General features: G+C 42.1%; 53 protein-coding genes, 1 tRNA gene, 1 pseudogene and 1 riboswitch (2 of these 56 cut by a window edge). Of the genes and pseudogenes, 32 read left to right on the top strand and 23 right to left on the bottom strand.

The features are described from left to right. From DUK53_RS11630 to DUK53_RS11585, 10 genes and pseudogenes are all read left to right on the top strand, one after another. Window positions 1-497: the 3' portion of a nucleotide sugar dehydrogenase gene (locus DUK53_RS11630; protein WP_036133054.1), read on the top strand. Its footprint begins 838 nt before the window's first position; the window shows 497 of its 1,335 coding nt (coding positions 839-1,335); the start codon falls outside the window, past its left edge; it ends in the stop codon at window positions 495-497. After that, complete coding sequence (locus tag DUK53_RS11625; protein ID WP_036133052.1) at window positions 498-1,619, top strand: DegT/DnrJ/EryC1/StrS family aminotransferase; 1,122 nt, start codon at window positions 498-500, stop codon at window positions 1,617-1,619. It begins immediately after the preceding gene. Between the two features lies 1 nt (window position 1,620). Continuing rightward, the gene (locus DUK53_RS11620) at window positions 1,621-2,838 is read left to right on the top strand and encodes a glycosyltransferase family 4 protein (RefSeq protein WP_052165036.1); all 1,218 of its coding nucleotides are present in this window, start codon (window positions 1,621-1,623) and stop codon (window positions 2,836-2,838) included. Window positions 2,839-2,847: 9 nt separating this feature from the next. Continuing rightward, window positions 2,848-4,056, top strand: coding sequence for a glycosyltransferase (locus DUK53_RS11615; RefSeq protein ID WP_036133051.1), 1,209 nt, complete (start codon window positions 2,848-2,850; stop codon window positions 4,054-4,056). Further along, complete coding sequence (locus DUK53_RS11610) at window positions 4,049-5,443, top strand: lipopolysaccharide biosynthesis protein (RefSeq protein WP_036133048.1); 1,395 nt, start codon at window positions 4,049-4,051, stop codon at window positions 5,441-5,443. The genes DUK53_RS11615 and DUK53_RS11610 overlap by 8 nt, the downstream gene beginning before the upstream one ends. Window positions 5,444-5,446: 3 nt before the next feature. After that, window positions 5,447-6,052 carry a sugar transferase gene (locus tag DUK53_RS11605; protein ID WP_036133046.1) on the top strand — a complete coding sequence of 202 codons (606 nt, stop codon included), beginning with the start codon at window positions 5,447-5,449 and terminating at the stop codon, window positions 6,050-6,052. Window positions 6,053-6,070: 18 nt separating this feature from the next. Further along, entirely contained in the window at window positions 6,071-6,685 is a 615-nt protein-coding gene (locus tag DUK53_RS11600) for a hypothetical protein (protein WP_036133044.1), read from the top strand. Then, complete coding sequence (locus DUK53_RS11595) at window positions 6,682-8,130, top strand: AcpB/EbpR/MafR family transcriptional regulator (protein WP_036133042.1); 1,449 nt, start codon at window positions 6,682-6,684, stop codon at window positions 8,128-8,130. The genes DUK53_RS11600 and DUK53_RS11595 overlap by 4 nt, the downstream gene beginning before the upstream one ends. Before the next feature lie 281 nt (window positions 8,131-8,411). Beyond that, window positions 8,412-13,811: an immunoglobulin-like domain-containing protein gene (locus DUK53_RS11590; RefSeq protein WP_036133040.1), complete on the top strand. Its 5,400-nt coding sequence runs from the start codon at window positions 8,412-8,414 to the stop codon at window positions 13,809-13,811. 172 nt (window positions 13,812-13,983) lie between these two features. Further along, window positions 13,984-15,218, top strand: a pseudogene (locus tag DUK53_RS11585) (IS256 family transposase). Between the two features lie 73 nt (window positions 15,219-15,291). Here the strand turns inward: DUK53_RS11585 and DUK53_RS11580 are convergent. Further along, window positions 15,292-16,671: a sugar porter family MFS transporter gene (locus DUK53_RS11580; protein ID WP_124892741.1), complete on the bottom strand. Its 1,380-nt coding sequence runs from the start codon at window positions 16,669-16,671 to the stop codon at window positions 15,292-15,294. Window positions 16,672-16,799: 128 nt separating this feature from the next. Here DUK53_RS11580 and DUK53_RS11575 point away from each other — a divergent pair, with 128 nt between their 5' ends. Continuing rightward, entirely contained in the window at window positions 16,800-17,744 is a 945-nt protein-coding gene (locus DUK53_RS11575; protein WP_036090915.1) for an AraC family transcriptional regulator, read from the top strand. A gap of 617 nt (window positions 17,745-18,361) precedes the next feature. On the opposite strand, the gene DUK53_RS11570 is transcribed toward DUK53_RS11575, so the two are convergent. Further along, window positions 18,362-19,135 carry a polysaccharide deacetylase family protein gene (locus DUK53_RS11570; protein WP_052165035.1) on the bottom strand — a complete coding sequence of 258 codons (774 nt, stop codon included), beginning with the start codon at window positions 19,133-19,135 and terminating at the stop codon, window positions 18,362-18,364. Window positions 19,136-19,441: 306 nt separating this feature from the next. Between DUK53_RS11570 and DUK53_RS11565 the strand changes: the two genes are divergently transcribed. Then, a complete protein-coding gene (locus DUK53_RS11565) occupies window positions 19,442-20,242 on the top strand; it encodes a formate/nitrite transporter family protein (RefSeq protein WP_036090918.1) in 801 nt (266 codons plus the stop codon). Between the two features lie 43 nt (window positions 20,243-20,285). Here DUK53_RS11565 and DUK53_RS11560 read toward each other — a convergent pair whose 3' ends face one another. Next, window positions 20,286-21,872, bottom strand: coding sequence for a leucine-rich repeat protein (locus DUK53_RS11560; protein WP_036133037.1), 1,587 nt, complete (start codon window positions 21,870-21,872; stop codon window positions 20,286-20,288). A gap of 187 nt (window positions 21,873-22,059) precedes the next feature. Here DUK53_RS11560 and DUK53_RS11555 point away from each other — a divergent pair, with 187 nt between their 5' ends. Further along, window positions 22,060-22,572 (top strand): GyrI-like domain-containing protein, encoded by a 513-nt coding sequence (locus DUK53_RS11555; protein ID WP_036090922.1) that lies wholly within the window; start codon window positions 22,060-22,062, stop codon window positions 22,570-22,572. A 125-nt stretch (window positions 22,573-22,697) separates the two neighbouring features. Here the strand turns inward: DUK53_RS11555 and metX are convergent, their stop codons facing one another. Continuing rightward, the gene (metX, locus tag DUK53_RS11550) at window positions 22,698-23,807 is read right to left on the bottom strand and encodes a homoserine O-acetyltransferase MetX (RefSeq protein WP_036090925.1); all 1,110 of its coding nucleotides are present in this window, start codon (window positions 23,805-23,807) and stop codon (window positions 22,698-22,700) included. Between the two features lie 111 nt (window positions 23,808-23,918). Then, window positions 23,919-24,019: riboswitch (SAM riboswitch) on the bottom strand. Between the two features lie 311 nt (window positions 24,020-24,330). On the opposite strand from metX, the gene DUK53_RS11545 reads away from it, so the two are divergent. Continuing rightward, window positions 24,331-24,858 carry an HdeD family acid-resistance protein gene (locus DUK53_RS11545; RefSeq protein ID WP_036090928.1) on the top strand — a complete coding sequence of 176 codons (528 nt, stop codon included), beginning with the start codon at window positions 24,331-24,333 and terminating at the stop codon, window positions 24,856-24,858. Window positions 24,859-24,922: 64 nt separating this feature from the next. Here DUK53_RS11545 and DUK53_RS11540 read toward each other — a convergent pair whose 3' ends face one another. From DUK53_RS11540 to DUK53_RS11530, 3 genes are all read right to left on the bottom strand, one after another. Next, window positions 24,923-26,293, bottom strand: a complete 1,371-nt coding sequence (locus DUK53_RS11540; RefSeq protein WP_052165034.1) for an LPXTG cell wall anchor domain-containing protein — start codon at window positions 26,291-26,293, stop codon at window positions 24,923-24,925. Between the two features lie 162 nt (window positions 26,294-26,455). Further along, window positions 26,456-27,181, bottom strand: coding sequence for a Crp/Fnr family transcriptional regulator (locus DUK53_RS11535; RefSeq protein ID WP_052165033.1), 726 nt, complete (start codon window positions 27,179-27,181; stop codon window positions 26,456-26,458). 88 nt (window positions 27,182-27,269) lie between these two features. Further along, entirely contained in the window at window positions 27,270-27,809 is a 540-nt protein-coding gene (locus tag DUK53_RS11530; RefSeq protein ID WP_036090930.1) for a biotin transporter BioY, read from the bottom strand. Between the two features lie 180 nt (window positions 27,810-27,989). Between DUK53_RS11530 and DUK53_RS11525 the strand changes: the two genes are divergently transcribed. From DUK53_RS11525 to DUK53_RS11505, 5 genes are all read left to right on the top strand, one after another. Beyond that, window positions 27,990-28,322, top strand: a complete 333-nt coding sequence (locus DUK53_RS11525) for a PadR family transcriptional regulator (RefSeq protein ID WP_036059127.1) — start codon at window positions 27,990-27,992, stop codon at window positions 28,320-28,322. After that, window positions 28,315-28,893, top strand: a complete 579-nt coding sequence (locus DUK53_RS11520; protein WP_052165032.1) for a DUF1700 domain-containing protein — start codon at window positions 28,315-28,317, stop codon at window positions 28,891-28,893. Before DUK53_RS11525 ends, DUK53_RS11520 begins: the two co-directional genes overlap by 8 nt. Then, window positions 28,886-29,914 (top strand): DUF4097 family beta strand repeat-containing protein, encoded by a 1,029-nt coding sequence (locus DUK53_RS11515; protein WP_036090933.1) that lies wholly within the window; start codon window positions 28,886-28,888, stop codon window positions 29,912-29,914. The genes DUK53_RS11520 and DUK53_RS11515 overlap by 8 nt, the downstream gene beginning before the upstream one ends. Before the next feature lie 52 nt (window positions 29,915-29,966). Further along, window positions 29,967-30,530, top strand: a complete 564-nt coding sequence (locus DUK53_RS11510; RefSeq protein WP_052165031.1) for a hypothetical protein — start codon at window positions 29,967-29,969, stop codon at window positions 30,528-30,530. Between the two features lie 70 nt (window positions 30,531-30,600). Further along, window positions 30,601-31,101, top strand: coding sequence for a GNAT family N-acetyltransferase (locus DUK53_RS11505; protein WP_036090936.1), 501 nt, complete (start codon window positions 30,601-30,603; stop codon window positions 31,099-31,101). A 53-nt stretch (window positions 31,102-31,154) separates the two neighbouring features. Here the strand turns inward: DUK53_RS11505 and DUK53_RS11500 are convergent, their stop codons facing one another. From DUK53_RS11500 to DUK53_RS11480, 5 genes are all read right to left on the bottom strand, one after another. Beyond that, on the bottom strand, window positions 31,155-31,835 hold the full coding sequence (locus DUK53_RS11500) for a cyclic nucleotide-binding domain-containing protein (RefSeq protein WP_036090939.1): 681 nt from the start codon (window positions 31,833-31,835) through the stop codon (window positions 31,155-31,157). Window positions 31,836-31,972: 137 nt separating this feature from the next. Then, window positions 31,973-32,374, bottom strand: a complete 402-nt coding sequence (locus DUK53_RS11495; RefSeq protein ID WP_036090942.1) for a hypothetical protein — start codon at window positions 32,372-32,374, stop codon at window positions 31,973-31,975. Between the two features lie 78 nt (window positions 32,375-32,452). Further along, window positions 32,453-32,803 carry a magnetosome magnetite crystal formation protein family gene (locus DUK53_RS11490; RefSeq protein WP_036090945.1) on the bottom strand — a complete coding sequence of 117 codons (351 nt, stop codon included), beginning with the start codon at window positions 32,801-32,803 and terminating at the stop codon, window positions 32,453-32,455. A gap of 172 nt (window positions 32,804-32,975) precedes the next feature. After that, a complete protein-coding gene (locus DUK53_RS11485; protein WP_036090948.1) occupies window positions 32,976-34,316 on the bottom strand; it encodes an MATE family efflux transporter in 1,341 nt (446 codons plus the stop codon). Window positions 34,317-34,449: 133 nt separating this feature from the next. After that, on the bottom strand, window positions 34,450-35,028 hold the full coding sequence (locus DUK53_RS11480; protein WP_036091647.1) for a TetR/AcrR family transcriptional regulator: 579 nt from the start codon (window positions 35,026-35,028) through the stop codon (window positions 34,450-34,452). A gap of 169 nt (window positions 35,029-35,197) precedes the next feature. On the opposite strand from DUK53_RS11480, the gene DUK53_RS11475 reads away from it, so the two are divergent. From DUK53_RS11475 to DUK53_RS11455, 5 genes are all read left to right on the top strand, one after another. Further along, window positions 35,198-35,959, top strand: coding sequence for an SDR family oxidoreductase (locus tag DUK53_RS11475; RefSeq protein ID WP_036090949.1), 762 nt, complete (start codon window positions 35,198-35,200; stop codon window positions 35,957-35,959). Between the two features lie 127 nt (window positions 35,960-36,086). Then, window positions 36,087-36,554, top strand: a complete 468-nt coding sequence (locus tag DUK53_RS11470) for a MarR family winged helix-turn-helix transcriptional regulator (protein ID WP_036090952.1) — start codon at window positions 36,087-36,089, stop codon at window positions 36,552-36,554. An 8-nt stretch (window positions 36,555-36,562) separates the two neighbouring features. Further along, window positions 36,563-38,287 carry an ABC transporter ATP-binding protein gene (locus DUK53_RS11465; RefSeq protein ID WP_036133036.1) on the top strand — a complete coding sequence of 575 codons (1,725 nt, stop codon included), beginning with the start codon at window positions 36,563-36,565 and terminating at the stop codon, window positions 38,285-38,287. Next, entirely contained in the window at window positions 38,284-40,125 is a 1,842-nt protein-coding gene (locus tag DUK53_RS11460; RefSeq protein ID WP_036133034.1) for an ABC transporter ATP-binding protein, read from the top strand. The genes DUK53_RS11465 and DUK53_RS11460 overlap by 4 nt, the downstream gene beginning before the upstream one ends. A gap of 346 nt (window positions 40,126-40,471) precedes the next feature. Beyond that, window positions 40,472-41,005 (top strand): shikimate kinase, encoded by a 534-nt coding sequence (locus tag DUK53_RS11455; RefSeq protein ID WP_036090961.1) that lies wholly within the window; start codon window positions 40,472-40,474, stop codon window positions 41,003-41,005. Between the two features lie 48 nt (window positions 41,006-41,053). Here the strand turns inward: DUK53_RS11455 and DUK53_RS17520 are convergent, their stop codons facing one another. Next, window positions 41,054-41,230, bottom strand: a complete 177-nt coding sequence (locus tag DUK53_RS17520) for a hypothetical protein (RefSeq protein WP_156110606.1) — start codon at window positions 41,228-41,230, stop codon at window positions 41,054-41,056. 113 nt (window positions 41,231-41,343) lie between these two features. Here DUK53_RS17520 and DUK53_RS11450 point away from each other — a divergent pair, with 113 nt between their 5' ends. The 3 genes from DUK53_RS11450 to DUK53_RS11440 all read left to right on the top strand — a co-directional run bounded on the left by DUK53_RS11450 (window position 41,344) and on the right by DUK53_RS11440 (window position 44,551). After that, window positions 41,344-42,024: a L,D-transpeptidase family protein gene (locus tag DUK53_RS11450; RefSeq protein ID WP_081964462.1), complete on the top strand. Its 681-nt coding sequence runs from the start codon at window positions 41,344-41,346 to the stop codon at window positions 42,022-42,024. Between the two features lie 136 nt (window positions 42,025-42,160). Further along, a complete protein-coding gene (locus DUK53_RS11445; RefSeq protein WP_052165030.1) occupies window positions 42,161-43,801 on the top strand; it encodes a M6 family metalloprotease domain-containing protein in 1,641 nt (546 codons plus the stop codon). A gap of 99 nt (window positions 43,802-43,900) precedes the next feature. After that, complete coding sequence (locus DUK53_RS11440) at window positions 43,901-44,551, top strand: MarR family winged helix-turn-helix transcriptional regulator (RefSeq protein WP_077917836.1); 651 nt, start codon at window positions 43,901-43,903, stop codon at window positions 44,549-44,551. Window positions 44,552-44,592: 41 nt separating this feature from the next. Here DUK53_RS11440 and DUK53_RS11435 read toward each other — a convergent pair whose 3' ends face one another. The 4 genes from DUK53_RS11435 to DUK53_RS11420 all read right to left on the bottom strand — a co-directional run bounded on the left by DUK53_RS11435 (window position 44,593) and on the right by DUK53_RS11420 (window position 48,300). Continuing rightward, window positions 44,593-45,822, bottom strand: a complete 1,230-nt coding sequence (locus tag DUK53_RS11435; RefSeq protein WP_036133032.1) for a chloride channel protein — start codon at window positions 45,820-45,822, stop codon at window positions 44,593-44,595. A gap of 135 nt (window positions 45,823-45,957) precedes the next feature. Beyond that, window positions 45,958-46,335, bottom strand: coding sequence for a hypothetical protein (locus DUK53_RS11430; RefSeq protein ID WP_036133030.1), 378 nt, complete (start codon window positions 46,333-46,335; stop codon window positions 45,958-45,960). Window positions 46,336-47,062: 727 nt separating this feature from the next. Next, complete coding sequence (gene floA, locus DUK53_RS11425) at window positions 47,063-47,998, bottom strand: flotillin-like protein FloA (RefSeq protein WP_036059155.1); 936 nt, start codon at window positions 47,996-47,998, stop codon at window positions 47,063-47,065. Further along, window positions 47,995-48,300, bottom strand: coding sequence for an NfeD family protein (locus DUK53_RS11420; protein ID WP_036090969.1), 306 nt, complete (start codon window positions 48,298-48,300; stop codon window positions 47,995-47,997). The genes floA and DUK53_RS11420 overlap by 4 nt, the downstream gene beginning before the upstream one ends. A gap of 169 nt (window positions 48,301-48,469) precedes the next feature. Between DUK53_RS11420 and DUK53_RS11415 the strand changes: the two genes are divergently transcribed. Then, window positions 48,470-48,802, top strand: a complete 333-nt coding sequence (locus DUK53_RS11415; protein WP_036090971.1) for a MerR family transcriptional regulator — start codon at window positions 48,470-48,472, stop codon at window positions 48,800-48,802. 3 nt (window positions 48,803-48,805) lie between these two features. After that, complete coding sequence (locus tag DUK53_RS11410; RefSeq protein ID WP_036090974.1) at window positions 48,806-49,264, top strand: hypothetical protein; 459 nt, start codon at window positions 48,806-48,808, stop codon at window positions 49,262-49,264. Between the two features lie 48 nt (window positions 49,265-49,312). Here DUK53_RS11410 and DUK53_RS11405 read toward each other — a convergent pair whose 3' ends face one another. Then, window positions 49,313-49,939, bottom strand: a complete 627-nt coding sequence (locus DUK53_RS11405; RefSeq protein WP_036090977.1) for an FMN-dependent NADH-azoreductase — start codon at window positions 49,937-49,939, stop codon at window positions 49,313-49,315. A gap of 173 nt (window positions 49,940-50,112) precedes the next feature. Here DUK53_RS11405 and DUK53_RS11400 point away from each other — a divergent pair, with 173 nt between their 5' ends. Both DUK53_RS11400 and DUK53_RS11395 read left to right on the top strand, forming a co-directional pair. After that, window positions 50,113-51,276 carry a GNAT family N-acetyltransferase gene (locus DUK53_RS11400; protein WP_036133029.1) on the top strand — a complete coding sequence of 388 codons (1,164 nt, stop codon included), beginning with the start codon at window positions 50,113-50,115 and terminating at the stop codon, window positions 51,274-51,276. Between the two features lie 108 nt (window positions 51,277-51,384). Next, window positions 51,385-51,474 (top strand) — tRNA-Ser (locus DUK53_RS11395). A 90-nt stretch (window positions 51,475-51,564) separates the two neighbouring features. Here DUK53_RS11395 and DUK53_RS11390 read toward each other — a convergent pair. From DUK53_RS11390 to DUK53_RS11380, 3 genes are all read right to left on the bottom strand, one after another. Continuing rightward, entirely contained in the window at window positions 51,565-52,125 is a 561-nt protein-coding gene (locus tag DUK53_RS11390; RefSeq protein WP_036133027.1) for a DUF4240 domain-containing protein, read from the bottom strand. Further along, on the bottom strand, window positions 52,058-52,366 hold the full coding sequence (locus DUK53_RS11385) for a hypothetical protein (protein WP_036091009.1): 309 nt from the start codon (window positions 52,364-52,366) through the stop codon (window positions 52,058-52,060). Before DUK53_RS11385 ends, DUK53_RS11390 begins: the two co-directional genes overlap by 68 nt. Before the next feature lie 95 nt (window positions 52,367-52,461). After that, window positions 52,462-53,280, bottom strand: a complete 819-nt coding sequence (locus DUK53_RS11380) for a LysR family transcriptional regulator (protein ID WP_036133025.1) — start codon at window positions 53,278-53,280, stop codon at window positions 52,462-52,464. A gap of 68 nt (window positions 53,281-53,348) precedes the next feature. On the opposite strand from DUK53_RS11380, the gene DUK53_RS11375 reads away from it, so the two are divergent. After that, window positions 53,349-54,347: a YeiH family protein gene (locus DUK53_RS11375; RefSeq protein ID WP_036133023.1), complete on the top strand. Its 999-nt coding sequence runs from the start codon at window positions 53,349-53,351 to the stop codon at window positions 54,345-54,347. Window positions 54,348-54,399: 52 nt separating this feature from the next. On the opposite strand, the gene DUK53_RS11370 is transcribed toward DUK53_RS11375, so the two are convergent. Continuing rightward, the gene (locus tag DUK53_RS11370; RefSeq protein WP_036091016.1) at window positions 54,400-56,172 is read right to left on the bottom strand and encodes an ABC transporter ATP-binding protein; all 1,773 of its coding nucleotides are present in this window, start codon (window positions 56,170-56,172) and stop codon (window positions 54,400-54,402) included. Then, on the bottom strand, window positions 56,172-57,671 hold the 3' portion of the coding sequence (locus DUK53_RS11365; RefSeq protein ID WP_036091019.1) for an ABC transporter ATP-binding protein. The gene runs 222 nt beyond the window's last position; only the last 1,500 of its 1,722 coding nucleotides appear in the window; its start codon lies off the right edge, out of view; its stop codon occupies window positions 56,172-56,174. Before DUK53_RS11365 ends, DUK53_RS11370 begins: the two co-directional genes overlap by 1 nt.

The following is a 57,671-nucleotide window of genomic DNA, read 5'->3' as shown; positions in this document are numbered from 1 at the left end:
TTCCGCTTGATCCGATGTACCTTCACTGGAAAGGAAAGCAGAGTAAGTTTTTCAATAAGTTCATTGAAACGGCGCAAGAAATTAATATGAATATGCCATATCGTGTTGTAGATAAGATTCGCGATGCACTCAATACGCAAGGTAAATCTTTGAAAGACGCGAAAGTACTGCTTGTGGGTGCGGGTTATAAAGCAGACATCAATGACGTACGCGAATCGCCAACGCTTGATATTTATGAAATACTTCGTGAAAACCAGACAAATATTTCTGTGCTCGATCCTTTCGTGACACAATTTAAAGACAAAGATAAACAAATCGTCTCAGTGATTCAAAATGAGCGATGTGATTTCGCAGCCTATGATTGTGTTGTCATATTGACGAAACACAGTACGCTCGATTATGAGCAGCTTTTTGTAGAAAGTAAGACGATTGTCGACATGCGTAATTTGTACAAAGCCAATTCTGACAAAGTATTTAAAATTGGCGGTGGCAAATAAGTGGTGGATAAAATATTACTTTCACCGCCAGATATGGCTGGTACAGAACTGGATTACATTAAAGAAGCTTTTGATACGAATTGGATTGCGCCTGTAGGACCTCATGTCGATACTTTTGAAGAGGAGCTTGCGACTTATGTTGGCGCGAAACACGCAGTGGCTGTATCGTCTGGAACAGCAGGACTACACTTAGCCCTTCTTGCGGCAGGTGTTGGAGAAGGGGATGTCGTATTTTGCCAGAGCTTCACGTTTGCAGCCTCAGTAAACCCAGTCCTCTATCAAAAAGCGATTCCAGTTTTGATTGATTCAGATTATAACACATGGAATATGTCAACGGCTGCATTGGAACTTGCGTTTAAAACAAGAAAGCCAAAAGCAGTCATCGTAACGCATATCTATGGACAAGCAGCAGATATGGCTCGAATTAAGCAACTTTGTGATGCTAATGGCGCACTATTAATTGAAGATGCATGTGAATCGTTAGGAACAACATACGCTGGAAAACAAACAGGAACCATCGGCGATATAGGTGTATATTCTTTCAATGGCAATAAAATTATTACAACATCAGGTGGTGGGATGGTTGTTACTGATAAGAAGGAATGGGCTGATCAAATCAAGTACCTATCCCAACAAGCCAAGAGCACAGCACCATATTATTTGCATGAAACAGTAGGCTATAATTACAGATTGAGTAACGTTTTGGCAGGAATAGGTAGAGCACAATTAACTACGCTAGATGACAAAATACAAAAGAAACGCGCAGTTTTCACAAAATATCAGCAGGCGTTTCATAGTACAGAAGTTGAAATGATGCCCATTGACCAAAATGGGGTTGTCTCTAATCGTTGGCTTTCCGTTATTTTAATTCCAGACAAAAATCCACACGATTTGATGTACTTTTTGGAAAAAGAAAATATAGAAAGTCGACTTGTGTGGAATCCGATGCATCAACAACCCTTTTTAAAGGATATTGATTTTGTGAAAATAGAGGATAAAGCCGTATCTGAGGAGCTATTTCAAAGTGGGTTATGCTTACCATCAGGTAGTCAGCTACAAAACGAAGAGCAAGAGCGGGTAATCTACTTGATCAAGAACTATCTCCAAATGGGGGGAGAGTAAGTTGAAGATTCTATATATTCATCAATATTTTGCCACATGTGAAAGTGCAACGGGGACACGTTCTTATGAATTTGCTAAGTTACTTCTGGAAAAAGGTCATGATGTCACAGTTCTAACCGGCGACTCGCAATTAGAACATTTGACGGCTGGTCAGAAAAAAATAGCAGCAACCTATAATTTAGATGGCATTACAATCCGTGCAATTAAGAATCGATACGAAAATCAATTTGGAAAATGGCGTCGAATTTGGGCTTTCCTCATTTTCTTAATACAAGCTTGCTTTTTCAAGATGAATAAACAAGAATATGATGTGATTTTTGCAACCTCCACGCCGCTTACCATTGCTGTTCCTGCTATGTTTCTATCCTGGAAGGCAAAAATTCCATTTGTATTTGAAGTACGAGATTTATGGCCAGAAGCCCCATACAAGTTAGGTTATTTAAAAGATGGTTGGGTACTCAAAAGCTTGCAAAAACTAGAAAAGCTGGTCTATAAGAAAGCAAGCAAGATTGTAGCCTTATCCCCTGGAATGGCAGAAGGAATTTTACAGCAAGGCGTTTCAAAAGAGAAGGTAGTTGTTATCCCTAATAGTGCGGATTTGGAGCTTTTTGATATAGATGAATCCGATGCACTGCGCACCGAGTGGGGGCTTCTAGATAAATTTGTTTTAGTACACGCAGGCTCACTAGGTGTTATTAATGGACTTGAATATTTAATTGAGACAGCGAGATTACTTAGAGATAAAGGACAACATCACGTCAGAATTTTATTAACAGGCGATGGTGGGAAGCGTACAGAGTTAGAGCAATTATGTAAGGATTATGAACTAAATAATGTTATTTTTACGGGAAAATTACCAAAGAAAAGAATCCCAGAGCTGCTTAGTACAGCTGACGCGACGATTATGTCAGTGAAGAATCATCCAGTCCTTGAGATGGCGTCACCAAATAAGTTTTTCGATTCATTGGCAGCAGGAAAACCGACTATTGTGAATTGCGATGGATGGATGAAAGCCATGCTTGAAGAAACGGGAGCAGGCGTATATGTCCAACCAAAGCACCCCTCCGATTTAGTGCGAGTAATTGAGGTTTTATCACATGCAAGGCCTCTTGTAGCTGAATTAGGTAAAAATGCACGAAGATTAGCAGAAGAACGTTTTGATCGCAAAAAATTAGTAAATCAATTAGAACTTGCCTTAGAGCAATCTATCAGAAAGTGAGTCACAAAAATGAAAGTTTTATTTATAGTTTCCTCTTTCCCTGCTTTATCAGAAACATTTATTTTAAATCAAATAACGGGTTTCATTGACCAAGGACACGATATTTCTATTCTAGCGATGACCCGAACTACCGGGAAAATTCATCCTGATGTGGAGAAGTACGACTTGATGAATAAAGTTCAATTTGTAAATATTCCTAAAAATCCAATCACCAAACTTGTTAAAGCTTTTCGGATTATTCGAAAGGCTCCTAAAACAGGTATGCGTCTCTTGAATCAAAAAAAATACGGAAAATTCGTCTGGAGTTTCCGCCCCCTTCTTGTTTCCCCCTATTTGAAGGACCAATCAAAGTATGACACACTTATAGCTCATTATGGATCTAACGGTCTTATTTTGAGTATTTTAGAGCAAAATATGATAGGAAAAAGCTTTACCTTCTTTCATGGAAATGACTTAACTGGATTCGTGAAGCGTTTTGGAAAAGATATCTACACGCCTCTGTTTAAGTCAGAAATAACCTTGTTGCCTATCAGTGAATTATGGCGAGAAAAGCTAATCAATTACGGGGCAAATCCTGAAAAAACGAAAGTTCATCATATGGGAGTTGACTTGTCTAAGTTTCAAGAATCTACATTTAAAAGCTCTAACAAAGCAATCAGTTTACTAGTAGTTGGCAGATTAACAGAGAAAAAAGGCATTGATATCGCGATCTCAAGTTTGAAATATCTACGAATGCTCGGTTATGATGTGGAATTACGAATTATTGGTGATGGTGAAGAGCGAGAGGTATTAAAAATGATGACTAAGCACCTGCAACTGGAGGATAAAGTGACTTTTACAGGATGGTTAAATCAAGAAGAAGTTCACATAGAAATTGAAAAGGCAGATATTATTTTGCAACCAAGCCTTACAGCAAAAAATGGTGATATGGAAGGTATACCAGTTGCACTGATGGAGGCATTGGCTCGAGGTAAGCTAGTTGTTACAACCAAGCATAGTGGAATTCCAGAACTTATTAAAGATGGTCATAATGGTTTTCTAGCACCAGAGAATGATTCTTTGATGTTTGCCGAAAAGATTGCGGATGCTTTGAACATGCCATTAATAAATAAAAAAGAACTCATGAAAAATGCGCGTCGAACAGTCATGGAGGAATTTAACATCGATATATTGAACATGCAACTTAGTGAGATGTGCGCAGGTCGTATCGATGCATAGTGGCATAAAACGATTCTTTCAATTTTCGATAGGACCAGTTGTTGGTGCAGCAATCAGTTTTATTACGATTCCGGTAACTACCTACTTTATTTCGCCAGATGAATACGGGAAAGCCAGCATGTTCTTGCTTATTCAAATGTTAATCGCTACGTATGTCTATTTTGGTCTTGATCAGGCATACACACGTGAATATAACGAAACTACGGAAAAAAGAAATTTAATCCAAAATGCGATGGTTATACCGCTTCTTATTGCTACGCTGATTAGCTTGTTGCTTATTTTCTTTAGGCACCATATTACAGTCTGGTTATTCGATGAGACGGCTGGGACCATGCTCATTTACTTGCTTGTGATTAGCGTATATACTCTCGTTTTTGAACGATTCTTCCTGCTCGCAGTTCGAATGGAAGAAAAAGCAAAGCGCTATTCCTTTTTAACAATTATGATTAGGTTGATGGTTTTAGTTGTAACTTTGCTATTTCTCTTTGTTGGAACACGTGATTTTACAGTCGTAGTATATGGAACACTTATCGGTCAGATTATGGGAGATATTATCATTATTATTTTATCCGCATCTCTTTTAAATGTGAAGGATTTTCAGTTGGATAAAAAGCTTATTCGCAAAATGTGTCTTTTTGGTTTTCCGGTATTCATCGCATTTGCTATAGAAGCTATATTTCAGGCCAGTGATCGCTTCATCATTGGGGTTTGGTCTGACTATACGGAGCTAGGTCTATATACAGCAGCTCTGAAAATCGTAGGGCTATTAAAAATTGTGCAGTCTAGCTTTACTAGTTTTTGGATACCGACAGCATATAGGTGGCATGCTGAGAAAAAAGAAATACGTTATTTCCAATGGGTTAGTGATATGGTGACAGGTAGCTTTGCCGTTTTATTTCTGCTCATGTTACTTGCAAAAAATAGTATCCTACTTCTTTTTACGGAGGAGTACGCAGGGATTGTTTATATATTTCCATTTCTTTGTTTCGCCCCGATTCTCTACACTATCAGCGAAACAACAACACTCGGTATTGTATTTAGCAGAAAAACCCATTTAAATATCTATGTATCTGTGGGAGCGGTTATAACGAATATTATACTTGCTCTTTGGTTAGTGCCGATTTACGGAGCAAAAGGTGCATCATTGAGCATAGGAGTTGCCTATTTTGCTTATTATCTTCTACGAACAATACTTTCTAACCGTGAATGGCCAGGGATTCGCATGAAAAAGCAATTATGTACCATTGCACTTTTGTTTTTTGCAGGGATGTATAACACTTTTTTTACAGAATATATATATATCATCAACAGCGTTCTATTAGGGACTATCATTTTAGTTTATTTACCAATATTCAAACAAATATTAAGGCGAAAGGAGAGGAATTAAGGGATGTATTTAAAAACTAGACGATTATGTGATATTATTATTGCCCTTTCCGTACTTTTATTATTAATTATTCCCATGTTTACCATAGCGTGCCTAAGTAAGATTTTTATTGGCAATACCCTGTTTAAACAAGCACGTGTAGGTAAGGATGAACGCATTTTTGTGATTTATAAATTTGCTACGATGAAGGATTTGCGAGATAAGACAGGTAATTTACTGCCAGATGAAGAACGGATGTCGCGCTTTGGGAGATACCTTCGAAAAAGCAGTCTAGATGAATTGCCACAGTTCTTTAACATTTTAAAAGGGGATATGAGTTTAATTGGGCCAAGGCCTTTACTCGTTAGCTATTTAGATTTATATACAGCGGAACAAAGAAAACGCCATGCTATTTTACCTGGATTGACAGGATGGGCTCAGGTGAATGGTAGAAATGCAATTTCATGGGAAGAAAAATTTCGACTAGATACCTACTATGTTGAAAATGTTTCCTTTTTGATAGATTTACAAATCATTTTCAAAACAATACAGAAGATTCTAGTCAGTGAGGGGATTTCTAAACAAGGATATGCAACAACTTCTGTATTTGAGAAAACAACTAATAATTGAGCTATAGGGGGAACGAAAATGGAAATGGACTTCTTTTTCTTTGCAGATAAGCCTGTATTTCAAGAAACAGCAGAATTAGTAGGGGTGGATAAAGTTTGCGATGAAGATTTATTTATTATTGAAACAGGAGGAGTGAGTCTTTCGTATCAGGTAGATGATATGGAAATATGGGTAGTGAGAGGTAGAGGAGAGGTTTTTCTATCTGATCATGCGAAAGAAGCCGTATTTATTGACGAAACATTACTTTGGAAGATACCTAGAGATACAATTTCAAAATACAGAATAACAAGTCATGATTTAGAAAAGATGAAGTGTAAAAAGAAAGCCTCATGGAAAAATTATTGTATGACTAGTAGTTGGAGGTCGGCATTGATGGATGTTTGGATTGAAGAATATGTAAATGAGCCATCACTTAAAGAGACAAAAAAGATGTTTAATAATAGTGTATTGCGCAAAATTGCGATTATGTTTGATGTTTCTGCAATTTCGATGAAGCGCTTTATGGCTTCTTTAGGAGATAATGTTATAACATGGAGAGACCAACAATGTCACATAGTAGATTTATCAGCGCTATGTAAGTGGATCGAACGCAGTTATGATTTTCCAGAAGATAAGAGGAGGAGATTAAATTGAAGGATATTCATTTTGAGCTAATCATCGATAAGGCTGTGAAAAGAGAAATATTAATATTACAAATGCTGAATATGGCAGACACGCCCATTAGTACGATGGAAATGGCGGTAAAGCTAGATGTGTCCGTAAAGACAATTATTAGTGACTTGCAAAATATTGATAAGGCGCTACCAGAAGGATTAGAAATTAAAAAGAAGTATAATCTCTACTATTTAGAAAAAAATAAAATAGGTAATGAAGGCATAAATCAATTTATTGTTGAGTTACTTTTTGAATCACCATTGTATAAGATTATCAATGCTCTTATACATGGTGAGCATGTTTCAGTGCAAGATTGGGCAGAGCAATTGTTTATTTCTGAGATGAGCTTAAAACGTTATTTAGCCGCGCTGAAAAAAATTCTGATGGGCTATAATCTTAAGTTGAAATATACACCAAGTATAGAAATCCAAGGATCAGAGGTAGAATGCCGTAAGTTTTTCTTTGATGTACTTCATTCTCATAACTCGAAATTCCGAGAGAAGGAAGAATATGATATGCTCTATTCTGGTCTAATTGAGTACGCTCAAAGTCAAGAAATGAGCAATGTAAAATTAGATTATCAACGTATTCTAAGTTGGCTTTTTATCGTGGAACACCGTATGAAAGATAATCACTATATTCAAATTCCGCAAGAGGTAATTTCAGCAGTGACAGATAAAGATTCTTTTAAAATTTTTGCAGATTCATATAATAGATACTTCAAATCGGTTTTTGGGAGTACTCATTTACCTTTAGATGAGCAAGTTTTTGCTTATGTGGGTATATTAGATACAGTCATATATACAGAACATAGTTCATTTAAAGCCATTAATTATCGCCGCTTTGACCAAAATGCCGAAACAGAAATAGAAGCATTTTTAAAACCAATTCTGACCCTTTTTTTTGATGGCATTCCCCTTTTCTATAGTGTATTTGAATCGTATATATCAAATATTCTTCTTTTAGATAAATTAACGCCGTTATTTGAAAAAAATTTAGAGGAGATTAAGGAGATGGTTTGCGAGAATAGCTTGTATATATACAAACAATGGCTACTTGCGTTGGAAAATTCATCATTAAATATAGTCTTTAAGGAGGATGTTGCAACTAGTTTAACCATGCTGACCGTAGCTTTTAAAAATGCGACAGTGAGCAAACAATATCATGTTGCGTTTGTATTGTCAGGAGAGTCTACTTATTTAAGCTACCTTATTGCTCTAATCCGACTAAAGATACCCAACGTTAAAGTCAGTTTTCTATTAAACCAAGAACCTGATGCTGCTTGGATTACAGAAACAGACGTAGATCTATTTGTGGCGAACTTTCCGATGGATACAACGCTAATTGAGCAAAGGGTATTCCAGCTATCCTATACACCATTGGAACGGGATTGGAGAGAATTAAGAGAAATGATAATCAGCTAACTCTTAAGAAATTTTGGCAAAATATAAAGGAGGTGTTGCATAAAACATTTTGAGCATGGGAATCGTGGAACGCTCTTCTGCTTAATAATGGGGTATTGAAATGATATTGGAGTGCTAATTTATATCTCTTATTCCTAAAACTCTCCATTTTTTGATGTTGAATGAAATAATATATCGCTATATACTGAAAAAGTCGAAAGAAGATGTCAGACAGATTAATTTGGAAATCAGCTATCTTTCGTAAGTTAGTTAACAAATACAATTTTAAAGGAGCAGAATACATGCAAAGAAAAATGAAAAAAATAGCAAAACCCCTACTAGTAGCTACAATTATTGGTAGTCAGTTGGTAGCTACATTACCGGTTGATGTATTCGCCACAGAAGGCAATATTACAACAAAGGCGGCTGTTACAGTATCTACTTGGGATGCGCTTAAAGCAGCATTAACCAATACAAGTGTGACTGAAATAGAATTAGGTGCCGATATTAAAATGGGTGGTAACGTCCTAAATGTTACTGGTAACAAAACAATCAGGGGTAATGGCTATACAATTGATGCTAATAAATATGAAATAAAATTAACAACAGCATCAGCAAGTGGGAGAATGGAAAATGTAAATATTATAAATACAGATCATTATGGTCTTTTTTGGAGCTCTGCTCAAAACGTAGTAGTTACGTATAAAGATGTGACTCATACTGGTGCTCAGCTAATCTACCTTCCAAATGGAGAACTTATTTTAGAGGGAAATATTAAAAGTACAGTGCAAAGTACGACAAAAATGAGCCCAGAAGAAGTTTTCCAAGGAAAGCGATTGACCGTGAAATCTGGAGCTACTGTTGACTTTACAGATCATAGTAGTAGTATTGCTGCGATTCGTAGTGCTACATCAGGTGGTGTTATTACAATCGAAAAAGACGCTAGCCTGAAAGTGGTATCTAATGCACGAGCTATATGTACTAGTTCGGATGCTGTGCTGAACAATTCAGGGAAATTAGACTTAACTTCAAATAATCAACAAGCCATTTACATGGGTGATTCTAATGTTACAATGAATATGCTTGCAGGAAGTCAGCTTAAAGCATTTTCCGGTAGTACTGGACATGAGGCGATTTCTGCAACTAATGGAACGATTAATGTTGAATCAGGAGCAGTTTTTGAGGTTATTGGGTCAGGTAAAGAAGGTGTTGTTCAAACTGGAGCAAACTTAAATTTGAAAGCAGGTTCAAATTTTTCGATTGAGAACAAAAATGCTACTGGACCAGTTTTTGCGGCTTGGAAAGGATCAACGAAGGTTAGCATCAATTCTAATATAGGTATCAATGCTTGGATTAGAGGTACAGTAGTGGGGACACCTCATCTAAGGTATGATGATACCATTACAGCCTCTTTTGATTTAAAAGGATACCTTAACTCACAAACGATGACCAACCTAGTTACTAATAATAGTGATCTTACTGGAAAATTTACTAGTGGTAATATTGGGAAAATACAAGGTGGGACATTTGCTAATAATACTTCTGTTGCGCCACCAGTTATTAATGCATCAGATAGAACAATAACAGTAGGTGACACTTTTGATCCAATGGAGGGCGTATCGGCATTTGATTTTGCCAACAATGACATCACAAGTTCCATTACAGTTGTTTATAGCGCAGTGGATACAAGTAAACCAGATATGTATGGGGTTATATATCAAGTTGTAGATTCTAATGGGAAGAAGACCTCGAAAACAATTACTGTTACGGTAAAGGCGGCAACGAGTAAGCCACCGGTTATTGATGCATCGGATAAAACGATTACGGTAGGAGCAAATTTTAACCCGCTAGCTGAGGTAACAGCAGCCGATGAAAAAGACGGAGATCTTACTGATGTGATTAAGGTCACCAAAAATGAAGTGAATAGCGCGTTAGTAGGAAGTTATTTAGTGGAATATTCCGTTACTAATGCAGCTGGTTTGACAACAACAAAGACTATTACTGTATCGGTGATAGAGAGAACGAATACACCGCCAGTTATTTATGCGGATAATAAAAGCATCATAGTGGGTAGTACATTTAAGCCATTAGACAATGTAACAGCCATGGATGCTGAAGATGGAAATATTACTAATAAAATCATCGTTGTAAGAAATGAAGTAAATACAGCGTTAGTAGGAACTTATTTTGTAGAATATTCTGTAACGGATTCAGGTGGTTTGACAACACGCAAAACAATCACGGTTACAGTGACTCAAAAAATAGGAAAACCAGTGATTAATGCATCTGATAGACTTATTGAATTGGGCTCTGATTTCAATCCATTAGAAGGCGTTACAGCAAAAGACGCTAGTGGAAATGATATCACTAATCGTTTGGAAGTTTTAGGGACGCCAGTGGATACTTCAAAAGAAGGGAAGTATACTGTTGTATACGCTGTTAGAGATGTCGAAGAAGTTTTTGAGTCAATAATTGTTACCGTATCAGCAGATATTGGAGAGCCGGTTATTAAGGCTGAGGACAAAGTTATTACAATTGGAGAAACATTTAATCCATTAGAAGACGTTTCTGTCGTAGGTTCCAAAGGTCAAACAATTGATGCGGAATTAACGGTAACTTATAATGATGTAAATACTACAAGTGAAGGTAACTATAGTGTCAGTTATCTTGCTGTAAATAAACTAACAGGCAAACAAGCAACGAAAACAATCACAGTCTTTGTTACAGAAAAAAATGAACCACCGGTTTTTCACTTAGATGAGATTATTACGATTGCTCAAGGTAGTTCATTTAACCCATTAGATGATGTGACAGCAACAGATGCGGAAGATGGTGATATCACCGCCAATATTAAGGTAATCTTGAACACCGTAGATACAAGCAAGGAAGGTAAATACATGGTTGTTCTATCAGTGACTGATTCTAAAGGGATGACTACTAATGTTACGCAGATCGTTACTGTAAGAACTAAGCCAGTGATTAGTATACCATCAACAATTATAAATGCATATGTTGGAGACGAATTCGACTTTTTGAAAGATATAACAGCGAAAGACCGAGATGGTAAGGATATCACGGAAAGTTTAGTAGTTAAGGGTCATACAGTAGATATGAGTAAACCAGGGGTTTATACTGTAGTTGTAGAAGCAACGGATGCATATAATATTAGTAATAGTGAAACATATTTGGTTATTGTTGCACTGCCTACTGCCCCAGTAATTGAAGCAACAGATAAAACACTGGAATTAGAAGATGAATTCAATCCACTAGAAGACGTAACAGCCACAGATAAAAAAGACGGCGATATTTCGGCTGATATCGAAGTCATAGAAAATACAGTAGATACCTCGAAACCAGGGGAATACAAAGTCGTATACAGCGTTACGAATTCATTTGATCAAACAACAACATTAGAAATTGAGGTGACGGTGATAGGAGAAGAAACAGCAACACCAGAAGTATATCCAGTCACAGATAAACAAACGAGTGTTTCTGGATTAGCAGAACCAAACAGCACGATTATTGTGAAGGTAGGTGACACCGTAATTGGAGAAGGAACTGCGACAGAAACAGGTGCATTTGAGATTGCAATTGACAAAGAACAAGCAGGTGGCACTGAGATCTTAGTCACAGCAAAAGCACCGAAAAAAGTAGAAAGTGCGCCAAAAACGGTTGTAGTGGAAATCGTAGATTACGCACTAGATGTAGCGAAATTTGACATTGAGCGAGATACCTATTTAACAGGTACAACTGGTGTAGACATTAAAGAAGCTCAAATTTTTGTGAATGGTACACTTGTGAATAAATTAGATGTAGAAAATGGACCGATTAAAGCTTATCTACGTGGTAAAGTCACCTCTATCGAAGACGAGGTAGTAGTAAAAGGACTAAATAGCAGTGGAGAGGTTGTCGCATCTATAAATGTAGAATTGACATTCCAAGACTTCAAACTAACAGCGCAAGACTATACAGTAGGTCAGAAAAATATTACTGGAGAAGTTAGCGAGCAAGCGACGAAAGTAGTACTATATGTGGATGGTGCAGTGATGCGAAATAGCCAACTTGATAAAGAAACCAACACGTATACGGTTCTAGCTAATGATTATGTTACCAGTAAAGATCAGCTTGTGGAAGTTGTTGCATCAGATGGCACAATGGTATTAAAACGCACGAAAGTTAACGTGGAAGAAGTTGTGGTTCACACTCCGCCAGTTATGGAAGCAATAGATAGAACACTGAATCTAGAAGATGAGTTTAATCCATTAGAAGGCGTAACAGCGACAGATGAAGAAGATGGTGATATTACAGCTAACATCGAAGTCATAGAAAATACAGTAGATACCTCGAAACCAGGGGAATACAAAGTCGTATACAGCGTTACGAATTCATTTGATCAAACAACAACATTAGAAATTAAGGTGACGGTGATAGGAGAAGAAACAGCAACACCAGAAGTATATCCAGTCACAGATAAACAAACGAGCGTTTCTGGATTAGCAGAACCAAACAGCACGATTATTGTGAAAGTAGGCGACACCGTAATTGGAGAAGGAACTGCGACAGAAACAGGTGCATTTGAGATTGTGATTGACAAAGAACAAGCAGGTGGCACTGAGATTTTAGTCACAGCAAAAGCACCGAAAAAAGTAGAAAGTGCGCCAAAAACGGTTATAGTGGAAGCTGTAGATTATGCACTAGATGTAGCGAAATTTGATATTGAGCGAGACACTTATCTAACTGGTACGACAGGTGCAGACATTAAAGAAGCTCAAATTTTTGTGAATGGCACACTTGTGAATAAGCTAGATGTAGAAAATGGACCAATCAAGGCCTATCTACGTGGTAAAGTAGATTCCATGAAAGATGTTGTATTGGTCAAAGGATTGAATAGTAACGGAGAAGCTGTAGCGTCCGTGAATGTAGAATTGACATTCCAAGACTTTCAACTAACAGCAGAAGATTACACGGTGGGTCAGAAAAATATTACTGGAGAAGTTGGTGACCAAGCAACGAAAGTTGTACTGTATGTGGATGGTGTAGCAAAACGAAATAGCCAGATAGACCCTGAAACAAACACATATACTGTCTTAGCAAATGATCTGGTGACTAGTAAAGATCAACTTGTAGAAGTAGTAGCATCAGAAGGCACAACGGTATTAAAACGTACGACAGTTAATGTGGCAGATAAGCCAGCAGATAGCTATGTTTTAACAGTATCAGATTATACGATTTCTAATCAATTTATCTCTGGACAATATGATGAGGAAGCAACGAAAGTAGTGCTGTATGTGGATGGTGTCGCAGTTCGAAATAGCCAACTAGACCTAGAAACAAAAACGTATAAAGTTGTAGCAAGTGATGTAGTTACGAGCGAGAAGCAACATGTAGAAGTAGTTATGTCTAAAGGAACAAAAGAATTGAGTCGTGTAACGGTAGGAGTTACAAAAGTATACAATCTAACTGCAAATAAATACATGCTAGGTGATACATTTGTGCGAGGGGAATATGATAAAGATGCAACGAAAGTAGTAATATATATCGATGGAGTTGCTAAGAAAAATAGCGCGTTAAATACAGATGACTTAACATACAAAGTCGATGTAACGAATCTTATTTCGAGTTCGGATCAATTAGTAGAGGTAGTTATGTCTAAAGGTACAGAAGAGTTAAAAAGATTAACTCTTGATGTATCAGAACAATAAAGTAGAAAAATACGTATCGAAAATTTAATTTTCGATACGTATTTTTTCCATTTAGGCACATGAGTAGGGGAGTGTAAAATAAACTGTGTAAATAATGAATCCTAGGTTCATTGTTTATGCAGTTTTTCTTTTTTGGTACAATGAATAAAAAACTGGAAAGGATGAGAATACGATGCCCAAGAAAAAGCGTGATCCTAAAACCGTTGCCCTTGCGAAAGCCATTGTAGAAGAATACCAGCCGGAGTCTGTGGAAGAGATGCAAAGTGCCCTGAAAAGACGTATTTGGACCGCTCTTTGAGCAATTATTACAAGGAGAAATGGAACATCATCTTGGGTATAGCGCGCATTCTCGTGAAGATAAGGAAGATGATAATCGGCGTAATGGTTATGGGACTAAAAGGGTGAGAACAAGCTATGGCGAAGTTCCTATTGATGTGCCACGAGATCGCTCTGGTACATTTGACCCGCAACTTATTCCGAAGCGTCAGAAAGATGTCTCCGCCATTGAAAATAAGGTGTTAGCTATGTATGCGCGTGGTATGTCACAACGAGATATAGCCAAGACAATCGAAGATATTTATGGTTTTCAAATTTCCCATGAAATGATTTCAAACATCACAGATACAGTCCTACCAGAATTAGAAACGTGGCAGAGTCGCCCATTGTCTAAGTGCTATGCCTTTTTATTCGTGGACTGCATGTACGTAACGATTCGAGATGGTTATGAAGCCAAAGGCTACGCCGTCTATACCATTCTAGGCTATACACTGCAGGGAGACAAAGAAATACTCGGCCTTTGGCTCAATGAGAGTGAAAGCAAAAATAGATGGATGCAAATTTTTGATGAATTAAAAGCGCGTGGTGTCGAGGATGTCTTCTTCCTTTCGATGGATGGTGTATCTGGTTTAGAAGAAGGCGCTAAAGCTATTTTCCCAACAGTGGTTGTCCAACGTTGCATCGTCCATCTCGTTCGGAATTCCCTTCGTTACGTCCCATCCAAAGATTATAAAGCCTTTACGGCTTCTCTTAAGAAATTGTATGGTGCGCCTTCACTAAAAGCGTGCCAAAGCCAATTAGAGACCTTTCGACAACAGTGGAGTCAGTATCCAGGTGCCCTCGATGTTTGGGTACGGAATTTCAAGCATGTGGAACAATTATTTGATTATGGCAGCGCCATCCGTAAAATCATGTATACCACGAATGCCGTGGAGAGTGTCCATGCCAGTTTTCGAAAAGTCACAAAGAAAGGCGCCTTCCCACAGGAAAACGCCTTTCTTTGTGACTTTTTTTACGCGTGAAAGAACTACATTCGAAATGGGCAGAGGGACACATTCAAAACTGGTCGCTTGGCTCCTTCTTTTGGATTCCCTTGAGAATCGTGTGTCGCATTATATTCCTATTTCTTAATTACACACTTTTCTTGACAAACCCCATGAGTAGTGCCTACTTCAGCATTACTCGATGCTCATTCAATCAAATCTTAAATCGCTTTCGCAACAGAAGCCCCGTTTTTATCATTCAACTTCTTCGTCTCATTTTTCACTAACGCTTCTTCAATTTCCTCTAGCGTATAACCTCTTGTCTCAAATACAAAGCTTTTAACAAAGAATACCGCAGCGACGCAAACCAGTCCGAAAATAATGAACAGCGTCACATTTCCAATCGTTTCTTCTAAAACCGGAAAACTAACCGAAACAGTCCAGTTAGCCACCCAGTTCACCAGCGACGCGATACCAACAGCTAAACCGCGAATTTGCAACGGGAAGATTTCGCCGATCATAACCCACATAACCGGTCCCCAAGTTGCGCAAAAACTAGAAATATAAGTAGCTAGGAAAATAAAGGTGAACAGATGGAATCCAGGTTTATCCGCTTCTAAATGGAACGCCGCAGATAAAGCAAAGAACGAAACGCCCATCGCCAAAGCCCCAACCATCAGCACTTTTCTCCGGTCAAACCGATCCATCAATGACACGGCTACGGCAGTTACAATAACATAGAAAATACCTAGAAAAATTTGCGTCTGAATCGCCGAAGTAGCGTCTGTCCCACCACTCATTAAAATACGCGGCGCATAATAAAAGACCGTATTACAACCCATCCACTGTTGCAAAATAGCTAAGCCAAAAGCCGCAATCACGGATGGACGTACCCATTTTGAAAACACATCTTTCAAACGACCTTTTTCAATATGACTCTGCTCCTCGATTTCAAGGATTTCCGCTTCCGCCTCTGACTTGCTACGAATGTTTAGCAAGATGGCTTCCGCTTCCGCACGTTTCCCGATTTTTACCAAATAACGCGGTGATTCTGGTAATAAAATGCCACCAATAAACAGAATAAGTGCAGGCACCGCAGCAAAACCTAACATCAATTCCCAACCAATCGGTGAATCCCGCCAAACATAATTCGCAATGTAAGCGAGCAACATCCCAATCATAATCATCAACTGATTCAAAGAAGATAAGCTTCCACGCTGATTCGCTGGTGCCAATTCGGCCAAGTACATCGGAACAAGCGCACTAGCTCCACCAACCGCAACACCTAAGAACATCCGCGAAATAATTAAGGCCGTCACATCAGGCGATAAGGCGCTACCCAAAGCTCCCACAAAGAAAATAAAAGCCGTCAAAATAACCATTTTCTTACGACCATATCGATCCGATAACGGTGAAATTAAGACCGCCCCGACAACCGCCCCAATCAAAATACAACTAACGACAAATCCAATCTCGCCATTACTTAATTGAAGCTCATCCTGAATAAAAATCTGCGCTCCAGCAATGACACCAGTATCATAACCAAATAATAGTCCACCTAAAGCACCGAAAAAGTAAATTAAATTTTTTGATAATCTCATAAATATCCCCCATTTTTAGTAGTATAAACAATGATTGCGCTATTCATTTCCTCCTTTGATGATATAAATTATATATTGCTTCCGCTTTCAATTTCGCTTATAGTAAGAATATTGAGGAGGGAAGGAACATGACCAATGAATTTGAGTTAATTGAACATAGTAAAGTACAAGACATTCATGTTTTTCTGATTGAGATGCATTATCGTAGCATGCACCTACATATGGATATCGAAGTCGTCTATTTGCTAAGTGGTTCGCTAAATATTGTGACAAATAACAAGAAAATTTCACTCGAAAAAGGCGATTTTATTGTCTTAAATTCCTGCCAATTACACGAATTAGATTCGAAAAATTCTGCATTGTTATTAATTTTTCAATTTTCGCCAAAGATTTTTGAAGCTTTTTTCCCGCAAATTAACGAGGTTTATTTCGACACAACGCCTATCACCTTAGAAGCTTCCGAAACGGGCCGGCGTCTGTTAGGAAATATAGTAGCCGCAAGTCAAGCCTATTTTAAAGAAGAAGCCTACTTTTCACTGCTGTGCCACGGCTTTTCCTCCATTATCATGTTTGATTTAATGAAACTCGTCCCGCACAAACAAATGAAAGAAGAAAAGAAAGATCAGCTACTATTAAAACTCGAAAGAATCAAAAGAATAAGCGATTACATTTCCAAACACTATCAAGAAAAGCTGTTACTTTCTGACATAGCAGAGAAAGAAGCGCTATCATTTACCTATTTATCGCACTTTTTCCACGAAAATTTTGGTGTAACGTTCCAAGAATACGTCAATCTTCTCCGATGTGAAAAAGCGAAATATTTATTAATCCATACAGAAAGCACACTCTTAACTATTTGCGGCATTTGCGGTTTTTCCGATTTGCGTTATCTCAATAGTTCCTTCCAGCGCTTTTATGGCGTAAGCCCGAAAACATTTCGAAAGCAGAACCAAGATTGCCCAAACCAAGTGAATACGCTAAAACAAGATGTGACAAATAAACAGTATATTTTCTCAAAAACGCAGAGCCTGGAGAAAATCACGCGGTTCTTCACGCCACCATTTCAGCAATAACTAAAACTACAATGTTGCGTTCAATTAAATAGCCGTTTTTCGCCATCATTTAAAGTTAGCGCTTACTTAACTACTATAAACTGTATTTTATCACTTTTATTTTTGGTTTTCCCACATGATTTTATTCTCATTAATAGACAATCTTGCTATTTTAGAGAATGTCCATAAATTAGTTAAAATCACAGCCCCCAAAAGCCCAGGATTAAGCTCCGTTTATTTTTTAATTAAATTCTAATCTAGATCACAGCTAAATCTCCCCGACGACCGTTATTATATAGTTATAAGCTAACAAATTAAATTTTTATTCTTTCCCCTGAGAATAAAATCCCAAACTCCCTTTTTGACCACCGCGGTTCCTCCCTTTCCGCGGTGGTTTTTTGTTGTGTATTTTTCACCAAATTTTGTTTAATTGTCTAATTTTAAAGGTCATGCTACACCTCAGCGAAGCGACAAATGCTTAGATTCTAGGCAAAAGCGAGTACCGAAGCGGAATGTACTAAGGTACATGAGCACCGGAACACAGCTTTTAACGACGGAGATGAGCGTTTGTCGCTTCGCTGAAAGACCAAACGCTCTTTTTGACCACAGTGGTTTTTTGTTGTGCTTTTATGCACTGATTACAAATCTGGATCCTTCCGAAAATTCAGATGAAAGTCATTATCCTCAAAATAAGGCATCAATTCAAAACCCTTTTCTCGAATTGCTTTTACTAAGCTGGGAATTGCTTTTAATGTATCTTCTGTTTCGTGTACCAAAATAACGGGGGAAATTTTATGGAATTTATCTAGTTGTTCCTTAATAGAGGTCACTATTTCTTGAGGTTTTCCTTTGTGTCGCCAATCTTCACTATCGATATTCCAATCAAGTAGGCGGTACTTTTTTTCCTGCGCATTTTTGATTTGCATCGCACTTAAATATGTACTGCCATAAGGTGCCCGAATTAGCTTTATTTGCTTACCTAGAAGGCTGTTAAGTAGTGTCGATTCTTGTTCCATTTCTGGGATGAACTGGCCATTTTTGTACAATTTTTTTGCGTCGTGCGTCATACTATGCATACCTATACTATTACCGGCTTGGGCGGCTTCTTTGACTGCCTGTTTGCGGTCTCCTGTAATATTATTGCCAACGAGGAAAAAAGTAGCCTTCACGTTTTCCTTTTTTAGTGCGGCTACAATCGCTGACATGTACTTTGTCGGGCCGTCATCAATGGTCAAATAAGCAATTTTGTGTTCACTGGCTTGTTTTGGCGCTTGTTGACGTGGTGGTTCTTGTTTACTCGTTTTTTTGTCTACTTTTGCTACATCCGCGGATTTCAGAAAGAAAGAAGCGCCAACGACTAAACAGGGAATGAGTAACAGAATCGATGCTATCACGATAAGTTTCTTTTTCATTTCATTACCTCCATCTGATTTATTAAATGATATCGTTCCATGCTACCAATAAAGTTTAAAGAAATTTATAAAGCTTCTCTAATATTCGCATAAGATAAAGGACGCGATGCACGCTTTCATGTTTAGCCAGCAAACACAATGGGAATGGTAGTCTAGATTCATAAAAATAAATCGGTTTCAGTAACTTTTCAGAAAAAGTGTGAAAATATTTCATTATCGTTAAAATGGTTATTTTCAAAGCGCTTATTTCGTGCTACAATAGTAAAGTTGTGGCGTTATGAAAACTGATTAATGGAGATGAAGAATTTGGACTCAGAAAATAGTACATTAATGCAGAAAATCGATTACAGTACGCGTAAGAAAATCGATCTTGTGCATCATAGTGTTGCCCGTTATATTTTCCGTGCTGTGCTAGCTTGTTTATTTTTAACATTAGGAACGGCGGTTGCGGTTATGATTGGCGACAAGGTGGATCATTTTGCACACGGACTTGGTAAAATCGTTTATGCATTCATGTTCAGCTGGTCACTTGTAATGATTATTTATATGAACGCCGAGCTCGGTACAAGTAATATGATGTACATGACAACAGGTGTCTACCAAAAAATCATTAAACCCGGTAAAGCTTTAGGTATTTTATTTTTTTGTATATTATGTAATTTAATCGGTGGTATTTTGGCTGGGTATTTGATGTCACTCACATCGGCATTCCACGCGTTACCAGCCGACCATTTCTTATTCACAGCCGTTACTGGCAAACTCGAAAAAGAACCATTACAAATTTTTATTGAAGCGATATTTGCGAATATTGTCGTGAACACGGCGGTTATTTGTACGATGCGGATGAAAGACGATGCAGGAAAAATCTTCGCGATGGTCTTCATTATCTTCATCTTTGCTTTCCTAGGTTTCGAGCACGTTATCGCTAACTTCTCGTCATTCTCACTGGCATTCTTTGCCTCAGGCGGTCACTTAGACGCGATGACATGGAGCAGCGTATCAACGAACCTCTCTCTAGCATTACTCGGAAACTATGTCGGCGGTGGTCTCGTTATCGGACTTGGCTATGCATGGCTCAATAAGACGAAATCGATTTATAAAGACTAAAAAATGCGCGGTCTAGGAGATTTTCCTAAACTGCGCATTTTTTCTATGGAGCGAGAACGAGTTCCCACTGGATTTCTGTGCTAAACTTGCCGACGAAGGCTTGCTGACTTGCGATGTTTAGCAAAATGCCGCGATCTTGTGCCCACTGAATTTCGGTCGCGTTATTTTTAGCCGTACTTTTATAGACGGGGAGGGCTTCGTTCGTTAGTGGTGTTTTGTTGCCAGTTTCATCGACGTAAACCAATGCGTTATCTAGCGTTCTTGCTGAGATAGGATCGGTTAAAGGTGCTTTGATTTTTGCATGAACCTCCCAGTCGCTTTTGTGGAACCGTTCGTCTAGGATTTGAATACCTGTGGAAGATGCTCGACGCTTCACTAAAAGATCCCGTTCGGAAATCGCAAAGTCTTCGAATGAAAAGATGGGATACACGGCGCCAAAACCAATCGTGCCTGCGAGGACGCTTACGATATGTTCCGCCGAGGTTGGCCAACTAGTCGGTGTCGCTTGATTATTAATAAAAAAGCGAGCGGTGATGGTTCCGGAATGTGTGGATAGTGCTTGTGGCGTCACTAATAATGATGGCGTTGTTGCGAGTAATGCGTTATCTTTGAACCACTGGAATGCGACATTTGTTGTTGGCGCAGTTTTAAAATCGAAGGCTGAAATGGTCAACGGATCGCCTTCCTTTATGGATTGTTCCGTGGAGCCCTTTGGAGAAGCGACAACGGTATTTGTGTGTAAACTAGTATCGCTAATATCATCAAAATTCATTTTATCAGAAACATGAATCAAAAGGTTAGAAATATTGGTGCTTCCAGTAGAAAAGGCAATATCTTGTTCGGCGTATGCTGTATTTTTAATCTCGACATATTCTAACCGTTCAGAATTAATCGCATTCAGAAAATTTCTAGGAGCGATTGAAATACCGTTTAGTTTTAGTACACGCAAATTTTTGAGGTCACCTAGTTGCATCCACGGAGAAACACTTGTTATATTAGGCAAATCTAGGGTATCAATATTTGTATTCTCGAGTGCGGTACTTGTGATTGCCCCCGACAAATTTGGTGCTTCAAAGATAGTTAATAATGTACAGCCAGAAAATCCCCAGTTATTCAAGCTTGTCAGGGTAGAACTTTTGAAAGAGGTGAGTGATAGACATTCTCGAAAAGCACCTGTATCCAGTGATGTGACGCTATTCAGTTCAACTTCTTCCAAACCGCTATACGCAAAAGCATACATCCCAATGGCTCTAATCGTTTTGTTCGTATCAATCAGTGTTTTCAAATGAGGGGCTTGATAAGCTAAAAAGCTGGGAACTTCTGTGGTACCATCTAATTCAAGTTCTTCCAAATCGTGAAAGGTATACACGCCTTGATTACCATACGTTGTCATGTCGCCGATAATCTTTAGCCGCTTAATTTTATTCCCTTGCAAGTCCATGTTTTTCAAGTAGTTCAGCACTTCATTTCCAGTTGCCGCGGAACCAGTGATTTGTAATACGACGTAATCAGGACTGGGAATGCTAGACGTAAAGGCTGGTGCACGTGTCTCTGCGGTTGCTGGTGTGCTTATCAGATGCGGCACTAAGAAGAAGCACAGTGCGACGAGTGTAAGTCCATATTTTTTCATAAGAATAGAGAATCCTCCTTGTATTTTTAATATATCTTTATGATAGCCTTAGTACAGGAGAAAATCTCTAACTTCTTTTTCTGATTTCGCGCATTTTGTGTGGTACAGGTTTTGAAAAGAAATCTGCTTCCAAAAGAGGTATACTGGAGTGGAGTAAAGGAAAACTGATTTTGAGAGGGGTAGAAATATGGACTATAAAATCGTGGAACAGGAAGGCTTTCAAGTCATTGGGGTCAAAAAAGTATTTTCATTTAACGCCGGGCAAAATTTAGTCGAGATTCCGAAGTTTTGGGAAGCAGTGTGGTCGGACGGGACAATGGAGCGTTTGGAGGCGTTGGGGAACGGTGCGGTTTCGCGTTATTTGGGGATTTGCAGCGTTTCTGAGGAGCAGGCGCCGAAACAGGAAATGGATTATTGGATTGCGGTGGAGAATGACGGAGAGCCACCTGCTGGCATGGAAAAATGGCAAGTTCCGAGTTTACAGTGGGCGGTGTTTCGTTCAGTGGGAGCGATGCCCGACGCGATTCAACAAACGTGGCAAAAAATCTATGCGGAGTGGTTGCCAAATAGTGACTATGAACATGGACCTGGGCCGGAGATAGAGGTTTATGGACCGGGTGATAATAAGGCGGACGATTATGAATGTGAAGTGTGGATACCAATCGTCAGCGTGTCGACAAACGCTCATTTTCGTCGTTAAAAGCTCCGTTCCAGTGCTCACATACCCTAGTATGCTCCGCGCTGGTACTCGCTTTTGCCTAGAAACTAAGCATTTGTCGACACGCTGAGGTTTTGCGGAAAATCATATGAGGCGATTTTCCGCACTTATTTTTTCAACTCAATTCGCGAATGCTGCGTCAAGAAAGTACTAATCAGCGGATGAAATTTCTCAACCTCGACCAAAAACGCATCATGCCCATAATCCGAATCTACTTCATAATATGTCACCGGCACATCCCATTCCTTCAAAAGCTCGTAATCCCGACGCAAATCATGAATCCGAAACAGCTGATCGCTCGTCACGCCAACCAACAAATACGGAATCTGAATCCCCGTAAAAAGCGGTTTTTCATCCCGACCATTCACCGTCACATCAAACAAATCAATCGCTTTCGTCAAATACAGGTAACTATTCGCATCAAACCGCTCCACAAACGAATCTCCCTGATATTGCAAATACGACTCGACTTGGAAATGCTCCTTCGAAAAAGCGCCAGGAGAAGAATCAGCCACTGTAAATCGCTCAAACCGCTTTGAAAACAGCTCACTCGTGCGATACGTCATCATCCCGACCATCCGCGCCGTAGCAAGACCACCCTCAGGCTGCCCAACATAATCCCCACCATTAAAATCAGGATCATTCAAAATCGCCATCCGCATAATCAGATTATACCCAATCGCCTCAGGACTTGCCGCTAATGGAGAAGCCAAATTAATCACACTCCCCGTTATTTCCGGATAATCAATCGCCCACTGCGTCGCCTGCATACCACCCATCGAACCACCAATCACCGACACCACATGCACCACGCCGAGCGCATCCAGTAGCGCTTTTTGCACCTTAATAATATCCTTAATCGTAAACCCTGGAAAATGCAATCGGTATTCCGCACCAGTCTGCGCATCCACCGAAGAAGGTCCGGTTGTCCCACTACACCCCCCAAAAACATTCGTACAAATAATAAAATAGTCAGCCGGATCAATCGTTTTTCCAGCTCCGATAAAATCATCCCACCAACCAGCCACGTCCTCCTCAAAATGCTTCGCCGCGTGCGCCGTCCCAGTCAAGGCGTGCTCCAACAAAATACAATTATCCTTCGCCAAAGCAAGCTCACCATACGTCTCAAAGCCAACCACAATCGGCCCAATCGTTTCCCCATTTTCAAGCTTCAACGGTGTATCCTTAAAAAGTTCCATCTGCCTAAGCGTTCCCATGCCATCACCTTTTCTCTCTTTAATAATAGTCCAAAATAAAACCTCCCCATCAAGGCGCCTAATAAGCGTCACGACGGAGAGGTTGAACAAACAACAAATCTACAATCCATTAGCTTATCTTCGCAAAAAAATTGCTGGAATTAGCACCGTGATCACAATGTCCGGTTGCTAAGGTTTCAAAGGGCCAGTCCCTCCACCTTTCTTGATAAGAAGCGTATTAAATTGGTTCTATCATACAATTAGTTGGGCACGTTTGTCAAGAGAAGTAGACAGATTTTTCTAAAGAATGGCACCCAAATCAAATTATGAACTTTTTCTACCTGTTTTTCCGAAAAAAGCGCTCCAATGGTTGTAAATAACAACAAAATAACGCTTGCACATGAGATAAATCAAGCGTTTGTGACTAAAGACAAAATCCATAAAATGTTATCCGATACAAAAAGTGTTTTAATTTAAAAAGATAGGGTAAAATAAGCAACAGAGCCTAAAAATTCTAATCATAAAAAAGGAAGTGTTACATATCATGAAAACATTCACACGTATATTGGTCTTATTAGCCGGTATCGCGATGATCTGTTTAGGAATCTGGTTTGTTTTCCATCCAGGTATTTCTTTACTATCATTCACTCTATTCATCGGAATCTTAATGCTAGTCGTTGGGGTATTCCAAATCATTCAATATTTCTCAAACCGCGGCGGGCAAAAAGTCTCCGGCTGGATTTTAGCGGAAGGAATCTTATCCGTCTTACTAGGAATCCTGCTACTTGCTGACCAATTAGAAGGAACAGTCACACTCGTTCTTGTCTTCGGCATGTGGGTTCTATTCGCAGGAATCATGCGTACAATCGGTGCTTTCGCTGCTAAAAATGAAGGCGTACAAGGCTGGGGTTGGATTTTAACACTTGGTATTCTAGGAATCATTCTTGGATTTATCTCGTTATTCAACCCAATCGTTGGCGCAATCGGTATCGTTATCCTCGTTGGAACATTCTTCATCGTTCAAGGAATTAACTGTATCGCAACATTCTTCTTTGTAGGTAAACTAAAATAATTAAAAATGAGACAAAAAAAGGCTAGAGATCTGAAGTTACAGATCTCTAGCCTTTTTGCTTATATTAGCCACGTTTTCTAAGAAGTGCTACAGCAAGTCCAGAAACAAGGAAGCCTGCGAATACCAAGCCAGCAGAACTATTGTCTCCTGTTTTTGGTAATTCTTTAAGCGTTGTTGTTTTTGTTGGTGCAGCAGGGGCTGCGGCTTTTTTCACTGCTTGAATGACAGCAGGTTTCACTGTATTTTCAACAGGGGCAGGGGAAACTGATAGAGCGGATTGTTTGAATGTGAATGAAGATTCATTACTATACTCGCCAGTTTCAAAATCGATGCTTGCAAGGAGAACTGTTTGTCCATTAACAAGAGGTGTATCTAATTTGATATGGAAGTTACCGTCAGCATCTGCATCTCCCATACCAAGGAGCTCTTCGCCGTCTTCTGAAACGATAAAGACAGTTGTATTTGGTTCAGCTTTACCGTAAACATCTGTAGCGGTCGTTTTTGCTACGTTTACAACAGGTGCATCGAAGAAATATGCATCCTCGCCAAGTACTTCATAAGAAAGAGTCACGCTAGAAGTATTACCGCTAGCATCTTCTGCAATGATAACAGTTGTATGTGGGCCTTCTGTTGATGTATCAAGGAACTCTTTACCGTTCTCAAAGTATACTTTAACGAAGCCAGAGTTATCTGTTGCATCAACCAATTCTTCAGCGTACCACTCTTCATCAATACCTACATAAAAATCATCTTCAAAAACGTCAATCACTGGTTTTGTTGTATCAACCACTGTGTAGTTTGCAACGATGTTTTCAGTCGTTGTGCCATTTGTAGCCGCAACTGTTACTGTTTGCGCGCCTAAGCGATTGACAGCTGGTGCTTTTACGAAAGATAGTGTCACGCCAGATGTTGCCGTTACGAATTTACTTGGATCTTTCACTGCAACATTGATTTCAGTGGTTACATTTGTTTTTGCCGTAGCAAGAGCAGCCGCTTTAACAGGTGCTTTCGCTGGTTCTGTTACTTTGTAGCTCACAACGAATTCTTGAGTTGTTGTGTCAGCTAGAGTTGCAACGATGGTTGTTGAGAATGTTCCAGCAACCGCTGTTTTTGGTTCTGTTCCTGCTTTAAAAGCAAGTGTTGTGCTTGCATCTGAAACAGTTACGAAATCGGCAGGCGTTGTCGTAGCATCTTTAACAAATGATACATCTGTTTTTGGGACGGCTGCTGACACAGCCGCTGCTTTTAGTTGCGCTTGTGGTGCTTCTTCTGTAGCTTCAGGTGCTGTTTCTGTAATCTCTTTAGCTTCTGGAGCTGGTGTTTCTGCGGTTACTGCTGGAACTTGTACTTCTTCCTCCGCGAATACTGGTGCTGCAAGTGAAAAAGTTAGTCCGCATGCGAGCAATCCGCAAGCTAATTTAGTTGGTTTTGACATTCAATTCTCTCCCTTTTATGTGTAATAAGGCTATTATACTAAAGTTTAGTCGAATCGTCACTAAAAATTTGCAACGATTCCCAAAAGAAAGCGCATTCCGTCAAAAATTTGTCACATGTGTGTAATAAAAAACCAGCGATAGAAATATCACTGGCATACTTTTTATTCTTTTGTTAAGGAATAAAGATCGGTATATTTCATGTCCAACATCTCTTTAACCGCTGCCATATCATGTATTTTCCATGGTTTTGGAGAGAGGGAAATGAGACCGTCTTGTTCTAATTTGCGTAGATTAGTGGCTACATAAGCGCGTGCCAAATTTAAATACTTCCCGATTACTTTTTGTGTAAAATAATACGGAATGAGATAAGAGCCATCAGGTTCAGCGCGACCGAAACGCTCGGCGACAATAACGAGACCGGCTAGAATTTTTTTGTCGGACGGTAGATTAGAAAGTGATTCGCGAACGAGAATCGGGTGTGTAAAATTAAGATAGAAGAAATACGCATACCAGAAGCTTTCTTGGCTAAAGGTGATTTTGTCGATAACGTATTGGCGCTCAAATCGGAGCAAGGTAACTTCACTAATAGCTGTGTAGGAAATGGGCGATACGGCGTTTTCTAGGACACTTAAAAATCCTAAAATATCGTCCGGACCGCAGAATGTCAGAATGGAATCATCCCGAACCGTTCCTTTTGACATCGCGACCATTCCTTTTTTGACAACGTAGAAGTGCCGATTGGCGGAGCCTTCTTCCATGATGACTTCATTTCTACGGTATGTAAGTTCCGTATAAGGTGGTGTGTCTTCGTTTGTTTTCATCAAGGTGGCAAGCATTTTGTCGGTATCGAAACTTTCTTTCAGATTGTTGTAATCGTATAGCGTCATATTATGTCCCCTTTTCATACAGATTGTCTTTTTTATTATATCGAAGGAAAGAGGGTTTGTATAACGTTTTCCCTTGAATTCGGAAAATTTAGATCAATTTCCCAGAGACAAGACGTTTGCGGATGCCGATTCCAGCGAGTGCCGCAAGTGTTGCTTTTAGAATGCCTGGGATGATGAATGGAACAGCACCAGCTGTGAAAGCTGTACTCCACGATAGGTCTCCGCTGATTTTTAACCAAATGACGCCGAAAAGTAGCGTGACAAATGAACCTAGGATATTGGCGAAAATAGCGTATGCCATGCCGAAATTTGTTTTTTCGATGATGTATCCTGTGATGTAGGCGTTGAATAGGAAACCGATGATGAAACCACCTGTTGGGCCGAAAATGATGCCGAGTCCAGCGGCCATGCCAGCGAAAACGGGAATACCAATGGCACCAAGGACGATGTAAACGGCGACGGAGATGGTTGCATTGCGGGCACCGAGAATGGTAGCGGCAAGGCCAACTGCGAAGGTTTGTCCTGTGAGTGGGATGGGGCCAATGGGGATTGTGATTTGGGCCAGAATAGCGATAATCACTGCGAATAGGGCGTTAATAATAAGTTGTTTTAATTTTTTATCTCTCATACATTTCTCCTTTGTTAACTTGATATGATATTAGGTTAACATCAAAATAATAAATTGGCAATACTATTTTTTTTCGTCACTACCTTGCATTAATTAGTAGTGCGTGATATAGTTATCTATAACAAGTAGTGATTATTGTTCAGTACTGGAATTTTGACAATAAGAAATGGAGGGTTCGGCATGGAAGTGAATGTGCAGTTTAAAAAAGGTGTGCTTGAGTTATGCTGCCTTTTCCTGATTCATAAGAAGGATCAATACGGTTATGAGCTGGCGCAACATGTTTCACAGTATGTGGAAGTTGCGGAGGGTGCGATTTATCCGGTATTGCGGCGCTTGGTAAAAGAGGGGTATTGCGACACGTATTTGAAGGAGTCGACGGAAGGCCCATCGCGGAAATATTATCAATTAACGGTTAAGGGTGAGATGTATATGACAGAATTAATGTTTGAATGGAAAGATTTTGTGGCGAATGTCAACAGATTATTTGTAGAAGGAGGAGAGCAAATTGGATAAAACACAATTTCTAGATGAGCTCGCGCTAAAATTGGCGGGATTGGATTCTGAGGAAAGACAGGAGATATTGGCGGATTACATGGAGCATTTTGCTGCGGGTGAAACGAGTGGGAAAACGGAACAGGAGATTGTTTTTGATCTCGGGAGTCCGGATGAAATTGCGCGTGATATTTTAGCGGGGCGCGGCGAGTCGTTGCCAGAGGAGCCGTATTATGTGCCGAGACCGAGCCAGCCGAAGAAACGGGGCGCGGGTTTTAAAACGGGCGTATTTTTAGCGATGTTGATTCCGAATTTGGTCGTTTACTCCTTACTGTTATCTTTTTGGGGTGTGGTCGCAGGATTTATTGGATCAACGGTGGGCTTTTTCTTAACGCCATTTGGTTTTATTTTGGACGCGGTATTGAATCAAGCGTTTGAATGGTATAAATTCTTTGGAACGATTGGTATTGTAGGGCTGGGCTTCATTTTCTTCGTCGTGACGATTTGGATGGCGAAAGCGATGATTATGGCTACGGTTGGTTATACGAAATTCAATATGCATTTGATGAAGGGAGAGAGCAAACATGTTTAAAAATAAAGTGAGATTGCTGATTATCGGTGCGGCTCTTCTAGTCGTTGGTGGTATTGGATTTGGACTGACTTTTGATAATAATAATGTGGATCGTGGCGAGTCTTACAATCGTGAGTGGCAGCTGGCGGACGGTGACATTTCGCAAATTAAATTGATGGGTGATCAGGATTTGCGCGTGAATGTGACGGAAAGTACGACTGGGAAAAGTTACGTGACGATGAGCGGGCATCTATCGCAAGAGGCGATTAATCGCTTGGATAAGAGCGTGAAGCCGAATCAGGATAATTTAACGATCGATGTGGAAAATGAGCAGGAATGGTTCGAGTTTTTGGAGTTCCAAATTTACGGGGAGCAGACGGTGACGGTTCACGTGGCTAAGGGCGCGAAGCTTGGCGAATTGGCGAGTGATATGAGTTCGAGTGACCTCGTAGTGCACAATGCGACGGCGAAAACGATTACGCTGAAAAATGGTTCTGGTGAAGTGGAAGCGTCGAATTTGACGGCGGACACAACGACGGTTACGAACAGTTCGGGAGATATCGACTTGAAAAACGTGACGTCGAATCTGGAGCTAAAGAATGGCTCTGGTGAGAGTTCTGTGCAAGGAATGACTGGCGATACGCTGAGCGCGACTTCGAGTTCTGGTGATATGGAGGTGAATCAGGTTACGGCGAAAACAACGATGCTGAAAAATGGTTCGGGTAGTATTGACGGGGAGCAAGTGAGCGGCGCGGTGACAGTGGATAATAATTCTGGTGATATCGAGTTGTCAGGGTTGGATAGCGCGGCGAATGTTACGAGTGGATCTGGCGAAGTAGACTTGACATTTAGCGATGTGACGAAAAATGTGACGGTGGATGCGAGTTCTGGTGACGTGAACATCGAAATTCCAGCAGCGTTTAACGGCTTCTTAGATCTGCGTAGCAATTCTGGGGATATTAAATCGCCGAACATTAAAACGAGCGGCAACAAAGTCATCAAGGTACGTACAGGATCTGGAAACATTAAAGTAGAGCAATAATTTGGAGGTGGGCTCTCGCGCTCACTTCTTTATTTTATGGGGGAAATGGCCGATGAAAGTATACGTGATTTTGACAAAAACAGAGACGATTCCAGGGCGTGCTATTCAAAAATATACGCGAAAACCGTTTAATCATGTGTCGATTAGTTTGACGGAGGATTTGACGAAGGTGTATAGTTTTGGTCGGATTGGGAAACGGAATCCGCTGAATGGTGGGTTTATTGAGGAAGATATGCGTAGTGGTGTCTTGGAAAATGCGGCGACGGCGATTCTTAGCTATGATATTACAGTGGAACAACGGACGCGTATTCAAAAGGAATTGGATTGGTTTTCGCTGACTGCGGAGAATTATCGCTACAATTTTTGGGGAATTTTAGGGTTGGTATTGCGTTTGAATTTGTCGGGGAAAAATGAGTTTTTCTGTTCACAGTTTGTGGGGCATATTTTGGAGCTTGGTGGGATATCGGTCGTAGGAAACCGCGTGCAGCATTTTTTACAGCCATGTGATTTTTTGTATGAGGGCGCGATGGAAGTGGTGTTTTGCGGGGCGATGTCGCGGTATTTGGAGCAGTTCGAAACGGAGAATCAGGAATTGGTGTCGTGTGCTTTGGCGTGACTAAAATGCCAATGAAAGGGTATACTAAGTGATAATGCTACATCTCAATGGATGAAAGGGGAAATCACAGATGACAGTTGAAATTCGAAAAGGAACGCTAGAAGATATTGAGGCAATCCAAGATATCGCGGTAAAATCTTGGCATGACACGTATGAGGATATTATTCCACGCGCTGTGCAAAATCGTTTTTTAGACATGTTTTATAATTTGGAAACGCTGAAAACGCGTGTTGGTGCGACGCCATTCGCGGTGTTGGAGCAGGACGGAAGTGTGATTGGTTTCGCTAATTTTATCGAGCTTGAGAAACGTAAGAGCGAACTCGCGGCTTTTTATTTGTTACCGGGTGTGCAGAATAAGGGATATGGGACGATGTTGCTTGACGAAGGTATCAAGTTGTTCGCGTTGCCATTGCCGTTATTTGTGAATGTAGAACAGGAAAATACGAATGCGATTGCGTTTTATAAGGCGCGCGGATTTGTGGATTGGGATAAATTTGAGGAGGACTTTTACGGACATAAGTTGGAGACGGTTCGCTTGCAGTTAATTCAACATGTGGAAGAAGAGGTTTAAGTCAGAAAAGCACCACTAAGATTAGATTTGGCGTCTAATCTTAGTGGTGCTTTTTATTGGAGATTATTTTCTGGGATATTTTTAGATTCTAGGATGGCGTTAAACGCTGTGACATTTGTTATCGTCCCATTTTTTTCGAGTAGCTGGTTCGCTTGCAATTGGTTCAAGATGTCGGTGGTGTAGTCCAGTGGCGTGAGAGCGTACTCGGCGATTTTTTGATGATCGGCAAAAGCAGGAAGTTGGATGGCGTTGGATGCAATTGGCGAACCTAGGCGCATCAAGTTGAGTAGGGTAAAGTAAATGCGTTCTTCGGGATGCATGCGGTCGAGCAGAAAATGGTTCTCAATATTTTTTCGAGATTTATCGGAATGCGTGGTGAAAAACGCCTGATCTGGATCTTTTTGACGCACCGTTTCATTGAAAAAAGAGGGATCTATTTTCCACCAAGTCACGTCTGTTAGTGCTTCACAAGCCATGATTTCTGGGGTTTCTTCGTCATCGGATGGTAGATAGGGAAAATCGCCTGCTTGTAAGATTATATGTAGGTATTCGTCTGTTCCAATATCGCGTAAACAGCTTAGAAAACCGCTTTCTATGAGATAGAGGTTATCGCCTAGATGGGATGCAGGAATGGTATCGCCTGTTTTTAATGCTTCCTGAACACAGTAATGATGGAAATCTGGGGCCATTTGTAGCAATGTGAGAATAGGTGGTGTCTCCTTATTTGTATGCATAGTAATTTTTTCCCTCCTGACATAATTATGAATAACAGTTTTATATACCCAAACATGTGGAAAGTTAATCTTCCTTTATTATACAAAAATAGCGATGAAAAATCGAATTTCATCGCTTGATGTGTTTTTGCAGAGAATTATGTGTTGTTTTTTGGAGCGGTTGCTGCTTTGCCACTTGCTTTTTGACCGCCGCGAATCGCGAAGAAAATCCAAGCTAGAATCGCGCATAAAACGCCGCCGAGAAGCGAAATCAAGATGACCATGATGGCGCTGATGAGCTGCAGAATACTTGTGATAATTACGGTAGCGATGACGCCAAACAGAAAGCCCCAGACGATGAAGCGTTTCGCCGTGGCATTTTTGCTGAAGCCGTAGAACATTTCGGCAATGGTTGTGCCGACGAGTATGAGTGGCGCGGCGAACAGAATCGCTGCAAACACGAGCTGATACGTTATTTCACCGTACATAATGGCTTCCATTCCAATGACGGAAAAGATGCCGAGTATAAATACAGTTAAGTAAGCAAAGATAAAACGCATGATGCATTCCCCCATTTCATCCCATATTATATCACAAAAGCTAGCCGGAATCTTCTTCCCAGCTAGCTTTTATACGAATTAATCGATGGAGTTAAAACGTGGATTATCTTCTTTTGCCGTTAGCGCTTGGATACCGCGGATAATGTTGAATAGGGCGAGTACGATGGTCATAAGGCCAACTGCAACGACTAGGCCAAGCCCGATAAAGCCGGTGACGTTCGAACTGTTGGTACTAAATCCGACAATTCCGACGCTGAGTGCGGTGATGATTCCTCCGATTGTTGGTAGTATATGTGTGAATAAAGCCACTTTTGCGTGATGTTTGGTATTTTCCGTGCCACTAAAAATCCAGATGGCAATCGGTACGATAAATGGTGCGAAAAATAGGCTGAAATAGCTGAGTGCGTTTAATATTTTTTGATCGTTCATAGTGATAACGTCCTTTCGTAACTTGATGTCTTTATTATACGATAGTTAGGGACGCATGAACCATTGAATTAGGTGACAATTTGCGGGATGGAACGTTACATTTTTGTAAGTAGTGTGCTCTTAAACTCGGCTTTACACCAATCGAGCGAACGCTTGTCGCCGATTATCAGGATTATAGAACTGACTTGAGCGACCATACCTTTGAGCGCCATCGGTAGACCATTAGTCCGCCGCGGATTCCTTCGTCGATGATGTAGGCGAGCCAGACGCCGACGAGTCCCATTCCTGCGGTGATTCCGAGGATGTAGGAGAACGGGAGGCTGACTATCCACATCACGATGATGCCGACAATGAATGGGAATCGGACGTCACCTGTCGAGTTGAGACTGCTGATGATAATGATGTTGGTGGAGCGCGCGATTTCTAGGAAGATGGATAGGAAAAATAGTTGTTTTGTCATCGCGATGATTTCTTCGTTGGATGTGAAGAGATGCATGATTGGTTCTGAAAAGAAATAGATGAGAATGCTTAGAAAAACGGCGATTGCGAGTCCGATTTTCCAGCTTCGCAAGCCTTGCTTGTAGGCGCGGTCTACTTCTTTTGCTCCGACTGCGCGTCCGATGATGATTTGGGATGCCTGGCCGATCGAGATGGCGAACAGGGCAACGAATTGGCTAACCGTTGAGGCGTACACTTTGGTCGTCAGGGCATCGGTACCCATGAGGGCGATGATGGCGGTGACGACAAGCTGGGAACCTGCGTAGGACATATTTTCGCCAGCGGAAGGTAGGCCGAGTCGCAAAATGGAATACATGGTCCGCCGTGATAGTTCTTTGAATTTATGCCATTTGAAGCGGTATTCGACGTGGCGATGCAGGAGCCAAATGGATAGGAAAACGGCGATAAAGTTGCCGAAAACCGTGGCTAGTGCTACGCCGGTAACGCCTAAATCTAAATAGGAAAGCGGTCCGTAAAGAACGAGAAAGTTCCCAATAACCGTGATGATTCCAGCAACAACGGGAATGTACATGGCTTGGCGAACATAGCCGTGTGTCCGCAGAATGGGCATGATTGCGTACGGAATCGCAGTCAGGATGGAAACGCCACCGATGATTTCGAGAAACGGTGTGCCGATTTCGACTAGGTGTGGGTCAAGCCCCATCCACGTTAGGAAGTGCGCGGATAATAGAAGGAAAACAAGGCTGACAATCGCGCCAATCACGACAGAAAACACGATGCCGTTTGTGATGACTTGTTCGATGAGCCGGTGTTTCTTAGCGCCGATCATTTGTGCAACGAGAATTTGTACGCCGACACTGATGAAGGCGAACATGATGACGGAGAGTACGAGAATCTGGTTCGCGACACCTGTTGCTGCCACGGCGTCATCGGAATAATGCCCCAACATAAAGACGGTGACGTAGCTAATCATGACCCGCAAAAATTGCTCAATAAAGATGGGCCAAGCGAGGGAGAATAGACTTAATTTTGATGCGGATTGACTTTTATCCATGCGACCTGCTCCTTTCGATGAACCTAGGCGTTAAGTGAATTTTATCACGCTCACAACAATATCTCCTTATTATAAGGCAGGTCATGCTTAAAGTATAGACTAATCGGCAAATGATAACGAACTGTAACAATTACTAAGTAGTAAAGGAAGTGTCAGGATGAACGATTTGGAGCAGCTGTTCGGACATGTAGACGGGTGTGTATTCAAAGTCGGATTGCGCCCAGTAAACGATTAGACCAAAAATGGCATGGGCTTGATAGCTCGCGTGGAGTTCTGGATTGGCGTTTGACTGTTTTAAAACGGTTGCAAAATCGCGAAGGGCAATGCGTTTTATTGCGTCACATAGCTGATTTTGAAAACCTGGTCGGAATTTGTCATCGATGGCTTGTTTGTAGAATAGTTTGTGCGCATAGACATGATCGAAAATCTTGACCATCGCTGGTGTCATTCTTTTTACGGAAAATGGCGTCATTTTTTCATAGGGATTGCGGTAGGCGACTTCGAGGTCAGCGAGCACGTCCGCGATAACTTCATCGAGCAAGTCTTCTTTTTCTTGGTAGTGTTTGTAGAAGGTTCCGCGGTTGACGTCGGCGTACGTGACGATATCGGTGACGGTGATTTTCTTGAATGGCTTCTCGTCTAGAAGTGTCAGCAGAGCTTTCGCGAAGGCGGCTTTCGTTTTTCGGATGCGGCGGTCTGGTTTTTCGGTCATTTTTTCACGTCCTTTTTCATCGTTAGTATACATATACCGCAAAAGTGTCGCCAAAGCAACAAAAACCGCTTTCATTACCTATTGAAGTTGGGTGCTGAACAGGGCTATACTGAATGCATGGAGTTGTTTTTGAAACTCTGGCGCAATTTAAATTCGAGGAGGAATAATCATGGGTAAATTAACTGGAAAAGTAGCCGTCGTCACTGGTGCGGCATCAGGAATGGGTCGCGAAATTGCGTTGCTGTATGCAAAAGAGGGCGCGAAAGTAGTCGTTGCGGATATTCAATTAGAGGCAGCGGAGAAAACGGTGACGGAGATCAAAGCTAGCAATGGGGAAGCTTTGGCGGTTGTTGCTAATGTAATGAAGGAAGACGACGTGCAAGCGATGATTGATAAAGCGGTCGAGGCTTACGGCACGCTTGATATACTTGTAAATAATGCGGGAATCATGGATAATTTTGTTCCGGCTGGAGAAATAACGGATGACCTTTGGGATCGTGTATTTGCGATTAATACAACAGGTGTGATGCGCGCTACGAGAAAAGCGTTGTCGATTTTTGAACCGAAAGAAAGTGGTGTGATTGTGAATATTGCATCGGCGGGCGGTTTATTCGGCTCACGTGCAGGCGCGGCTTACACGGCTTCGAAACATGCAGTTGTTGGCTTTACGAAAAATGTTGGCTTCCAATACGCAACCAAGAATATTCGTTGTAACGCGATTGCACCTGGTGCGGTGGAGACGAATATCGGGACTACGCTTTATGCGCCGGATGCGTTTGGCCAAGCGCGCGCAACAATTGGTATGGGAACGAATCCACGTGTTGGGCAAGCTTCCGAAATCGCAAAAGTCGCGTTATTCTTAGCATCGGATGATTCTAGCTTCGTCAATGGTACAGTTGTGACGGCTGATGCTGGTTGGACGGCGTATTAATATATCGAACGAAGAGTGGCTCCTAGCTTCATTGCTGGGAGTTTTTTCGTGATGGTTTATGCTTGACTTTCTACATAAGAGTAATATACTTAGTTAAGTAAACTAAATAAAAAGGGGATGCAAGAGAGTGCAGAATTCGGAGGAAGATTTAGGCCAATCCGTTGTGAAAGCTTTTATGAATTTCAAGCGGGCTGAACTGCAAAATTTTAAGGTTGCTGGTTTGAAACGGTCCGAAACACGATTCTTGTTTATGTTACACCAAGGTTTACGACACGCAGATCATGAACAAGGCATGAAAGTATCGGATGCAACCGCGATTCTCAGGGTATCAAAACCGAGTGTGACGCAGCAAATCAATGCGTTAGAGGAGAAGAAGCTAATCATTCGAAGCCAGGATCCAGTGGACAAACGAGCGGCATATATTCAGCTCACGGAAAAAGGCAAGAAGGTAGTAGAAGAAATTATTTCAACTTTTCACAAGAATTTTGAGGATATGACCTTGTTTTTGGGTAAAGAAGAAATGGAGAGATTAATTTCACTACTGGATAAACTAACGGAGTATCTCAACAAAAAAGCTGAGAACGAGGAGGTATAAGCAACGTTATGATGAGATTAATGAAGCGAATGGGCGCCTATAAATGGGGCATCGTACTAGTTTTAGTACTAACATTTCTGCAAGTGCTTGGCCAGTTGTATTTGCCGACATTGATGGCAGATATTATTGACAATGGTGTTGCGAAGGGTGACACGAGCCACATATGGAAAGTAGGATTGCAGATGTTAGGCATTTCTGCGCTTTCAGGCGGACTTTCCGTTGTTATCGTGTACTATGCATCCAAAATTTCGATGGGATTTGGACGCGATTTGCGGGATAACATTTTTGGACGGGTCGAGAATTTTTCATTGCAGGAGTTTGACAAAGTTGGGACGGCGTCTTTGATTACGCGCTCAACGAATGACGTGGTACAAATTCAAAACGTATTGTACATGATGTTACGAATGATGGTAATGGCACCGATTATGTTGATTGGTGGCGTGATTATGGCAGTTGGGAAAGACGCCAAACTGTCACTTATTTTTGTGGTCGTTTTACCGATTTTACTCGTATTGGTCGTACTTATCGGTGGAAAAGCGATGCCGATGTTTAAATCACTACAAAAGAAAATGGATAAACTGAACCAAGTGATTCGCGAAGGTTTGACGGGGATTCGAGTGATTCGCGCGTTTAACCGTGGCGATGATGAGTTGAAGAAATTCGATGCTTCGAATGAGGACTATGCAAAAACGGCGGTTGGTGTGAATAGACTGCTTTCCTTGATGAGCCCGATGATGATGCTGATTATGAACTTGACAACGATCGCGATTATTTGGATCGGTGCCAAATTTGTCGGTGACGGCAGTATGCAAGTCGGGGATTTGATGGCGTTTATTCAGTATGCGACACAAATTATGATTGCGTTCATGATGGTTTCTGCGGTATTTATTATGATTCCACGTGCGGCGGCTTCGGCAGAACGTATCAATGAAGTATTGGAAATGGATACCGAAATTCATGATCCTAAAGATGCGAAAAACGTGATGGCTCCAGTTTCTTTGGAATTTGACAATGTGTCGTTCCGTTATTCTGGTGCTGAAAAACCGGTCATTGAAGGTATTTCTTTTAAAGCCAGAGCTGGCGAGACGATCGCGATTATTGGTAGTACGGGGGCTGGGAAGTCTACGATTATCAACATGATTCCGCGTTTTTACGATGTGGCGGAAGGGTCTGTTCGCGTGAATGGCCTCGATGTCAAAGAAATGACGCAGGAAGATTTGCGGATGAAGGTCGGTTTAGTTCCTCAAAAAGCAATGTTGTTTACTGGTGATATCGAGGAAAACATGCGTTATGGTAACGAAACGGCGACCGAGGAAGAAATTTGGGCGGGATTACGAACGGCTCAAGCGGAAGATTTTGTTTCAAAATTGGAGGACGGCTTACATAGTCGTGTTGAACAAGGCGGAAATAACTTCTCGGGTGGTCAAAAGCAACGTTTGGCGATTGCGCGTGCGTTGATTCGTAAACCGCAGATTTATATTTTTGACGATAGTTTTTCAGCGCTTGATTTTAAAACGGATTCGTTGTTGCGTGCGGCTTTAAAACCGGAAACACGGGAATCGATTACCATTATTGTGGCGCAACGGATTACGTCGGTTGTTGATTCAGATCAAATCATTGTGGTCAACGAAGGTAAAGTTGCCGGAATTGGGACGCATGAAGAATTGAAAGAATCGAACACGATTTACCAAGAAATTATGAGATCACAATTGTCAGAGGAGGAGATAGCATGAGTCCAGGACCAGGATCAGGTGGACATGGCGGCGGCCCAGGTGGCGGAAGAACCGTGATGCCAGCAGCCAAGCCTAAGGAATTTAAAAAGTCCTTGTTTCGCCTATTAGGATATATGAAACCGCGCGCTATCTCACTCATTGTAGTGCTCTTACTCGCGATATTGTCGACCATTTTCAACGTTATTAGTCCGAAAGAACTCGGGAAGGCAACGACGGAAATATTCGCTGGTGTGATGACGCCGGCTGGAATTAATTATGATAAGATTTTTGATATTTTGTTTATCGTATTGATGCTTTACTTAGGTAGCTCGCTCTTTAGCTTCCTGCAACAATATGTGATGTCGAGTGTGGCGCAACGCACGGTGTATGATATGCGTAAAGAATTGAAGGCCAAACTGGGTCGTCTACCACTTCGCTATTTTGATACGCGTTCGAATGGTGATATTTTGAGTCGTTCTGTGAATGACATGGATAACATCGCGAATACGTTGCAACAGGCATTGACACAGGCGATTACGGCGATTGTACAAATTGTCGGCGTTCTGATTATGATGTTGACGATTAGTTGGCAGATGACGCTGATTGTTGTCGCGACTGTCCCACTTAGCGTGTTGCTTGTCGCCATTGTTGCTAGCCGTTCGCAAAAGTATTTCAGCGCGCAACAGAAAAATCTCGGTGTGCTAAACGATCACGTGGAAGAAACATTTGGCGGGCACACGGTGGTGAAGGCATTTGGTCAAGAGAAGAAGACGCTTGGCAAATTCGATGTGGTGAATAAAGATTACTACGTCGCTGCGAAAAAAGCGCAATTTATCTCGGGTATCATGATGCCATTAATGCAATTTGTCGGTAATCTTGGTTACGTGGCGGTCTGTGTTGGTGGTGGGATTTTCGTAACGAATGGCACGCTAACAGTTGGTAATATCCAAGCGTTTACGCAATATGTACAACTGTTCTCCCAACCGATTTCAAGCGTGGCGAACATCTCGAATGTCATTCAATCCACGATGGCATCGGCAGAACGAATTTTTGAAGTATTGGATGAAAAAGAAGAAGAGGATATTATTCCTGAAAAGATAGAACGTCGTGCGGGAGAGTCGGATCGGATTGTTTTCGATCACGTGAAATTTGGCTATACGCCAGATAAACCGCTGATGCACGATTTGAATATTGATGTAAAAGAAGGTCAGATGGTGGCGATTGTTGGTCCGACTGGTGCGGGTAAAACAACGATTATCAACTTGCTGATGCGTTTCTACGATGTGGAAGGTGGAGGAATTCGCCTCGGCGGTGTCGATACGCGTGACATGACGAAAAATGATGTCCGTGCGAAATTCGGGATGGTGCTGCAGGATACGTGGTTATTTAATGGTACAATTGCAGAAAATATTGCGTACGGCCGAGATAACGTGACGACAGAAGAAGTTATAGCGGCTGCAGAAGCGGCGTATGCGGATGAGTTTATCAGACGCTTGCCAGACGGTTACGACACGATTCTGAATGAAGAAGGCTCGAACATTTCGCAAGGGCAAAAACAATTATTGACGATTGCGCGCGCGATTCTTTCTGATCCGAGCATCTTGATTTTGGATGAGGCAACGTCAAGCGTGGATACACGGACCGAGCTGAATATTCAACTGGCAATGGGGAACTTGATGGAAGGCCGGACGAGCTTTGTGATTGCACATAGATTGTCGACGATTCGTGATGCGGACTTGATTTTGGTCATGAATCACGGGAATGTGATTGAACAAGGAACGCATAAGGAATTGCTTGCTGAAAACGGCTTCTATGCAGATCTTTATAATAGTCAGTTTGCTAATGACCAAGCCGTCTAGGTCTCTCAGGCGGACGACAAACGTTCAGCTGCGTCGTTAAAGATTCCGTTCCGATGCTCACGTACAGGTCGTACGCTCCACTTCGGTACTCGTCTTTGCCTAGCATCTAAGCATTTGTTGTCCGCCTGAGGTGTAGCTTTGCCTTCAACGTTTGGCGTGAAGATATTAGAGAACAAGAACTTTAGAATCAGGAAAAACCACTTTACATGATATTTCACCAAACTTCAGCGTGCCGAGAAATGCTTAGTTTCTCGGCACGCTGAAAGAAGTGCTATTGGCTTTGGCTGGTAGCGCTTTTTTTGTGATAAAATGGTGGGGAAGTTTCTTTTATGAGGAGGGATTAAGTATGACTAGAATTCATGTGATGGGGGCGTCGGGGGCTGGGACTTCAACGCTTGGTAAGGCGCTGGCTGATAGGCTGGGGTTGCCTTTTTTTGATACGGATGATTATTATTGGGAGGAGAAGTTCTCTGTTAAAAGGGCGATTGAGACGCGGTTGGAGATGATGGAGCGAGATTTTGTGGGGCGTGAGGATTGGGTATTGTCGGGGGCGTTGTCTAATTGGGGAACGTCGTTGGAACCGTTTTTTGATGTGGTCGTATTTCTAGAAATTCCGCGGGAGGTGCGATTGGAGCGCTTGTTGACTCGGGAACGGGCGCGGTATGGTGAGGCGATTTTGCCGGGTGGAAGTCGCTATCAGGAGCATCTTGAATTCGTTGCGTGGGCATCTAGATATGAGGACGGGGATGTGGATGTGCGGAGTAAAAAACTGCATGAAGTCTGGTTTGAAAGGCTAGCGTGCCCTGTGCTGCGAGTGACTGGGGACATGACGGTGGAGGAGGAAGTGGAGCTGGTTTTGGTAGCGCTTCATTCGAAATAAAAAAAACGAGAGTGAGCATCCAGTTTCAGCGGATGTTCGCTCTCGTTTTTAATGTAATGCTTTATCTTTAGATTTTAAAGGTAGTTGGGCGTGTTCTTTTTTTGCTCGGTCAAAGTCGGTTTGGGAGAAATTGCGCTCATTCTCGACTTTTTTAGTGTTCCATTTGTGCGAGGCTGTTGCTCCATGTGCGGCTAGCTTCTCAGAAAATAGTTGATTTAAACCCATTGTAAGCACCTCCTAGTGTTTTTTCACATTCATTATAGCATAGAATTATTTGTGCCATGTTTAAACATCCGAAAAAGTGGAACCTTATAAAGATAAGTAGGGGGGATTTTGTTGTGAAAAAAGGATTTTGGAGCTTGATGGTTGTTTTTCTAGCGTTTGGGGTTATTTTTGCAGTTGGGGGCAAGGCGGATGCGGCGACGAATGATGCGCAGCGTTTCAAAACGGTTGGGGCAAATAAGCAGCTGATTTTGGTGACGACGCCGGGCTACAAGTCCAACAAGGCAACGATTCAGACGTTTGAGCGGGATAGTAAGGGCGTGTGGCAGCGCAAGGCGTTGATGTACGGTTTTATCGGCCGGGACGGTTTTGCGACGACGATGAGGGAAACGGTCGTTCAAAGTCCGCGCGGGAAGTTCACGCTAGGCACGGCATTCGGTCGCTACGCTAATCCGGGGACGAAGATGCCGTATCGCAAAACGACGACGCGCGATGTTTGGGTCGATGATAGCAAGTCGAAACTCTATAATTCATGGCAAGTGCTACCAGTCAACAATCGCTGGAAATCCGCAGAAAAATTGTATCAACCGGCGTATAATTATGCGTTCGTGATTAACTATAATCCACTGAGAAAACCAGGCTGGGGTTCGGCAATCTTTTTCCACGTATCTAGTAGCTACACGATGGGCTGCACTGGAACAAGCCAAGCCAACGTCGTCAAAATTCTGAAATGGCTCGATCCGAAGAAAAAACCGGTGATTATTCAGTCGCCGCGGACGGAATTGAGTAGATATTAAGTAAGTCAAGTCTTCCAAATTCGGAGGGCTTTTTTCTTTGTGCACCAGTGCGCATCGTTTAACCTTTTTTAATTACGGGTATTAATTACCAATCAAGAAGCGGTGAACTTTGCCGAAATTAAAGGAGGAACATATCATGCGACCTATTTTAAAATGGGTGGCGCTGATAGTCATGATGGTTCTATCGATAGGTACCGCAACGATAGCACAAGCAAGTTCCGCAGAATCCTTACAAGCAGCAAATCAAAAAACGACACCCGTTACGGTAAGTAAATATCCGAGCGCATCATCTCTACCAGCGCAAACACCAACGACGGCGATTCCTAAAGTGAGCGCAATGCCAACGACAAATCGCTTGCTAGTGATCCTGGTGAGTTTCAAGGACGTGGCAATCAAGCAGAGCGAGGCAAGCTGGAATCAGAAGGTTTTTAGTACGACGAGTAAATCAGTGCGACTTTATTATACACAAGCGACGAATGCAAAAATTAATCTCGTTCCCGCCAGCGAAACGTCAGGAACTGCGAACAATGGCGTAGTGCGGGTCAAATTGAATCGTAATCAACCTCGAACTGGCACGGCGATTGATACGCGTAACCAATATATTGTGCGGGACGCGTTGATTGCAGCGAACGGCTTTGTTAATTTTGCGCAATATGATACGAATAGAAACGGGCGCATCGACGCGAGTGAGCTACACATCATGACGATTGTGGCCGGGCAAGAACGGGCGTACACGAATACGGCGGTCTCCGTTTGGGGGCATATGTGGGGCATGAACGCGAATATCACACCGAAATTGGACGGTAAGACGTTCTTCACGTACACGCAGTTTGGCGAGATGCACGGCACGCACATGGCAACCATTGGCGTCATTGCCCACGAACTCGGCCATGATCTCGGCTTGCTGGATCTCTATAATACAAACGGCTCAGGCAGCGGGCTCGGAACTTACAGTTTGATGGCAAAAGGCGCTTGGGGAAAACAGTCCGGCGATAGTTATCCTGGTCAGACGCCCGTCCTTCTAGACGCCTATTCCAAAGTGAAAATTGGTGCTGTGACGCCGCGCGTTGTGAGCACGACTACATCATCCACTCAGACAGTTTACGCCGGCACCACCATTTTGCGAATCAACACGAGTTCCCCGAGAGAGTACTTTTTGATCGAAAATCGGCAGTTTATCGGCTTTGATCGTGCGCTGATTGGGAAAGTATATAAAGGCGGCATCGCTATCTATCACGTGAATACGAATTATGGCGGCAATCAAACGGTCGGCAAGCAACTCGTCACGCTGAAAGAAGCGAATCAAGGCATTGCAGGTTATTCGCAATTAAATAGTGGCAGCACCGCGATGTCTGACGCCTTCTATTATGTTGGCACGGGCTCTCGAGGAAAAGCGCAACAAGTCTATTTGACGAATCGCACAAATCCATCGAACCGTCTCAGCAACGGAGCCTATCCGAATTTTTCATTCAAAGTCAATTCAAAACCGGGAACCGCGATGTCTGTCAGGATTGGCCCAGCTTATCCAGTGACAGCCATCTCACTCAACCGCAGCGGCGTCTATCTCAAGAAGAATACCGCTTTCCAAATGCGAGCCACCATCGCACCAGCCAATGCATCGAATAAAGGAATCGCATGGACCACCTCGAATGCAAAAATCGCAACCGTAGATGCAAAAGGTAAAATAACCGGTAAAACAGTTGGTACAGCTACAATCACGGCGCGAACATTAGACGGTTCCAAAAAGGATACAGTGCTCATTAAAGTAACCAATTAAATCAGCTTGACAAAATAGAAAGGTGCCTTTATAATATAAAACAAAGGTACCTTTTAATTATGTCTCATGACTAAAAATAAACAAACGGAGGAATTACAAATGAGCGAAACAGAAAACAATTTAATGAAACAGTTTATTCAATTTAACCGGATGTTGCACCATTACCAAATCCACAATTTACGCAGTGCAGGACCGTTTGGCAACCCATATCGAGGTCAAGGCCGCGTGCTATCCATTTTAAAAATGAAACCAGAGATCACGCAGAAAGAATTGGCGTATTTGCTCGATATGCGCAACCAGTCATTGGGCGAGTTGTTGGCGAAACTGGAGAAAAGCGAGTATATCACGCGTGAACCGTCAGAAGCAGACCGCCGTGTGATGAATGTGAAGTTGACCGAGGCGGGCGCTGAGGCAGCAGAGCAAAGCAAAGATAACCAAACCGATTACAACAAGATTTTCGACGTGTTAAGTGATGAAGAAAAAGCTAATTTACACGATTACATGCACCGAATCACAGATGAACTTGAGAAGGAGTTGGGCGATATGAGTGGAGATGAGCCTTTCGAGGACCCACGGATGCAAGGTAGAGGTGGCTTCCCAGGTTTTGGCGGAGGTAGACCACATCCCGGCGGTCATGGTCATCGCGGTCACCACTGCGACCCACGTTTTGCCCGTGGCAGATATCCAGATTTCGGCGCTATGCGTGATGTAGATCATTTTGGACACCATGATTTTGAAAGTCAAAAATAACAAATTTCAACATTTATAAAAAATCGAGTATCGCTGTTTTTTCAGACAGCCGATACTCGATTTTTGCTTTTAGGTTTATATACTGCAAGATAGGCTGCGACAATGATGAATGGCCATAATTGGATTGGGAAGAACAATGCTAATAAAAAAGCAGCAGCTAGCGGTTTCTTCAGAATCACAGAACAAGATGCTGTTGCAAAAATGGCTACTATGAATATTGGATCGACTGGGAGTATTTTTGTTAATGCAAATCCCACTGCAATGCTTGCAAAGATGATTGGAAAGATGTGGCCACCACGCCAACCAGTACCTAGGCATATTTTAGTGACAAATAATTTTACAAAACCTATAGTAAGTAAGAGATAGATAGACATGGTATCGTATTCGTTAGAGATTTCTCCGACCCCATGTTCACCAGAGTAGAGCATGTAGGGTAGCAAGGTTGCAAGAATACCTAATATTAGACCGCCACTTACGGCAAGAATGACTGGTTTGGCTTGTATTTTACGAGTGGCAAAAGCAATGACCATTTCGAAGAGTCCATATATTTTACCGAAATATTTGCCGGCAAGTAAGAGCGGAATTAGTAATAGCAATTCTGGCCAAGATACAGTAGCAGAACCTAAATTTGCGAAAGGGCTCGGGCCATCGTTAAGTTGTAGTAAATAGTAGAAAACCAGGAAGCCAGCAGATACGGAGAAGAAGTAAATGACTATTTTTTGAATATGTAGTTTTTTATTCACTGGAGGGGCTGATTCTCTTTCTTGTGTGGAAGCAATCCCAAATAAGGGCGAGGCAAAGATGATGGAAAGTAAGGCGCCTATTCCAAATTCTATGAGAGCATCGCGTTGTTGGTAGGTAAAGTGAAGTTTATCGCCCACCCAGGTGACAAGCCCTGCGCAGATGCTGACTAAAGCGGCTTCGGGGCCGAGACTTGCGCCAAACATTAGCACAATAAGCGCGGCTACTAGGTTTCTCCATATTTTCCCTTGGTAGGAAACGCGGCCATTTGCGTGGAATTCGCCCATGACTTCATCCATTTCACGTGGGTATGGGCCGATGTGTTTTCGGGATAAACCGACAAATATGCCGCCTAATGTACATATCAAGATTGGCCAAAATACGGGATTACCGAATAATGAAGCCCCTGCATCCCAGACTAGGTAGATGAGGAAGTTTGTTAATCGGAGGAATAAGAAGGCGATAACTGCTACAAGCGTGCCTAGTATAATACCGTATAAAGTTAGAACTAATTGCAATCGAAATTTCATGCTAAATCCCCCTGAAAAGTAAGCGTAGTGATAGACTACCAATTCCCTAGAATAATTTATACTAAACTTAGTGGATGTGATTAAAAAAGACCAGTAAGTGCGCGCGGCGATTGGCAACGCTTTACTGGCCCGCTCTTATTTTTCCTGTCTCAATGAAACCGGTTTATCTAGAATTTCTTTCATGATAATCGCTTCCTGCATCTTACCACGAACCCGCTTTTTTGTAACGGTATGGTGATGATGCAACTGCGTCACGTTTGTGTCGGCATTCGTGATGGCATCTTTAATGACAGTATCTTTATACCCCGATGGTTGCGATTTTTTAGCAGGTGTTTTTTTAGATTTGGAATGGGATGACGGGCGTTGTTTCGGGACTTTTGGAAGGTTCGATTTCTCCTCTTCCTCCTTCTCGGTCTCGGCTTTTTTGAAATAGCTGATGAGGCCAAACAGAATCCCGGTGATAACAACAGCAGTGCCAAACCAATCGCCAATATTAGCAAAAATACTATCCATTTTCGTTACACCTTCTTTCTGAACTACGTGGATAGGAACTAAGAGAGTATCCTATCCACTAACGAACGACAATGTCTCACCAAATTTATTTGTCTTCTTTCACAATAGCCTCGCGCATTGTTGGGACTGTACGAATAAAAATGAGTTACAGTCCCAATATAAGCGAGAACAAAGTGAGCGGTTAATCATTAATCAACGACAATGCCCACTATACTTATTTATCTTCTTTCGCAATAGCCTCACGCATTGTTGGGACTGTACGAATAAAAATGAGTTACAGTCCCAATATAAGCGAGAACAAAGTGAGCGGTTAATCATTAATCAACGACAATGCCCACTATACTTATTTATCTTCTTTCGCAATAGCCTCGCGCATTGTTGGGACTGTACGAATAAAAATGAGTTACAGTCCCAATATAAGCGAGAACAAAGTGAGCGGTTAATCATTAATCAACGACGATGCCCGCAAAACTTATTTGTCTTCTTTCGCAATAGCCTCGTGCATTTGTTGAGGCTGTTCGAATAAAATGAGTTACAGCATCAATATGGATATGAACAAAGTGAATATCCCATCATCTACAACGACGATGTCCACCAAACTTATTTATCCTCTTTAGCAATAGCCTCGCGCATTGTTGAGGCTGTTCGAATAAAATGAGTTACAGCATCAATATGGATGTGACCAAAGGGAACATCCCATCATCTACAACGACAATGCCCGCCAAACTTATTTATCTTCTTTCGCAATAGCCTCACGCATTGTCGTATCCGCCTGAACATTATCCATCCGATAAATATCCATCGCACCTAAATTTCCTTTTTCAAGCGCTTTTGCAAGGGCTCTTGGAACTTCGGCTTCAGCGGCAACAACGACAGCGCGGTTTTCTTGTTCTAACGCGATAGCTTCTGCTTTACGTTTTGAGGCTGCGGCTTGGGCAACTTCCATGTCTGCGTTGGCTTTTTCGATGTCTAGTTTAGCCTTGATGTTGTCGCCAATACGCATTTCAGCAATATCAATCGATAGAATCGTGTAGGCTGTGCCATCGCCCAGACCTTGTTCTTGTACTTTTTTCGAGATGCTGTTTGGATTTTCGAGAACATCGGTATGCTCGCGAGTTTCACCGACTGTGGAGACTACGGCTTCACCAACACGCGCGATAACGGTATCTTCACCGGCACCACCGACGATACGGTCGATATTGGATTGCACGGTAATTTGTGTGATAACTTTTACTTCGACACCATTTTGAGCAACACCGGTAAATTCAGGTGTGCGGATAACTTTTGGTGTAACGGAAGTTTGAACGGCTTCTAAAACGTCGCGTCCTGCAAGGTCAATCGCTGCGGCACGGCTAAAATCAAGTTGAATATTGGCACGGTGCGCGGCAATCAAAGCATCGACGGTTTTATCGACGTCACCACCAGCTAAGTAATGGCTTTCCAGTTGGTTTACTTCTAGGTCAAGTCCAGCTTTTACGGCTTTAATTAGCGGTTTGACAACGCGAGAAGGAGTTACACGGCGCAGACGCATGCCGACAAGTGTTCCCAGTCCTACGCGAACTTGCGCGGAAATAGCGCTGATCCATAGGCCTACTGGTACGAGTGTGAAAAATATAATCAAAACTACAAGTACTAAAACTGCGATAATAATTGGTCCAATCATGAATTATCTTCCTCTCTTTTTAGGTCTTCGTTTACTAAAACATAGCCAATATCAATGCCGACAACAACGATAGGAGTTCCTATGTCTAAATAGCCGTCTTTTAGCCTAGCGTCGTACCATTCGCCATCAATGATAACTCTGCCAATTGGTTTCAAGGTTGTTCCGGCTTTTCCATGCTTGCCCATCACTTTATCTCGTAGCGCTTTCATTCGTTCGATCTCGCTGTCCGCTAAGAAACCACGATGTACAAGTCCCCAAGATTCGCCGTATACAAGATCGTCTTCTGTATATTCTCGCGACATTATGTCTCACCATCCTTACAATAATATTAGGCTCCCTTCTAGTATAACCTATTTTACGTTAGGTGTGGTGGGTAATGTGGAAATAGTATGAAATTTTTTTCACGAAAGCTCCTTATTGACACGGTGGTGCGCTACATGGTTTATACTTGGGGATGAGGAGGGGAAAAACATGTATCGAATTGGGGAGTTTGCGGAGATGACTGGGCTTACAAAGGAAACTTTGCGATATTATGCGCAGATAGGGTTACTGTTACCTGTATTTGTGGAACCTCGAAATAAATATAGTTACTATGATAACAACTCATTTTTGCTGGCGAGGTTGCTCGTTTATTTGCGCCGATTCGATTTTTCGATTCAGGAAATGTTGACGGTGGTGCATGATCGGTCGCTGGATGAGTTAGAGGAAATTTTGAAGGAGAAGAAGGTGGCTTTGCGTCAGCGGATTGCGGATACGGAGGCGATTATTAGTGAGATTGATGGATTTTTGGAAATGGAGGAATGACGGATGGTGACGTGGCATGAGGAAATGGAGATTAAGGCAAATATTGAGGTGATTTGGAATTTGTTTGCGCTTGAAAATATGCAGCGAGTGATGCCTCAGGTGGTGGAAAATGAAGTGATTGAGATGAAGGAAGGTATTGTGGGCTCGACATATCGGCAGAAATATCAGGAAGGGAAGCGGGTAGAGACGTATATTGTCGAGGATTTGGAGCATGAGGATACGCCGGAACGCAAGCATAATACAAGTGGATTTGTGTTGGCGAAGGCTTTCAAAATCGAGACGTCTATTACGCTTGAAAAAATCGATGAGAATACGACGCGATTTATTTATTATGGCTCGAATCAAGGCGTTAATTTTTTAGGGAAAACATTGATGAAGCTTGGCGGATCAAAGAATAATGATAAAGTTGTAGCGGATTTCATGAAACGTGTGGAGTCTGAGGCACTGAAAGATATATCATAAAAAAATAAGTCTCACTACCTTTTTGAGGAGTAGCGAGACTTATTTACATTAAAACTTAGTTGCTAATTCGCCAGCTTCTTTAACACCAGCTGCAATTAAATCTTGCGCTTGGTCTGGTGCTGCGTTGTGACCTTCTACGACAACGGTTTGTGGATTCGTGATACCGAAGTGAGTTAAGATATTTTTCACGTAGTTAAGAGACATTTCCCAGTTTGCCATTGGGCCGTCTGAGTATACGCCGCCACGTGCGTTTAGTAATACGACTTCTTTGTCTGTTACTAGACCAACTGGACCTTGTGCTGTGTATTTGAAAGTTTTTCCAGCTTGGTTTAAGTAGAATAGGTACGTTAGGAATTGTGCTGGGATGCTGAAGTTCCACAATGGGAAGGCCATCACAACTTTGTCTGCTGCTAAAAATTGATCTAGGTAGCTGTTTGCAACTTTTGCTAGGCGCGCTTCGTCTTCTGTTAATGTTTCGCCGATGGACTCTTTGTGAAGACCGCTCATCATCGTTGCATCGTAATAAGGAAGGTCGACTTGGAACAAATCAAGTTCCGTGATTGTGTCGCCTGCATTGCTTGCTGTATAGTTTTTTAAGAATTCTTCGTATAATTTCACACTCACGGAACGCTCCGCTGGTAAACCGTTTGCTTTGATAAATAATACATTAGCCATTTTATAAATTCCTCCAATATGTTTTGTTTACTTTTACAGTGTATAATATTGTACGCTACACTTCAAGTAATATGCTTACAAAAAATTAGTTTGTTGTAAAAAGTAAGTGAAAACGTTTTCGTGAACAATTAGACGCATTTTGTGCTAAAATAAAGGAGAATGGGGGTGTCGGCATGGAATTGAGGGAAATTAAGGATTCAGAGATTGGAAAAGTGAAGGAATTACGCGATTATGCGTTCCGAGTTCCTGCATCTGGTGGAGAAGCAGATTTTAATTATTGGGCTGAAAATGCGCGGCGTCTGGGGTTGTTTTATGGCGAGCATTTACTAGCACAGGTTTTGACATATCCGCTCAACGTTTCGATTTTGGGCGAAAGTTTTTCGATGGGTGGCATTGCGTATGTGGCGAGTTATCCGGAGTATCGGAATGCTGGCTTGATTCGCCGTTTGATGGAGGAATCGCTCGTTAGAATGAAGGAAGCTGGGCAACTGGTTTCTTATTTGAGCCCATTCTCGATACCGTTTTATCGGAAATTCGGCTATGAGGTTTTCACTGAAAAAATTGAGGTGGAAATTCCGAGCCATGCGTTGCCGGATATGGGAACGGTGCCGGGGCGCGTGATGCGGTTTTCGAGTGAAGATGGTACAGGGATTTCGGTCGTTCGCGAGCTGTATAACCGGTTTGCATTGACGAAAAAAAGTGGCATGATGATGCGAGACGATGCGTGGTGGTTGCGACTGGCGCGGCGCGGATATACGAAGGAAATCGCGGTGTATTGCGATATGAATGGCGTGACGATGGGGTATATGTTGTTTACGCTGGATTCGGAAGTGTTCAAAGTGCACGAGATGGTCGCGCTGGATTACGAGGCCGAAAAAGGTTTGTGGCGGTTTGTTGGGACGCACGGCATGATGGTGGACCGAGTTGTCGCGAAAAATGTAGGAAGCTTGCGTGATATCGCGCTTGCCTTTCCATCACCAGATTTCCAGAAACGCGAGATTTTGGACTTCATGATGCGAATCGTGGATGTCGAAGCATTTTTAGGTAAATATCGGTTTGAGCGGACGGAAAACACGTTGTATCTCCGAGTGGAGGATGAAACAGCGCCGTGGAATGACGGGATTTTTGAAGTTCGAGGCAGTTTTGTGAAGCGGTTAGAGCAGACCAGCGAGCCAGTTTTGGCGATTTCCATCCAAGCGCTAGGGCAGATGCTGATGGGCTTTGTACGACCGCGAGACCTCGTGTATTACGGAAAAGCAACGGCGAGCGAAGTAACGATTGCGACTTGGGAAAAAGCAGTGCCACACGTGCGAAGCGATTTTTACGACGCGTTTTAAAAAACGGAGAGAAAACACTGGATTTTTACGAAAAAATGCATTAGAATGGAACTTGTGATTGTTCAGGGTACTGCGTTTAGCACGTATTCAGGCAAGCATCTGCATGTTGGGGAAATACCCAAGTCCGGCTGAAGGGGACAGACTCGAAATCTGTTAGGCGGTTCAGGCCGCGCCGGGGTTCGAATCCCCGTTTCTCCGTTTTTAGGAAATGAAGAAGCACCATAAATCGTTGATAGTAAACGGTTTATGGTGCTTCTTTGTCCTGCGAAAAAACGCTAAATAAATGGCCTATTTCAGAGCGGCTGCAATTTTAGGGAAAATAATTTCTAAATCATCGTCTTCGTCCCATTCTAAAGCTTCCGGTAATACAATATCGGCATGAATCTCGGCTTTCTCTTCGGCGGTTAGGGCCAAACGATCACAGGCTTCAAAGAAAACTTCTTCCTCATCCTGCCCGGTTTTCTCTAAATACGCGTCACTGCTGATATACATAATTTCTTCAAATTCGGCTAAAAAATCATCGTCCATATTGCCTTGAAGCAGTTCGCCGAGACAATCTGGATCTTTCAGTATCGCCAAAAAAGCATCCTGTCCGAGGGAAATGAGCCAAGCGCGGAAATAATCGAAACCGTCGTCACTCGCTCCGTCATTCAATAGATAAGCCGCGGCCCAGAGCCTGTCTGCCTTCGAAACTTCAAGATATTCGTCAAAAATAAGTTGCCATTTCACCATATCATCTGGCTTTAGTTTACGGAGCAACTTTTCAAGCATTTCTACGTATTCATCGATGTCTGCGCCGCTTCGCACGATAGCTTTGTTGACGATTTTCCAGAACTTTTTCTTGTTCATTCTTTTGACTCCCTTTCATTATCCAAAGTGTGATGGTTGTTGCGGCAAACAGGAATAATATGCTCATAATCGAAATATACAGCATCCAACTGTCCATCTCAGAAAAATCATCGAGCGGAAAGTTATGGAGATAGGAACTACTAATCGATGCGACTATATCCGGTGTTTTATACATAAAAACAGCAATCGCGAGCAAAATACCTGTAAAAAGCCAATCTAAATCTGTCCATTTCTTCTTCATTTTCTCTAAACTCCTTTTCATCAATAATACTGATAATTAGTATCTAAAATATCTATTTTACTTATCACGAAATCCTTTGTATACTGTAAATGTAGTCAAGAAAAGCTAGCTATCAACAATTCGTGTAGCGCGATTTGTAGCGGATCTTGCGGGAAAGCATGATTGTGAATCTGAAAAAGTGGGCGAACAATCGGTGTTGGCGGGTGCTCATACGGAAAATCGCGGACGCTCAAATCAGAAAGTAGCGTTTTTCCGACGCCTTGCCGCAACATAGTCAAAATCGCCTCATTGCTTGCAATCTCCATTTTTTGCGCGGGAATTATGTTTTCTTGTTGAAAAAATTGGTCCGTGTACGTGCGAATTCCAGAACCAGTTTCGCGCAACAGCCAAAGATCGCTCGTCATATCGCCAGCCAAAACAAGCGAATCATGGGCAAAAACTGTGCGCGTGATCATCGGTGCAATCATCGGCGATTCCACAAGCCCAACTTGGTATTCATGCGTTTCCACCCGATTAAAAATTACCGTCGAATTCGCAATCGAGACCACAAAATCATAGTTCGGAAACTGCTTTTGAAGCTGCGGTAAAACAAGAGGGAGCATATACACACCAATCGTTTGCGAGGCGCCAATCGTGTAAGTAATCCGCGTGTTTCCCTGCAATTGCTGGATATCGCTCAAACTAGTTTCCCATAAAGAATCGAGTTGTTTCGCGCGAACATAGAGTAAGTCAGCGCTTTCGGTCGGTACAGCATGATTGCGTCCGCTCCGGATAAACAATTCGCTCCCCGTTATTTCTTCCAATTTTTGAATATGTAACGAAACAGTTGGCTGTGAGATAAATCGTTTTTCGGCGGCGTGCGTAAAATTCTTCTCTTCATAAACCGTCATAAACGTTTGAAGCCAGTGAAACATGCGAGAGAGCCCCCTTTTACATAAGATTTCTTATTATTATAACACGGATTTAGGAGATGAATGGAAAAATGAAGATAAAATGGCAGGAAAAAGGATTTTGGATCGGTGTAGCTGTAACGCTCGCCTGTTCATTAGCAGGAAAATATTTAGCACAAATACCGGGCTTGCAGCTTGTCGGCGCACTCGTCATCGCACTAATACTCGGAATGCTCGTCCAAATGAGTCGTACACTTGTCGTCAGCGCACAACCTGGAACGAGCTTCATATCGAATAAATTTTTGCGGTTAGGGATTATTTTGTTAGGATTCCGGTTGAACTTAAAGGCGTTGGCGGATTCTGGCGTGAAAACGATTATCTTCGCGATTGTGGTCGTCGCATTCACGATTGTCACAGTATATTTCCTCTGCAAATGGCTAAAAGTAGACAGCACACTCGGCATGCTCACGGCTTGCGGGTGCGGGATTTGCGGTGCCGCTGCGGTCATGGGCGTGTCTCCCCAGTTGAAGGCAAAAAATGATGATGCGGTGCTAGCGGTGGCCGTGGTTTGCATCTTAGGAACGGTATTTACGCTCATCGAAGTAGGACTGATGCCCGTTTTAGGTATGACGCCAACGCAATTCGGTGTCATGGCCGGCTCATCTTTACATGAAATCGCACATGCAGTAGCAGCTGGTGGGGCAGGGGGAACGCAGGCACTTGACGCGTCGATTATCATGAAATTATCTCGCGTCTTGCTACTCGCACCAGTTGCTTTAATAGTAGGAATCATCGCCCAACGCAAAACACAAGGAGCATCAGACGAAAAGGCCAAATTACCGATTCCGTGGTTCATGGGTGGATTCCTATTGACGAGTGCGATTGGCACCTTCATCGCGATGCCAGCAAGCTTATTAGACGGCCTGGTTTCACTGGCGTATCTTTGCCTCGGAATGGCGATGGCAGGACTCGGCATGAGTGTGAATTTCCAAGTGATTATCCGTCGCGGCGGACGTGTATTTTTAGTGGCAACTATTGGTTCTGTTGCGTTATTAGCCCTATCGATCACCGCGAGTAAACTCTTCTTTTAAACGCAAAAACAGCGCATCCCGCGAAAAGGATGCGCTGTTTCTATAGAAAAACTTATTCAATCACAAACTGATTATGATACAATTCGGAGTAGAATCCTTCTTCTTTCAGCAATGATTCATGTGTGCCTTGCTCGATAACTTCTCCTTGATGCAAGACCACGATATGATCGGCGTCAAGAATCGTTTTCAAACGGTGGGCAATAACGAAACTAGTACGACCCGAGATAACGTTATCCATCGCTTTTTGAATGCGGCTCTCGGTCACGGTATCTACATTACTTGTCGCCTCATCTAGAATAAGCAGGGACGGATTTGTAATAATCGTACGCGCGATACTAATCAATTGCTTCTGACCAACACTGAAAATATTATTCTCATCCGTGATTTCCGTGTCATAACCGTTCTCAAGCGTCATGATGAAATCGTGAATATTGGCTTGTTTCGCAGCATCCGTAACTTCTGCATCTGTTGCTTCCGGTTTACCGAAGACAATATTGTCGCGGATAGTACCCGAGAAAAGCACAGAATCTTGAAGCACGATACCAACTTCTTTACGAAGAGACGCGAGTTTAATATCACGAATATCGACATCATCGAACAAAATCGCACCGTTATCGACATTGTAGAAACGGTTCAGCAGGTTCATGACGGTCGTTTTACCAGAACCAGTCGGGCCAACGAGGGCAACCATTTTACCTCTTTCCACATCAATCGAGACATTTTTAAGCACTGGTTTTTCAGGCGTATAAGCGAAGTCCACATTTTGCAACTTCACGCTTTTGTGAACGCCATCGATTGTTTTCAGGTCTTTACGCTCCACTTCTTCTTCTTCGTCAAAAATTTCACTTACACGGCGCGCACCAGTAATTGCTAATTGAAGCATGCTGTACTGAGACGAAATTTGAGTAAGTGGCATATAAAATTGTTGCGAATACTGCACGAACATAACGATCAAACCAAGAGCTGCGGCACGTTCGATACTACCGTCAAGCGCTAGGTAACCACCGAAGAAGATTACGACAGCTGTATTGATTAACGAAATACCTTGCATCATCGGGAAAAGTAAACCGGAGTAAACTTGACCTTTAAAAGTTGCGTCTTTCACGATGTTATTATGTTTCACGAAGCCTTCAATTGTTTCTTGCTCCAAACCGTTTGTAATAACGATTTTTTGACCGGAGATTTTTTCATCGATATAGCCGTTTAGTTCGCCGAGACGATCTTGTTGCATATCCACGTATTTACGAGCTTTGCGGATAATCAACGCGGCAATAACAATCGCAATTGGTGCCATCAGAAGCGTCACCGTTGCTAATTTCACATTTTGGTTATACATCATGATGATAACACCAATCATTAACGCAACGTTTGACAAAACTTGCACGAGCGCTTGGTTCAGCGTATTCGAGATGTTGTCTAAGTCACTTGTAAAACGGCTCAGCATTTCGCCATCTTTATGCCCATCGAAGAAACGAATCGACAGTTTCTCCATTTTGCGGAACAATCCGATACGCATCCGGTTCGTCGCGCGACCAGAAACGCCGGCCATCAAGATCGTTTGAATGAATGTTGCAGCGGCAAGTAGGACATAGAATAGAATTAGCATCCAAATAATATGGACGAAATCCGTCTTGTCATCAACGCCAGTCGTGAAGAAGCGTTGCGCGTAAGTTGCCAGTTCTTGGATAGCTTTCCCGATATATTCAGGAGCCTTGACTTGTAAATAAGTAGCACCGATAATCGCGATAATAATCACGGTCAGCTGCAACTTGTAAGCTTTTAAATAGTGCCAGAAAAAGCGGCAGATACGTTTAAATTCAGCCATTACGCGTCAACCTCCTTTCCCTTTTGTGTGTCATAGATTTCTCTGTAAACCGCACTTGTTTCAACGAGTTCTTTGTGTGAACCGACGCCAACAAGTTCCCCAGCATCAAGCACGAGAATCTTGTCTGCATGAATCACAGAAGAGATTTTTTGCGCGATAATGAAAGTGGTCGTGTTGCTCAGTTCTTTATTCAGCGCTTCTTTGACAAGTTTCTCACTGCGCGCATCTAGGGCACTCGTAGAATCATCAAGAATCAGAATCTTCGGATCACCGATAATACCGCGTGAGATGGAAAGGCGTTGTTTCTGCCCGCCGGAGAAGTTATTACCACGCTCAACGATTGGCGCTTCATACACATCCGCATGGCGTTCAATAAATTCTTTCGCCTGCGCAATGCGTGTCGCTTTTTCCATATCGTCTGGCGTTGCGTCTTTCTTACCATGACGTAAGTTCTCGGCAATCGTACCTGAGAAAAGAATCGCGCGTTGCAATACAAGCGAAACCGTATCGCGTAACGTCTGTTTATTCACTTTCTTCAAGTCCGTTCCACCAATCAAAATTTCACCCTCGGTTGGGTCGTATAATCGTGGAATCAGTTGTGCCAAGGTCGATTTACCAGACCCGGTCGCTCCAACGATACCAACCATTTCGCCAGGTTTCGCTTCGAATGAAATATGTTTCAGCGCTTTTGTTTCATCGCCTTCATATTGGAAACTAACATCGCGGAACTCCACGCTACCAACTAAATCTTGTTTTGGCGCGTTTTCGTCATACGTAATATCAGGCTCTGTTTCTAGCACTTCACCGATACGTTTCAATGAAATCATCGCACGTGACGCCATCATCATCATCATACCACCGATAATAATCGCCATCATAATTTGCATTAAGTAGTTCATGAAAGATGCAATTGCACCAATTACCGCAGGATCATCTTTCACTAAATCCCCAGCAAAATAAATTGCCGCGACAACTGCCATGTTTGAAACGAGCATAAATGCCGGAATCATAATCGAGAAAAGCTGTCCAACTACGATGGTGTGATGCGTTAATTTATCACTTGTTTTTGTGAATCGCTCTAGTTCATTATCTTCTTGTACGAACGATTTCACGACGCGCATACCAGCCAAGTTTTCCTTCGCAATAGCATTGACGCGATCAATAAAGCCTTGAATTTTGCCAAAATGTTTGCCCATGCGTCCAAAAATCAAGAAAACAATGAGGAGAACAAGGACAACGAGCACGATAATAATCCACCAAAGTTCTGGCAGGGTATACATCGCTAAAATAAAACTACCAATAAACATAATCGGAATTCGAGTGATGGATTGTAGCGACATCATCACTAAGTTTTGAACTTGCGTAATATCATTCGTTTGACGAACCACTAGATTTCCCGTCGAAAGTCTCTCGATATTGCTGAATGAGAAAGTTTGAATTTTGCGGAAACTAGTTTCACGAATGTCGGCTCCTACACCTTGTGCCACTTTTGCGGAGAG

This window comes from Listeria sp. SHR_NRA_18, assembly GCF_003856515.1.
Taxonomy (GTDB): domain Bacteria; phylum Bacillota; class Bacilli; order Lactobacillales; family Listeriaceae; genus Listeria_A; species Listeria_A newyorkensis.
Note: the sequence above shows the minus strand (reverse complement) of the source record. Positions and strands in the feature narration are given on the sequence as shown.

Coding starts and splice junctions, on each gene's coding strand:
- DUK53_RS11455 (WP_036090961.1), top strand. CDS start 40,472: ATGACTAGAATTCATGTGATGGGGGCGTCGGGGGCTGGGACTTCAACG.
- DUK53_RS11430 (WP_036133030.1), bottom strand. CDS start 46,335: ATGGATAGTATTTTTGCTAATATTGGCGATTGGTTTGGCACTGCTGTT.
- DUK53_RS11605 (WP_036133046.1), top strand. CDS start 5,447: ATGTATTTAAAAACTAGACGATTATGTGATATTATTATTGCCCTTTCC.
- DUK53_RS11525 (WP_036059127.1), top strand. CDS start 27,990: ATGGAAGTGAATGTGCAGTTTAAAAAAGGTGTGCTTGAGTTATGCTGC.
- DUK53_RS11590 (WP_036133040.1), top strand. CDS start 8,412: ATGCAAAGAAAAATGAAAAAAATAGCAAAACCCCTACTAGTAGCTACA.
- DUK53_RS11555 (WP_036090922.1), top strand. CDS start 22,060: ATGGACTATAAAATCGTGGAACAGGAAGGCTTTCAAGTCATTGGGGTC.
- metX (WP_036090925.1), bottom strand. CDS start 23,807: ATGGGAACGCTTAGGCAGATGGAACTTTTTAAGGATACACCGTTGAAG.
- DUK53_RS11540 (WP_052165034.1), bottom strand. CDS start 26,293: ATGTCAAAACCAACTAAATTAGCTTGCGGATTGCTCGCATGCGGACTA.
- DUK53_RS11485 (WP_036090948.1), bottom strand. CDS start 34,316: ATGGATAAAAGTCAATCCGCATCAAAATTAAGTCTATTCTCCCTCGCT.
- DUK53_RS11415 (WP_036090971.1), top strand. CDS start 48,470: ATGTATCGAATTGGGGAGTTTGCGGAGATGACTGGGCTTACAAAGGAA.
- DUK53_RS11465 (WP_036133036.1), top strand. CDS start 36,563: ATGATGAGATTAATGAAGCGAATGGGCGCCTATAAATGGGGCATCGTA.
- DUK53_RS11600 (WP_036133044.1), top strand. CDS start 6,071: ATGGAAATGGACTTCTTTTTCTTTGCAGATAAGCCTGTATTTCAAGAA.
- DUK53_RS11380 (WP_036133025.1), bottom strand. CDS start 53,280: ATGTTTCACTGGCTTCAAACGTTTATGACGGTTTATGAAGAGAAGAAT.
- DUK53_RS11505 (WP_036090936.1), top strand. CDS start 30,601: ATGACAGTTGAAATTCGAAAAGGAACGCTAGAAGATATTGAGGCAATC.
- DUK53_RS11490 (WP_036090945.1), bottom strand. CDS start 32,803: ATGAACGATCAAAAAATATTAAACGCACTCAGCTATTTCAGCCTATTT.
- DUK53_RS11440 (WP_077917836.1), top strand. CDS start 43,901: ATGAGCGAAACAGAAAACAATTTAATGAAACAGTTTATTCAATTTAAC.
- DUK53_RS11460 (WP_036133034.1), top strand. CDS start 38,284: ATGAGTCCAGGACCAGGATCAGGTGGACATGGCGGCGGCCCAGGTGGC.
- floA (WP_036059155.1), bottom strand. CDS start 47,998: ATGATTGGACCAATTATTATCGCAGTTTTAGTACTTGTAGTTTTGATT.
- DUK53_RS11475 (WP_036090949.1), top strand. CDS start 35,198: ATGGGTAAATTAACTGGAAAAGTAGCCGTCGTCACTGGTGCGGCATCA.
- DUK53_RS11575 (WP_036090915.1), top strand. CDS start 16,800: ATGACCAATGAATTTGAGTTAATTGAACATAGTAAAGTACAAGACATT.
- DUK53_RS11405 (WP_036090977.1), bottom strand. CDS start 49,939: ATGGCTAATGTATTATTTATCAAAGCAAACGGTTTACCAGCGGAGCGT.
- DUK53_RS11390 (WP_036133027.1), bottom strand. CDS start 52,125: ATGAACAAGAAAAAGTTCTGGAAAATCGTCAACAAAGCTATCGTGCGA.
- DUK53_RS11530 (WP_036090930.1), bottom strand. CDS start 27,809: ATGAGAGATAAAAAATTAAAACAACTTATTATTAACGCCCTATTCGCA.
- DUK53_RS11545 (WP_036090928.1), top strand. CDS start 24,331: ATGAAAACATTCACACGTATATTGGTCTTATTAGCCGGTATCGCGATG.
- DUK53_RS11510 (WP_052165031.1), top strand. CDS start 29,967: ATGAAAGTATACGTGATTTTGACAAAAACAGAGACGATTCCAGGGCGT.
- DUK53_RS11500 (WP_036090939.1), bottom strand. CDS start 31,835: ATGCATACAAATAAGGAGACACCACCTATTCTCACATTGCTACAAATG.
- DUK53_RS11385 (WP_036091009.1), bottom strand. CDS start 52,366: ATGAAGAAGAAATGGACAGATTTAGATTGGCTTTTTACAGGTATTTTG.
- DUK53_RS11445 (WP_052165030.1), top strand. CDS start 42,161: ATGCGACCTATTTTAAAATGGGTGGCGCTGATAGTCATGATGGTTCTA.
- DUK53_RS17520 (WP_156110606.1), bottom strand. CDS start 41,230: ATGGGTTTAAATCAACTATTTTCTGAGAAGCTAGCCGCACATGGAGCA.
- DUK53_RS11535 (WP_052165033.1), bottom strand. CDS start 27,181: ATGACGCTATACGATTACAACAATCTGAAAGAAAGTTTCGATACCGAC.
- DUK53_RS11560 (WP_036133037.1), bottom strand. CDS start 21,872: ATGAAAAAATATGGACTTACACTCGTCGCACTGTGCTTCTTCTTAGTG.
- DUK53_RS11375 (WP_036133023.1), top strand. CDS start 53,349: ATGAAGATAAAATGGCAGGAAAAAGGATTTTGGATCGGTGTAGCTGTA.
- DUK53_RS11610 (WP_036133048.1), top strand. CDS start 4,049: ATGCATAGTGGCATAAAACGATTCTTTCAATTTTCGATAGGACCAGTT.
- DUK53_RS11495 (WP_036090942.1), bottom strand. CDS start 32,374: ATGCGTTTTATCTTTGCTTACTTAACTGTATTTATACTCGGCATCTTT.
- DUK53_RS11420 (WP_036090969.1), bottom strand. CDS start 48,300: ATGTCGCGAGAATATACAGAAGACGATCTTGTATACGGCGAATCTTGG.
- DUK53_RS11570 (WP_052165035.1), bottom strand. CDS start 19,135: ATGAAAAAGAAACTTATCGTGATAGCATCGATTCTGTTACTCATTCCC.
- DUK53_RS11480 (WP_036091647.1), bottom strand. CDS start 35,028: ATGACCGAAAAACCAGACCGCCGCATCCGAAAAACGAAAGCCGCCTTC.
- DUK53_RS11580 (WP_124892741.1), bottom strand. CDS start 16,671: ATGAGATTATCAAAAAATTTAATTTACTTTTTCGGTGCTTTAGGTGGA.
- DUK53_RS11435 (WP_036133032.1), bottom strand. CDS start 45,822: ATGAAATTTCGATTGCAATTAGTTCTAACTTTATACGGTATTATACTA.
- DUK53_RS11400 (WP_036133029.1), top strand. CDS start 50,113: ATGGAATTGAGGGAAATTAAGGATTCAGAGATTGGAAAAGTGAAGGAA.
- DUK53_RS11410 (WP_036090974.1), top strand. CDS start 48,806: ATGGTGACGTGGCATGAGGAAATGGAGATTAAGGCAAATATTGAGGTG.
- DUK53_RS11615 (WP_036133051.1), top strand. CDS start 2,848: ATGAAAGTTTTATTTATAGTTTCCTCTTTCCCTGCTTTATCAGAAACA.
- DUK53_RS11515 (WP_036090933.1), top strand. CDS start 28,886: ATGTTTAAAAATAAAGTGAGATTGCTGATTATCGGTGCGGCTCTTCTA.
- DUK53_RS11370 (WP_036091016.1), bottom strand. CDS start 56,172: ATGGCTGAATTTAAACGTATCTGCCGCTTTTTCTGGCACTATTTAAAA.